The following is a 57671-nucleotide window of genomic DNA, read 5'->3' as shown; positions in this document are numbered from 1 at the left end:
TGCGCGGCGTGCCCTAATGGGCTCAGCCGCAACGCCCAAGAATACGACTTGGAACCCTCGATAGATTTTCCTCTACAAGCCAGAGGAGCTCTGGCCACGTTTGCAGAAGCCGATCGCGCACATAGAGGGGTTATCGACACAATGATCGAATTCAGCGCAATCGTAGGACGAACGCCAGGATCAGGGCACGGCCTGAGCTAAAAGCCACCTCCCTTCCAACTGTCTGCAGTGAGCCTAAACATGGCTCGTTCATCGTTGCTACTGTTTTTGTGTGTTCAATCTCATTTCTCCCTACGAAGAACCAGAGTTCGCCGCATGGAGACTCCGTCTCAGGGCGCTGCCCAGTTCAAAAGTCTCGGTTCGTGACGCGGAAGCGACGAGGCAGGACGGACGGTTAATGAGCTGGGTACAGGCTGAGTGTGAGTCGACCTACATCCAGAGCGTCGAATACAACGTGTCGAAAATTGAACAGCAGTTCGTTCTTCTGGCACGAATCGGCGAGCAGCCTGTCGGTTTTAGTCTTGTTTTCATAGGCCCAGAAGAATCCGATCCGTTGTTTATTCAACTGGTTGCTGTAGTCCCCGCAGCGAGGCGTCGCGGCGTCGCGCTCGCACTACTGAGTAGAGTTGCGGAGCGAGCGCCAGAACGAAATATCGCGCTGGCCACCCTAGACAATAACGTTGGCGCGCTCGCATTGAATGATCATTTCGCGAAATCCATTGGTGCGAGTATCCGACGCGTGCCTGTAAGCATGTACCGACGTAGCCACTTGGGCTTTGCGCAAAGCGAGAGTCACCGGCCTTGGATTATCGAACGTTCACATGGGGTTCACTCATCGCTATCCTTTGACAAAGATTCGCACACTTAGCAGCGCAAAAATGAAGCAGGTGTTTCGCGAACAACGCGAGCTGTCGAAAGTGATTGACGGCGATTCCCGTCATGCTACGAGTTGAGTGCTCGGCCGGAGTTGATCAGGTCGACGACGTTGATGCTCCCCCCTCGCGGTATGCCTCTGGAACAGACAAAGGGTCGTCGGGATGGTGGTAAATGTTGCGGATAGCGTGTGCTGCGGTGTGTTCATTCATCAGCTTTTCGACCGCAGTCGTCCCGGCGGATTCATTATCCAAGGAGCCCGACCGTGCTCGGTTACTCAATTCATTGAGATCGTCCCCAGCATCATTTCTATCCAGTGCATGGCTCATTACGAGGCCCATCCTGCGCGAGATTGGATACAGCACGAAACGGGCGGTGGCAATTCCGTTGCCTATGAATGGACCCTCTGTGTCATATGGGACCGGCGTGACCGGCGCGTCGCAAGTGACCAGCGCACGCCGGCTGAACCGGATTAACTTCCACGGGCGTGCGGCAATCGCCGCCGCGATCGACTCCGTGACCTCGCCCATCATCTCGATGTGGTCACGAGGCAAATATGTGATTTGCGCGCCGTCAGGTGTTGCGACGGTGTTCCAAAGTTCATCCACCTCCGCCTCACTGACTTCACGCCCAGCTGCATCAGACGCGAATCTCGTGAGTCCATCTCGGCCGAGCTGACCAGCAGCCCTCAAAAATAGATCCGACGACGCGGATTCCATCCGCTGGCGTTGCTCTGGCCCTCGCAGGACCTGCAAGGCGATGAACTCAGCGAGCGTGTCGCGCGGGTCGCGCGACAACGGCCATTCGCCACCTTCGATTCTTGCGAAAATATCGGCGACGTCCGCCTCAATCCCCGCCCCGAGTGCCTTCTCGAAAATGTCTGCCCCGCTGGGGTGCCCAGGGAGAGAATACAGATGGTTCTCTGCCGCGGTCTCACGGACTCGCGTCGTACGCGCCTTCCGCTCCGGAAGACGGATCGTCGTGATCCGCTGATTGCCATCAGCAAATCCCCGCAGAACGAACTGTGGGTTGAAGTGATGGAGTTTTGCTGTGTTCATAAACTTTCACTACCGCCCGGGAGTCCAAACGTTTTGTGCTCCGAAGGTATCACTTCACCGTCTTCCAACCGACTACTGTATCGACCTTGGTACCAAGAAATTGTGAGTCCAGAATCGTACGCCCCAGGCGGTGTTCTCGTCGCATTCAGAATTTTTGCAAGTGGCAACGAAGGTCGTCTTCCTCGTCAGCTTCTAGCGTTTTTAACTCCTCGCGCCGAGCATGCTGGTTCTGCCCGGAGTATTGCGCTCCGTCTTGCTTCCGCCCCCTCGGATGGACGCACCACGCTTGTGGCCGTCAACGACCGCAACTTTGGCGACCTCGCCCTCTTCGTCTCCGCCCTGCAGTGGCGACTCAAAAACCGCCGCCGCGTCACCCTCGTCGTAGTGTCCGGCCTCATGATCGGCTCACTCCGCCGCTTCTGGCCCTGGCAAACCGAACACGGCGAAGTCTTGGACTCTGAAGCCGACTTCGGAATCGCGCTGCTCCTCATCAACCTCGTCGACGTGGCCGTGCTCGTGCTCGTGCTCGTGCTCGTGCTCGGCATACTGGCGGCGGAAGCTGCACTCATCAAGCAACGGATGCTCTCGTCAGATGTTGTGGCAGATCCCGAACCTCGCTCGAAACGCTGTCGTCGTCTGGATATTCTCCGTATCGCCCGCGCCACAGCTCCGAGTTCTTAGGGTTGCTATGCCCATCCGCGCAAGACGCCAGCACCCAAAACGGAGCAAGCCTCGACTACGCTCTCCGCCGGCGAGCGCGACGTTTTCCCTCTGCTCGGCAGGGGACTCATCAGCGCGGAGATAATTCGGCGCTGGGACTGAGCGAATTGGCAGGCCGAACCCGCGTGGGTCGCGTGTGCTCGAAGTCGGAGCGGAGGCGACGCACGCCGCGTACGCTGGCGCGCGAGCAGATCCACTCCATTAGTTCTCAGGGTCGAGGTTGCAGAGCTGTGCGTCTTTGAAACCAAGAAAGCGCGGGGATACCCAAGATTGGAAGATTAGATACACGGCAACGGCTGACGACATGGCAAGATTAAGTGTCTTCCTGACTATCGAACACGCACTCTATTCGCCGGCGAATTGGGCTCTCTCGTTTCGGGGAAGATCAATCTACTAGCGTGGGCGCGATGCCCTAAGCCCTTACCGCCGCGCGTCTCATTTGCACGAGCATGCCGGCACCGCAAGGGACAGGATCGCGGGTCCGCACTGGTTTCACCTCGCTGACGATTGTTTCATCTTCACGAGCCAGCAGCGCACTGAGCCCCATAGAGTATCGAGGAAACAATCGAGAATAGATTTAGGAACCATAAGGCTATGGAACTACCCAAAAGCACGATCCGAAAACTAGATCTGATGGGGGCCGCCAAGGCTGCAACAGCTATACCGCTAGATCATCTTCCCCTTCTGATCGGGGATGAGTGCCTCACTGGTAACGAGAGCGAACTCGTTAAAGCAACCGCAACCGGATACGAAGCAGGACGAATCGTAGAGACTGAAACGATCTCAATGCCCCGGCAGGGGTTCGGGCCGAGGCCCGTCACCGTGTTGTCACCAGTCGATCGAACAATGTATGTGGCGTTGACGGGCGCCCTTGCCCCGACCTTGCCAGAACCAACTCGCGGGCCAGGAAAGTACAAGACTTTCACTTCATTCGGGATGCCCGGCACCTCGACTGAGACTCACTATGTAGTCACGATCGACATTGCAGCGGCATACGAGTATGTTGACCACGGAACTTTGCGAAATGAACTGATACTACACACGATGGATGTCAGCTTGGCGGACTCCGTTGTTGCTTTGCTCGAAGGAGCCTTTGGCCGGCCTCGCGGATTACCCCAAATGCTCGCACCAAGTGACCTTCTGGCAGATACCTACCTTGCAGCCATCGAACGCTCACTCCAACGACGTGGACACCTAGTGGCACGTTATGCCGACGATTTCCGAGTGCTGGCCGAAAATTGGGGGATTGCAAACGAGATCATAGAGGAGGCGGCTAGCGTCGCACGACGTTACGGCCTCGTTCTCTCATCTGAAAAGACGAAAATTCAGAAAGCCGCAACGCTACAGGCGCGTGAAAAAGAACACGAATCTTTCGTCCAGAACTACTTCGACAAGGCAAAAGGCGATTTGGTCGACTTCGACTACATTATTGGCCCCTATGAGGACGTGGATACCGTTGAGATTCCTCCGGAAGACAAGGAAGCGTTTGAGGAGGCGTACCGCAATATTTTACAAGATTGGGCCAAAAATCCAGCTGAAGCAGCGCTCCATTTTGCGAGTGCGATCGGCGCAGCATTGTCAGCGCTAGAAAATGCCACAGATCCTCTGCCCGGATCACTACTCGAAAAGATTGCCTTCTACCAGCCCGTGCGATTAGACGCGGTGGCTGAATATATTGTCAAACGCGAAGAGGTCGAACTCCAATGGCAGACACTACGAAGTCTCGTCGCGATGGAACGCCAAGGACCGTGGACAAAACTCTGGCTTTTGTGGCTGGGCGAGAAACTGTCGGTGCTAGAGGGAGAGCACAGCGAAGTTGTCATGGCTTGGGCAATTGAACAAATAGGCGACCAGCACGAACTCGTTCGTGCACAAGCAGCGTGGCTGCTCTCCGGCAGGTCACTAATCACACCTACGCAGCTCGCCGATTTGTATTCGCCAGCCACCACGCTTTCCCGTCCAGCACTCGCGGCTTGTTTGGGCCGCCTTGGTGAGCCTGCGACTTCCCAAGTTGCCAAAGCGTTCATCGGCGATTCCAGGTTGTCAGGGAAGGCCTTCGCTTGGGGCGCTGCGTTCGCATGAGTGCCAATAATTGGACTGGCCTCGCCGAATACACCCTCGGGCTTCTCTCTAGGGAAGCACTGGAAACGCAAAGGCACAGCAGAGTGGCGGAAGATACGATAGTAAAGGTCGCTAGCATCGCTGAAGCGCACGTAGATAAGGCTCTCGATAGACTTTCGCTAGCTGCGAATGCCACAGCTAATCAGTTTCAGATTTCAATGCTTCGAGCAATTGAAATGCAGATGCACCAGTCCTGGTCGCAGCGGCTCGATTGGCTCTCAAACGGTTTCGGTATCTCGATTAAAGGCACAAAAGAGTCGACAGATTTCTTGCTCCTGATTGACCTGAGGAATGCGATTGTCCATGGGACTGGGGGTCTGTCACCCCAGCAGTCAAAAAGCCTAAAGGAACGCCTCAGATTGGAATCGAGTTTCAACATTCATCTCGATGCTCTTGTGTCCGGCGATCGGATTAAGCTGTCGTCCAGCACTACCCGATCTGCTTTCGATTTCGCTCGCGCTTTCGTTCTGCGACTCGATAAAGAGCTCTCCAGTAGCGAGTACGCGAGGGTATTCGCATAGTCGCGCGCGTGTCATTTCGTAACCCTCCACGCAGACTGTGCAGTCGGCGATTCAACCCCCGTGTTGAAGATACACATTCCCGCTCAGATGCCAGTTACGCCTAGTGCGGAAATTCAGCGTTGACAAGAGTCTCCGCCTCATAGATCAGGACGTCATTTTCGCCATTCGAGCTCATCGTTTCGGAGAGAACTCGAGGCACTGTGACCTCGCTAGCGGCAATATCGACTCGGATAACGTCCGCATAACTCTCGAGCACCAATCGCGCAAGTTCTGGAGAGAACCCGTTTCGAAGCAGACAGATCAAGAACGAGTCCGCAGTTCCGAATTTGATTCTGTGGTAGAGATCCCGGTCAACCAAACCAAGAGAATTCATGATTTCAATGTACTTGACAATATGGAAGTCGACGAAGTCTTGTTCCTCTTTGATTTTGGCGACGGCAAGATTGATCATTTCCACGCGACTCTTCGCGCGCATTCGCACGTACAGCTTTCGTACACCGTCCGGCCCGTAGGTTTCTTCCCCCCATTTCGAACCAACGAAAACGTATTCTTCGTCTAGTTGCGACCAGTACCTCACGAAGCGCGATATCAGTCGCTTGTAGGGCTCGTTCTGAGAGCGCCAAGAGATAAACAGTTTGTAGAATTCTCGGGCACCGTCTGAATCTCGTACGCGGGTTAGCGGGTGCGTGTCCTCAAGCTCTACGTCGTCGAGGAAAAGATCGCAAATGGTCTCGACGACTTCGGCAGGCTCGGTCAGAAGGCGTTGGGCCGCGCGCGCGGTCTCAACCCGCATCTGCAACGCACTTTCATTCTCCAAAATGTCGAAATCGCGAATACCGTTTTGAAAGCAGAGCTTCCCTACTTCCGTCCTCGCGATTCGCGCGTCAGTCAGCAGCGACGAACCAGGCTCAATATTCTCTAAATACTCCAGCGCTTCGCGGCGACCCTCTATGTCTTCGCTTCGCTCTAGAAGTGGGTTACCGACGCTGTCTTCTACGTTATTGGCGAGATTGGCAACGTCCGAGAGAAATCCTTGGATATTCCAATTGGCGCGCGCGTAGCTGCTTCGGATGAGGTGAATTCTTGGTTGCAACAGATCCAAGTCTCGACGCCTCGCATCGAATACCTCCCGAAAGCGCGCCACTCTTCCGATAAGGTTCCGGAACGCGGACCTCGACAAGTTCCGACGCCCACGGCTAGGTGTCATGAGTATTAGACAATCCGCGGGCGTGTTAACGCCTTCCAAAAGGGTGGACGTTGTGACGAGCAAACGCGGTTGTGTCGAGGAATCATCCCGAAAGAGTCTTTCGATGTACTGACGAAGAACGTCGGGAACTTGGCCATGATGAAAGAGCACACCCGATTCGATCGCACGAATCAAGCTATAGCTGGGATCGATAAGCTCAGCGATTGCTTTGATCGCGCGCTGCGCCTCTGCCGAAAGCGTCACTCTACCGGTCTGCTCCGATAACCGGCCAGCTAGGTCTTGAGCATCCTTGGGTCTGTTTACGTAAACGAGCGTCCGCAGCTTGGCTAGCTCAAATATTGCGGCGATCTCGTTCGTCGCGACCGGTACCTCTAAGTCGATAGCCCGGTTCAGAAACTGATCGTAGAGATGCAGCGCACCTCCCGGCTGGGCGAACATGATTAGCTCAGTCTTCACGTGCTCATTCACCGATCGAGCACGAACCGCCGCGTCCATCTCGTTGACGTGTCTTATGCTTTCGGGCTCCGACATGAATGGTGTGTAGTACGTCACTGCGAGCGCAGAATTTCTTGACCGAGCAGTAAGAACCACTTGTGAGAGTTCGAGCGCTCTCGAATCACTCGCGAGAAGGTTGTGCGCCTCGTCGACCAATAGCTGATCTATCTGGAGTGTTGGTTGCTCTATCAGTAAACGGTGCAATCGCTCCTGTGTCATGACCGCAACGAAGCGTGTTTCGTCGGTATACGAATCAGGATGAGTTAATACTCGGACCTTAGCTTCACGAATTCGACGGTCCGCAATCACGAGCGCCCGTGTCTGTCCGATAAGAGCGCGAGTTGGCACGAGCACGCACGTGACTGCGTGGAGATTTTGAGCAATTTTCTCGATTAACATCTCAGATTTGCCATACGAAGTCGGGGCGACGACGATCGCCTCATGCTCACTCGCATTGAACGCTCGAAGCTGCATCTGTCCTCGCGTCCGGAGCACTCGTCCGCCATCCTGCTCTTCCGTCACAAAATTCGAGCTATGTGCTGCGAACATATTTCTTGCAAAGGTGTCCGACGATGCGAGTTCCGGATTCAATCTCTCAGCGGCTGCAACAACAGGAATCAGATCACGCGACTGAGCAACTGAATGTAGCGGCTCATAGTCGCGAGTGACTTCGCCGTATTGCAAAATGATCCTGTACCCGAAACGCGACACAAGGTCGTCGTTAGATCGCAAGAAAATTATGGCGAATCGCAGGATGTCCCTCAGCTCTTCGTCACTCAGCTGCTCACTTTTCATCAGCTTCAAATAGAGTGCAAAAAATACCGAGTCGTCGAGGTTCGAGTGATTTCGCAGTTTGGCAATGGAGATGTCAGCTTGTTCAGCCATCGTCAGCCATCCCTCGAAGAATTGAAATCAACGATTCGATCGCTTCCTGCTGAACCACGAGCAACTGCGTTGCCGAAAACCGGCCTGACGAATCCAAGTCGGCAACTATGGAGGACAAATGGCTGTCGCTAACCTGACAGTGGCTGATTTCGTGCATCACAGCCGCCGCCAGAATTACATTCTTTGTGAACTCCTCTTGTTGCGCTATCGAGTCGGCATCGCTTCGGAGCAGCTTCTTCACTGTGGCGGCTTCGCTCGACTCAAGAGTCAGTGCGGCATCGACAATGGCAGAGTCCCAACGAGAGCGAAGAGCCCCACTGCCAAGCATCTGCTCAACTCCGGAGGCTGCTAACCCAATGAGACTGGCTACCTTTTCGTCAGCTGACTGTCCCGATCTCACCTCGCCAGATTTGACCTCGGCGTACCATATTGCCGAGCTCGCTGCTGCGTAGAAGGTGCTGTCAAAGCCCTTTTTGATACTCCTCTCTTCCTTGTTGAAAAAGACAGCCGCGCTAGTTAAGCCGGGATGAATGTGCGGCATCAATGCATGGATTATCAATTCACCGGCCATGCCAATTTTCGTGGAGTGAGCTTTGGAATCGTACCGTTCAAGAAATTCGCGGAGAGTTCGCTCGAATGAATAATACGAAGCATCTTCCGCCGCCTGAACCGCGCCAAAACAGAAGGCCGAAAGCCGCTCTTTGAGGTGGGCACTGAACTCTTCTGAGATCAGATCGACAATCGCGAGAGTCGAACTCGCAGCGCTATATTGACGAATCCCTTCCATGGACCCTAAGACTAGGGGCGCGGGAGGTAAATATCTTTCAACTAAGGCCCACCGACCGGCGGCGCGTCGCACCCAGCCTAGACAGCATCAATGTGCCGGAAGGCCATGAGTTACGCTTCCGCTCTCCCGAAGCTCTCGAAAACATCCTTCGAGGTGCTTCTTGGCAATCGACTCCGATATGCCCAGTTCGCGCACTAGCGCGTTGTTCGAGCCTCCGGTACGCGTGAGAGTGATGAGCACTTCGGCTTGGCGAGGGGTCAGTCCAGCTTCTACGAGCGCATCCGTGTCTGCTGCCTCGTCCTGTTGCCGACACAGGGTCAGCACCGAGGGGCCCAGCCGCACAGGATGCACGATGCAGTCCCATCAGTGAGCCCGATTGTAACTTCGTACCGAGCCTCCTCGCTGGGCGAAACCTCGCTCCCGGCGAGGATCAAAACGAGACTGTCGGGAACACGCGCCCCGCCTCAAGAACTTGAGATGACGACACCTCCACCACATCATCCGAACCCACCGAGGCAACCGCCTAGGCGTAGCAATCCATCTCCGCGTTCACGAGGCGGGAGCGTTCGACATCGAGCGCAAAGCGGTGATGCATTGCGACATGGCCGCTCAGGGCGTTCATGACGGCAACGGCGCGATCGCTGAACTCCCCCATCGCCTTGCTGCGGTTCAGCGCATACCAGACCACGATATCCGGCGGCGATGGCAACTCAACCGCTAGCTCAAAACGCTTACCGAAGGGCTTATGTAAGTGGCGGTACAAGTCAGGACAAGCGAAACCCGCGCCATCCTCAGCATCACAGAAGCGGATCGCGCGAAGGCCACACTTAGAGATTGCCACAGGGAGCAGCAGGCGAATTGACTTGGCACTCAGCATAAGGAATACACCCCTTGCGGAGTGTTTCTAGCAGAGTTCGGATGCCTCACTGCGGCCACGCCCCCACGTCAACCTACCTCTCGGCTAACTGCCGTAAACTGGGTCTCTTGCTTACTGAGCCAGTCTGGCTCTCTCGACGGAGGTTCCGTGGCCGGAAATGCCAATACTCGCTTTGCCAACGTTTCACTGCTGTCGGTGGCGAGTACCCTACCTAGCCGTGTAACCACATCCGGCGACCTCGAAACGCGCCTAGCGCCGGCATTCGAGCGCCTTGCGTTGCCCAGCAGACTCCTGCAACGAGTGGCCGGTGTGCTGGAACGTCGCAATTGGGCTGACGGCGAAACATCCGACGACGCCACCGTCTCAGCAGGCCAACGTGCCCTCGCTGAAGCGGGCGTGGATGCCTCCGAAGTCGGACTCCTCATTAACACGTCCGTGAGCCGCAAACACCTCGAGCCTTCGGTTGCCGTGCGCCTGCACCACGGGCTTGGGCTGCCCAGCTCGGCGATCAACTTCGACGTCGCGAACGCGTGCCTCGGCTTCGTCAGCGGCATGAACCTTGCCGCGAACATGATCGATCCGGCCAGATCAAGTACGCGATCATCGTCAATGGCGAAGATGCCGACGATATCCAAACCAACACCATCGACCGCCTGCTGAAGCAAGACTCCGATCGTGAGGGCTTCATGAGCGAGTTCGCGTCGCTCACGCTCGGCTCCGGGGCTGCGGCTGCGGTGCTCGGACGCACCGACGAACATCCGGCCGGTCATCCGATTCTCGGCGGCGTCACCCGCGCGGCCACCCAGTTTCACGAACTCTGCGTCGGCAGCGTCGACGGCATGTTCACCGACGCGAAAGCCCTCCTTAAAGGTGGCCTCGACCTCGTCGTCTCGGCGTGGAAAGAAGCATCCACCGAATGGGACTGGTCAAAGATGGACCTGTACGTCACCCACCAGGTGTCATCCGTGCACACCAACGCCATCGTCAAAGCCGCGAAACTCGACCGCGACCGCGTACCCACCACCTTCCCCCTCTATGGCAACGTCGGCCCCGCCTCGATCCCCATCACCCTCGATGAAGCCCAAGGCACCCTCAAAAAGGGCGACCGCGTGCTGCTCATGGGCGTCGGCTCCGGCCTCAACACCGCAATGATGGAGCTCGCATGGTAACTGCGCCCGCCGCCACCCCACCGCTCGACCTGCCGGGTCTCGACCCGCGCTTCAGCCACATCATTGCCGTTCCCGGCAGCGGGGCGGATGCTGGACTCACCCACGACTGGCACTACCTCGACACCGGCGCCGAACTCGCTCGCCTCGGCGTGCCCGTCATCGGCACCATCCTCGCCGTGCACGGCAACCCGACCTGGTCGTACTACTGGCGCGACCTGCTCAACCAATCACTCGCGGCTGCCGAGGCTGGCGCGCCCGCGTGGCGCATCATCGCCGTCGACCAACTCGACATGGGGTTCTCAGAGCGCACCGGCATCCACCGCCCGCTCGCCCAACGGGTCAGCGACCTCTCAGCCTTCACCGACACCCTCGACCTCACCGGGCCCGTCATCTCGCTCGGCCACGACTGGGGCGGCGTCCTTTCCCTTGGCTGGGCCGTCGACCACCCGGCGCAACTCACCGGCGTCATGCTGCTCAACACCGCCGTGCATCACGAAGCCGGCAAGCCGATCCCCGCACCGTTGCGGCTCGCCCGGGCGCGCGGGATGCTCGCCTCCTCCACCGTGCGCACCCCCGCGTTCCTCGAAACCACGTTGGCGCTCACCACGGATCCGCTCGACGCCGCCGTGAAGGATGCCTACCGCGCGCCGTATCGCACCGCCGATCGCCGCGGAGGAATCGGCGGCTTCGTTGCCGACATCCCCGCCGACGCCAGCCACGAAAGCTTCCCCGAACTCGAACGCATCGCCGCCGGAGTCGCCGCGCTCGACCTGCCGACGCTCATGCTGTGGGGCCCGCGCGACCCCATCTTCAGCGACTACTACCTCGACGACCTCATCGAGCGCCTCCCCCACGCCAACGTGCACCGCTTCGAAGGCGCCGGCCACATGCTCGCCGAAGACGCACCCTACGCCGCATCGGTGTTGACGTGGCTTGGCGACAACTCTGCCAGCCTTAGCGATCCCGGTTCGTCAGCCCTGTCGCCTCGCGAGGCCTTCGCTGCAGCGGCCGGCTCCGTCGTGTCTGACTCCGAAGAAGCTGGCATCCACGCGGCTGACTCAGCAGCGACCGACACCGACGCCTCCGCCTCTGCCTCCGCCTCAGAATCCAACGACTCCGTCGCGGATGACGCATCCTTCGTCCCGCTCTGGCACAACCTCGACGCCCGCCGCGATCACACCGCGACCGCCGTCATCGACATGTCAACGCGCGGGAGCCGTGGCCCACAGCAGGTCAGTTGGAAGCAACTCGCCGACCGCGTGAGCCAGCTCGCCGCCGGCCTCACCAGCATTGGTGTGCGCAAAGGCCAGCGGGTTTCCCTGCTGATCCCGCCCGGGCCGACGCTGACGGCCGTGGTGTACGCCTGCTTCCGCATCGGCGCCGTTGTGGTCGTCGCGGATGCCGGCCTGGGTGTCAAAGGACTCACCCGCGCCGTGCGCGGATCGTGGCCCGACTTCGTCATCGGCGAAGCCCCCGGTCTCGCCGCCGCCCGCACACTGGGGTGGCCCGGAGTGCGTATTTCCGCCGCGCGACTGCCGAAAATCTCCGCCGTCGCTCTCGGCGTTTCGTACAGCCTTCGTGACCTCATCACGCTCGGCGCTGACACGCCGCTGCCGGCACCACCACGGGGTGACGATGACGCCGCAATTCTCTTCACCTCCGGATCCACCGGCCCCGCCAAGGGCGTCGTCTACCGCCACCGTCAGCTCTCCGCCGTGCGCGACGTTCTCGCACGCCACTTCGAAGTGACGGCAGACACCGGGCTCGTGACCGGCTTTGCGCCCTTCGCCCTGCTCGGTCCAGCCCTCGGTACACGATCCGTGACACCGGAGATGGATGTTTCCTCTCCCCGCACTCTCACCGCCCGGGCCGTCGCGGCCGCAGTGGAAGCATCCGGCGCCAGCATGGTGTTTCTCTCCCCCGCCGCAATTCTCAACGTCGTCGCGACCGCGGGAGATCTCACCGCTGACGACCGCAGCGAGCTTGCACGCGTGCACACGTTCCTCTCCACCGGGGCACCGATCAGTGGCGACATGCTCACGTCGGTCGGGGAACTCATGCCCAACGCGACCCCACATTCGCCTTACGGCATGACCGAATGCCTGCTCGTGACCGACATCACTCTCGAGGGGATCCGCGCCGCCGCCGGTGACGCCAACACCGGTGTCTGCGTCGGGAAGCCGATCGGCGACAATCTCGTGCGCATCAGTGCCCTCGATTCCGACGGTGCCGCGACCGGCACACCGAGCACCGAGCCCGGCGTTCTGGGCGAGATCATCATCTCGGCACCGCACCTGAAAGATCACTACGACCGATTGTGGCTGACCGATCGCGCCGCCGTTCATGGAACCGAAATTGCTACGGATGCTGCTGCCGCGGATGCTGCGGAGAATACGGATGCAACGGATGCGGGCGACGCGACAAACGTTGCGGCTGGCTCCCCCGCGCGCTGGCATCGCACCGGTGACGTCGGACATCTCGACGAACTCGGACGCCTCTGGGTCGAAGGTCGACTGCCGCATGTCATCGTGAGCGCAACGGGACCCATCGCCCCCGTGGGCACGGAACAGGATATCGAAGGGGTGACGGCCGTGCGCCGGGCCGCTGTCGTCGGCGTGGGTCCGCACGGTGTGCGCCAGGCCGTCGCGGTTGTCGAAACGATTCCTACGGCCAAGCGCCCCGGACTTGCTAGCCCCGAACTGACGGCTGCCGTGCGCGAGAGTACGTCGCTGCCGCTGGTTGCTGTGCTTGTTGTTCCGCAACTGCCGACCGACATCCGCCACAACTCCAAGATCGATCGCTCGCGGCTTTCTGAGTGGGCCGAGCGTCTGCTTGCCGGCGGAAAGCCGACCGCACCATGATCGTGCTGGTTACCGGAGCATCCGGCTTTCTCGGTCGCGCCGTCGCCGCCGAACTGGTCGCGGCCGGCCATGAGGTGCGCACGCTGCAACGTCGACCATCCGGAGTGGATGGCGTCACCGATTTTCTCGGCTCCATCAACGACCCCGAGCATGTTTCGCGCGCGGTCGCCGGCGCGGAAGGTGTCGTGCATCTCGCGGCAAAAGTGTCGTTGGCCGGCGATCCGGGTGCGTTCCACACCGTCAACGTCGAGGGAACACGCACCGCGCTCGATGCCGCCGAAGCTGCGGGGGTCTCGCGATTCGTTCAGGTGTCGTCACCTTCGGTTGCGCACGCCGGCACTGCTTTGGCCGGGGTCGGCGCCGAACCGGCCTCGCCGGAAAACGCGCGCGGCGACTATGCGCGCACCAAAGCGGAGGCCGAGCTGTTGGCCCTCGCCCGCGATTCTGACGCCATGCGCGTTATCGCCATTCGCCCCCACATTGTGTGGGGCCCCGGCGATACCCAGCTCATTGGTCGCGTTGTTGACCGCGCTCGAAGTGGACGCCTCCCGCTGCTCAACGGCGGCACCGCCCTCATCGACACGACCTACGTCGACAACGCGGCATCCGGAATCGCCGCCGCCCTGCACCGCGCCGACACCGCCCACGGCAAGGCTTACGTTCTGACCAACGGTGAACCGCGCCCCGTCGGCGATATGCTCGCCGCCATCTGCCTCGCCGCGGGTGTGCGCCCACCACGCTGGAGCATCCCGGCCGCCCTCGGGCGCACCGCCGGCAGTGCAATCGAGAAAGTGTGGGCTGTGCGCCCCGGTGCGGATGAGCCACCCATGACACGCTTTCTCGCCGAACAGCTCTCGACGGCGCACTGGTTCGATCAGCGCGACATCCGCGAAGCTCTGGATTGGGTTCCCGCGGTCAGCATCGACGAGGGGCTGCGCCGGCTCGCGGCACACTACTCCGAGATTGACGCACTCGGCTAACCTCCCAGCAACCCGGATTATCGTCAAAGGATGAGCAGATTTTCAGACTCCTGGCGCTCACACCTCCTGACGACGTTCTCCGGCGAAAGCTCGGGGCGCCCCGCCTGGGTTGCCCGCATCGAGCAGGGTGACGACGCCGGATTCTTTGGCCCCGATTCTGCCTCGTGGGTGGTGCACGGCGGCATGGGCACTCTCGTCGCTGGAATCCGGGCACTGCTCATGCAGACCCTGCATCCCGGAGCGATGGCGGGCGTTCACGATTGGTCGCGGTACAAAGAGGATCCGCTGGGGCGACTCTCCGGCACGATCCAATGGCTCATCACGGTTACCTTCGCCAGCACTGAACAGTCGAAACTCGAGTCAGCTCGTGTCGGCAAGTATCACACCCGCGTCGCGGGAACCTATCTGGATGTCGACGGCGTCGAGCGCCCCTACACCGCGGGCGACCAAGAGCTACTCTCGTGGGTGCACGCCGTGTTCACGGATGCCTTCCTCGGCTGCCACGAACTGTGGGGAAAGCCCATCCCCGGTGAGGCCGACCAATACGTGCGGGAGTGGGCAACCGCGGGTGAGCTGGTGGGAGTAGAGCAGCCACCGCGATCCCGCGCTGAGTTGAAGGCTCAGATCGACGGATTCCGCCCCGTGCTCAAGAGCGACGAGCGCGTTCTCGAAGCGGTGCGCTTCATTCGCAATCCCCCGCTTCGCCGGTCAATGATGCCCGCCTACCGAGTGCTCTTCGCGGGAGCAGTCGCGTCGTTGCCCGAGGAGCACCGCAAGCTGCTGGGCCTTCGTCGGTCACCGCTACCGGTGATCTGGGCGACCGGCTTCGTATTGCGCGCCGTCGGCAAAATTCTTGGCACCTCATCCTCCAGCGAAGATGCAGCCCGCGTGCGGCTGGCTCGCCTCGAGCGTGAGCGGGATTCGGTCTGAATCACGGGCCCAGGCACGAACTGCCACCGCTCGCGGGGTACGCTCGAGGAACGAGCCATTCGGCTCACAGGAGGATAACGTCATGGCCGATAAATCGCCGAAGAAAGCCACAGCCAAGACTGCAGCCAGCAAGTCTCTCAAAGAGAAGCGGGCTGACAAGAAAGACAAGGCCGCTAACAAGCGCAAGGACTAACAGCGCGAAACGCTGCGCTACTGTACTCGACGCACGCTGGGCGGCGCCATCTGTTGCCGCCCGGCGATGCCGAGCTTTCCGAAAGCCCGCTGAAGATGCCCTTCCACTGTGCGTACGGAGAGGAAGAGTTGCTGAGCGATCTCGGCACTGCTGGCGCCAGAGATAGCGTGGGTGCTCACGTCGAACTCGCGCTCCGATAGCAGCGCCCGGTCAATGCGCACGCGTCCGAGAATGGGAGTGTCGACGCCGCTGAGTTGAGCCAGGTTATCGACAGCCTGATTTACCAGCATCGACGCAGGGCGTTTTCGAGTGGTGTCTCGCGCGAGGCGCACCGCGGCGTGAGCCAACTCTCCCGCAAAGAGCGTTTGGCCGGCGGCACTATGCACCATCAGCGCGCGGTCGAGGGCGTCACTGTCACCACTCAACGCCTCGCAGTAGTCGACCAATGCCGTGGCCAGTGCGCCCTGCACGCCAGTCGCAGCGGCAGACAGCAGAGCGAAGTCATCGTGCAGTCCCCAGCGCCACCCGTCATGAAGAAGTCGCATATATACGTGCTGGTGACCGTTTTCTTTCGCACGGTCGACTTGAGCGTGCCAACGCTCGGCGACGTCGGCCGCGTCGCCACGCAGCATGAGGGCGGGCAGCAGCATCCGCTCCGCCTCTGCGTTGAGAGCGCCACCGACCGTGAGGGATCCTGCCGCAGTGTCGACAAGCTCGGCAGCGGCTTCCGAATCACCTAAGAGTGCGCTGGCGGATGCGGCTGCAGCAGCGAAGTAGGCCGTCATCCCGAAACGGTTTTCATCACCTAGGGCCACGAGAGCCTGGCGAAGCATGTCTGCGGCAACAGTGCCGTCGCCAGTCTCGAGTCGCGAGAGACCCTCAGCGCCCAAGAAAAGTCCGGGAGGGATGCGGAGTGCCGCCCACTCCGACTGGCCGAAACCGGCCACGTCTGACTGTGCTCCACCCGAGACAGCTGCGAGAAAGAGCGTCGCCAGCAGCTCCACTTGCCCCGTAGTCGGGATGCTCTGCCACGACGACTCGCTCAGCATCCCGACGATCTCTTCGACGACGGCGATGGACCGCCCCGTGAGCACCTCCGAAAAAAGCGCACTCTGCAACGCTGCTGCACGAACGTCCGGTCCTAGAGCTGGGTTGAGCGCATGACTGCGCAATTGTTCAGTGGTCACTCGGCGGCCGGAGCGTGCCCGCAAGAGGTCGAGTCTCGCGTTCATTTCGATGACACTGGATGGTTCGTCCCCGGGCCGAGGTTGCAGGAGAGCTTCGGCTTCGGTGACGCGGCCATCGGCGGCAGTGAGGGTCGCCGCCCACACGCGTGCTGTTTGGGATCGCGCAGTAAGAGACCCCATTGCCGAGAGGGCCTCCTCTCCGCGCCCCAATTCGAAGAGCGCGCGGGAACGGGCGAGCACCAGAACCTCGGTTAACTCTGGGGTTTCGTCGTCAGGCTCAGTTATTTCTAGCACCGCGCTGAACTGTCTCGTGTTCACCGCAGCGGCCACAATCATTTCGCGATCAGCATCACTGAGGCACACACCGATGCGCGCTGCGTGAGCGGCGACACTGATGCGGGTAGGAGTGTCCATTTTTTCGAGAAAGACGAGGGCTCGCTCAGCGTGCCAGCGCAGCTCGGCCACGGGCCTGCCCGCCAGAACCGTGTGCGATGAGAGGCCAGCACCCATTCGCACGATTTCGAGGTCGGCTTCTGAATTCGGCAGAGTGGAGGTTATGGAGATCTCGAGCAGGTCGGAAGAAATGGCCCTCTCGATTGCTTCGGTCCCCACGAGTTCAACCGCAAGCGACCGCGGAATATCGCCGGTGATCGCGATTAGTTCGACAGCTCGCTGCACCGACTCGTTCTGGTGTGCCAGCCGCACCGCCACGAACTCGCTGATACGACGCCCGTGCGGTTGCCAGCCTTTCTTGAGCGTGGCGTATCCACGAGCGCTGCTGAAACCCTCGGAGTCCTGAGCATCGATGACAAGCTCCCGCAGATACCGTGCGTTGCGACCAGCAGCTTCCGCTAGTTGGTGCGCCGTGTCGATGGTGACTGCCGTTTCGAGCACTTCCTCGATGATGCACACCGAATCTGCGTCCGTGAGGGGCCCGAGCTCGATCACTTCACCATGCAACGCCAATTCCCTCAGCGGCACGGGGAGTTTGCTTGCCGCAGTGCTGATGAGAATGATGCGCAATCCGCTGTCGATCGCGGCTTGCGCGCAGGCAGCGGCGCTGGCATCATCCACGAATTCAGCGTCGTCGAGCACGAGCGTGCGTTGAACGCCGTCGGGATCGCTCACCGCGAGCATCGTAATCAGTTCAAGCGGTGACAACGCGCCGGCTGAACTGCCGGTGGCCTGTGCCGCGATTGACGCCAAGGCCGCAAATGGCACACTCTGCAGTTGCGCCTTTCCGGTGAAGCGGTGCACAGGGCCGGCCCACGGTTGCAACACGCGCTCCGCAAATACCGTGCGGCCACTTCCCGATTCGCCAAACACTGCGAAGTCACGGCCATCGTTCCAGTGCCGTTGCGCCAATTCGCGCGCCGACTCTCGCGACGGCAGCGGTACGAGCATCCGCGATCGAGCGCCCAAATTTCCCCAAGTACTGCTGTGTCCACCCACCCCAAAATCATACCGACGCGGAGTGCACTCACTCTCCCCTCTAGTCGTCTAGACAGACGGTGCCGGCTGGCGGCATGGTGCCCTTAATGAGAAATGCGGTGGTGTAATCATCGATGCAGGTTGATCGGTTTCCGTACGAAGCGCCGTGACCGGTGCCGTCTAATGTCAGCAGGATGGCGTTGCCCAGTTCTTCTACCAGTGACTGCGAGCCTTCATAGGGGGTGGCGTGATCGTCGGTGATTCCAATAACCAAGATGGGCGCATCCGCAGATCCGGAGAACGAATCCGTGATGTCATCGCCGCTGTGAGGCAACGCGTCACACGTTAAATCAATGAACTGCTCGAGAGTCTCGTCGTTAATCTCGGGGCCACCTAGCATCACCGGGATTCCGACGTCGTCGATGTGCTCTACCAGCTCGAGCAGATGCGGATCTTCGGGGAAGGAATGGCATCTCACGACCGTGCCATCGAGCTGCACCGCGGCACCGCCGCCTTCCATCGCCGTGGCGATGTCATCGATCTCGCTCTGCCCTCCCGCCAGCGCTGCCCCCACAGTTTCGAGCACGAGGCTTCGCACCTCTGCCCGCTGATACAACGAAGTGATCAGATAGCCATAGATGGAGTCGCCGGTGACTTCACTGCCGTCAGTCGCCATCAATGGCACCTCGTTCAGCGCCAGGTACGTTGCCAACATATCGTCCTCCCCAGCCAACGGACAGGTAGACACCTGGTAGAGCGTGTCACACCCCTCGATGAGTGCAACCGTCTGACGAACAAGAGCGACCTGTTGGTCGAACGCTCCGGTCGGGCTAGCCCAGTCGCTGGGCGCGGCGCTGTCGAGAACGACGCGTCCGAGCCGTTCGGGGAAGAGCGTCGCGTAGGTCGCACCGAGCATCGTTCCATACGAATAACCGAGATAGTTCAGCTCGTTGTCGCCCATGAGACTGCGCAGCAGTTCCATGTCGCGAGCAACTTGGGAGGTTCCCATCGTGGCAGCCAAGGGCTCTTCCTCAGCGCAATTTGCGAGATTGAGTTCTGTAATGGATGAGACCGCTTCACACCCCAGCGGTGTGCTTCGCCCCATGCCGCGCGGGTCAAATCCGAGGATGTCGTAATTCTCAAGAATCTCGGCAAAGGCGGGAACAACAGTTAGGCCATACGCGAGGCTGATTCCTCCGTGGCCCGGCCCTCCCGGGTTGCTGAGGAGGGTGCCCAACGGAGCGCCAGATCCCGTCGACGGAATATGCAGGGTTGCAAGCTCGATGGTTTCTGTGTTGTCAGCATCGTTCCAGTCGAGAGGTACCGTCACCATCCCGCAGGCGAAGCCGTCGACGGATGTGCCCAATTCAGCCAACCTGATCAGCACAGATTCGCTGATCGCGAAGTCGTCGTTGCACTCGCCCCAAGCAATCGTCTGATCGTAGATTTCAGGGAAGGCTACGGCTTGCCGTGTACTTTCGCTGTTTCCGAAGGCCGTGCATCCGGTTAGCAACAGGGTCAACACTGCCATTGCGGCAATTGCACTCTTCTTCATCTCACCATTCCGAGGTCCGCTCCCCCATGGGCGACGCTCTAGGAATGATCATGACAGCGTGATCGCCGCTAAGGATGCTCGGTTTACGCAATCAGGTAGGGGTAAACCAAGAAGCACGTAGTGCCCAGTACCCGGCTTCACGCCGCCAGTACGTAGTGTCAATTTCGAGATGTCTTGCACCAGGTGACATCCGCCATTTTTGAACCGTGGGGTTATACAGATGCATGTCGTTCCAAGCTCGAAGAGCTACCGAAAGAATCGCGACCGACGGTTGGCTGCGGTCTTCGTATCGATCAGTCTCATCGCCTCGGGTGCGATAGTGCTTCCCACGGTCGCCGCCGATCCGGTGTTCGCCGCCCCGACCACAGCGTTCACTGTGCTTCAAGAACTTTTCGATTTGCCGGGCACTCGCACCGTCAGGCTCGGTGAGAATATCACCGCCGACCCCGGCGAGCACTTGGTCATGCCCACGGATTCCACGGTGAAAACCCTCGACCTCAACGGTTTTACCCTCACGATTAGCAGCCCCCTGAAGAACACCGCGGCAATCGACGTTCAACCGGGCGCTTCCTTCGTTGTCCAGGACACGAGTGCCAACTCCGACGGCCAGTTGACGGCAACCGGTGGCTACTTTGGAGCGGGTATTGGTGGCGGTGCTCTCGGCGCTAGCGGCGCTGTGACCGTGATGAGCGGTGTGGTTACGGCAACGGGCGGCGAGTACGCCTCCGGAATCGGCGGCGGCTGGCATGGCAACGGCGGCGACGTCACTATTTCTGGAGGAACCGTCACGGCCACTGGCGTTTCAGGCGGCTCCGGAATCGGCGGCGGCGTAGGCAGAGATAGCGAGGGTGGTCGCCCCGGAGGGAAAGTGACCATCACCGGTGGCGTGGTCACCGCAACAGGCAGTTCATCACCCAAGTTCGACAACTACGGTGGCGCTGGTATCGGAGGTGGCGGTTGCATCTTCGGCGGAGCGGGCGGCAACGGCGGTCTCGTAACGATCACCGGTGGCGTGGTCACAGCGAAAGGCGGGGCGGATGCAGCCGGTATCGGCGGAGGCTGCTTCGGCTCTGGCGCACACGTGGAAATCTCCGGCGGCGAAACGTCTGCAACGGGTGGTTCGGCTGGCGCAGGAATTGGCGGCGGTGGGGACGCCGGTGGCGGTTCCCTTCATATCTCCGGTGGCGAACTCGACGCAACCGGTGGCCGACTAGCAGCAGGAATCGGCGGCGGTGCTAACGGAGCTGGCTCCACGGTGACAATCTCTGGTGGCCGAATCACGGCAACCGCCCTGGCTGATGGTTCCACCTTCCGCTCTGGCGGGGCAGCGATCGGTTCGGGTGGCGTCGTGTCGGGGCTCGCAAGGCCTGGAGGCACACTTGTTTTCCAAGGCTTCGCCCCGAACCCGGTGCCCTCGCTTCCCTTGACTTACGCCCCACAGGCGGGTAACCCGGCGAATGCCAGCACCATAACGAGCGATGAATCGACCCCGCACGTCTGGAACTTCACCGAGGTTGTGAGCGCGAAGCAACCGCGGGATGACACACGGGTGGTGATTGAGTGGGGCGAAGTGTCTGCCGCACCGACAGGTCTCGCGCTGGTAGCCGGCGACGAACAAGTCGAGCTCGCCTGGGTTGGCCCCACTGATACTGGCGGATCAGCCGTCACCGGATACTCGGTGCAGTATCGCGAAAAAGACACCAGCATGTGGATCATGGTTGCACCATCAGTGCCGACTACTCCCTACACGGTTCGCGGCCTGACGAACGGGGTGGAATACGACTTCCGGGTCTCGGCCATGAACGCGATCGGCACGGGAGCCCCCTCCACCGTTGAGACAGCAACGCCGAAAGCCGCACCTACACCGACGCCCACACCGACACCGACACCGGGGAAGGCAACAATCACTTTGTCGTCGTCGTCTATCTCTGAGGGCGGCATTCTGACGGTCTCTCTGGCTGGAGCACCGGCGGGAATGGGTGCGCAATTGTGGGTTCACTCAACCCCCGTCATGGTGTGGTCAGGAGCTGTCGGCAACGACGGCACTCTCGCCGAAACGATCACATTACCCGGGATCGTTTCGGCGGGGGCGCACCGCGTAGAGCTGCGTCTCGAGAACGGCACATCAGTGTGGGCTGACCTCACCGTCTCCGGTTCGGCAACGACAGCAGCAGCATCCGGAACACTGGCGACCACCGGCTCCGGATTCCCCTGGGCAACCGCCGCGCTCGCAACCCTGCTCATCCTTACCGCCCTTGTTTTGCTCGTAATGTCACGGCGTCGCGCGAAAAATCATTAGGAGAAGTCTCCACCCGGATGCTCCCGATCGCCCTGTACAAATCCACAACACAGCTGTTCGCATTTATTAGCTTTGCAACCGATACACCGTTGCTTTTCCTTGGGGGAAAAATGAAAGAATCTAGCAACCCACGCCATGCCGGCATCGCCGGCGTTGGGGCATTCACCGTCATGGCGCTGCTTGCGGGGTGCACGAGCACTGCCGCCACGGCGACTCTCGCCCCGGATAGCTCGCTCAGCGGCGTCGTGCAAAGCAGTGATGGCACCCCGGTAGAAGGAGCATTGGTCACTCTCGTTTCACGAACGGATTCCGAGGATGGCACTGAGGTCACCACTGATGCCTCCGGCGAATATTTCGCCAGTGTTCCCGATGGTGTTTACGACGTCGTCGTCACCGACACCGACATGATCCAGGACTCGGGAAGCAACTCCGCTAGCGGTCAGTCATCGACCTTGGCCGGAACCACCGCAGGCGCAGTCGCCAACAACGGCAACGATCACGGAAACAACATCATGATCGGCGAGATCGTGGTCTCCGGCCCGTCACGTAATCATCTTCCCCTCTCGAGGTCGATCCCGTCACAACGCACCGACCCCGATCAGATGGGCGGACGCCTCACGCTGACACTGCTTGAGAATGGGGACCCAGCCGAAGACGTCACCGTTGTTGTTGCCCCAGCAACAGCATCCAGCTACGAAGCTGACGCCGCTACCCTCCCGGACGCCCGCAAAATAGTGACCGATGCCGCCGGCATTGCCGAAACAGACCTTGAGACCGACCAGATCATCGGAATGGACCTTGAGATTCTGGGCGCAGACGGCACCGTTCAAGAAATCGTCCCGCTGCTCAAGCCAGAGGGAGACATCCAGATCACGATCGATCTCTCTGCAAGCGACGTCGTACACGCCGCAACAATCACCGGGGCCCCCACCGAAGAAATCACCGAACCCACGGCGATCCCCACCGAGGCGAGCGAACCGCTAGCAAAAGCACCCACCACCGCCGAGGCACCCCAACACTCCCCCGACCAGATCACCTCAGAAGACGAACCAGGCACAGCCCTCAACCGGCTTAGGGCCTGGAGCGATGTCTACGTCTCTGAGACCCTTGATCCCGATCAAATAACCGGGTGGAATTTCACCGGTCAACCACTTCACGTTGAAGAATGGATGCGCTCAAACAGTGCGACGCCTACTCTCGGAAATATGAGCAACCTGCCTACCACTTACAAGATGCCGGCGTGGAAGGTGCCAACTAACATATCGGTGTCATTGCGGTACAGCTCGGACTGCAACCTTCTGGTGGTCTCTAGCAATAATTTCAATTATCGCTTCACCACGTCGATGGGGTCGACGCACATGTTCGCCCCAACGCATCTGCCTTCGTGGTCGAAAAGCCTAGATTTTCGGTGCGCCGAGGGCACTTCCGTTACTGAGTTTCATGTGCTTCTTCGCTAAAAGTACCGCTATCGCCGCAAGCTCGATAGCGCTGTAGTTCGTATGAACCGTTCGTGGTTGTCGAATGTGCCCGCTCACCCCGGGAACAAAACCACGACACAGCTGTTCGCATTTATTAGCTCTGCAACCGATACACCGTTTGCTTTTCCTTGGGGGAAAAATGAGAGTAACTGGCAACCCACGCCATGCCGGCATCGCCAGCGTTGGGGCATTCACCGTCATCGCGTTGCTCGCGGGGTGCACAAGTGCTGCCGCGACAGCAGATCTGGCTCCCGAGAGTTCGCTCAGCGGCATCGTGGAAACCAGCGATGGCACACCGGTAGAGGGAGCGTTGGTCACTCTCGTGTCGCGAGCGGATTCCGAGGATGGCATTGAGGTCACCACTGACGCGTCTGGCGAATATTTCGCCAGTGTTCCTGACGGTGTCTACGACGTCGTCGTCACCGACACCGACATGATCCAGCAACCGGGAAGCAACTCCGCTAGCGGTCAGTCGTCGCTTTCCGAGACCACCGCAACCGCTGCGTCGGTCGCCACCAGCGGCAACGACACGGGTGCCGATCATGGAAGCAACTTCATGATCGGCGAGATCGTCGTCTTAGGCCCGTCACGCTCCAACCTCCCCATGCCCGGCGAAACCCCAGCGACACAGCTTGATCCCGACCGCATGGGCGGACGCCTCACGCTGACGCTGCTTGAGGATGGGGACCCAGCCGAAGACGTCACCGTTGTGGTTGCCCCAGCAACGGCATCCAGCTATGAAGCTGACGCCGCCACGATCCCGGACGCCCGCAAAATAGTGACCGACTCCACCGGCGTCGCCGAAACAGACCTTGAGACCGATCAGATCATCGGAATGGACCTCGAGATACTGGGCGCAGACGGCACCGTTCAGGAGATCGTCCCGCTGCTGAAGCCAGAGGGAGACATCGAGATCACGATCGACCTTTCAGCAAGCGACGTCGTACACGCCGCAACAATCACCGGGGCCCCGACCAAGGAAATCACTGAACCCACAGCAATCCCGGCCGAGCCGAGCGAACCGCTAGCCGAAGCGCCCGCCGCCGCCGAGGCGCCCCAAGACTCCCCCGACCAGATCACCGAAGAAGAAGGATCAGCCGGGCCCCTCAACCAACTCCAGGTCATGTATCACTCGGGGGTGCAAAATCCCGCCACCATCTACGGTTGGAAGTTCACGGGTGAACCACTTCACGAGTCAGAGTGGCTGTCGACGAACACTGCGTCGATTTCCTCCACGACGATGAGCAACCTAGCTACTCATTTCGACTTGCCTGAATCGCAAGTGCCGACTGACATCAGAATCGGCTGGGCTAACCTCGGAACCTGCGTGTTGATGGTTGAGTCAACAAAAGAGTTCAGACATATCTTCACGACCAATAACGGATCGACTCACACGTTTGACTCCCGCCCCGAGTCGGGAAGCCTCGGAATCATGCCTTTCCCGTGCTACGGCATGAACTCCATCACCGAAGTAATAGTTAAGACTCATTAGAAGAGCCGCCCCACCCGCGAGCGTGAAGCCCGCTTAGCCACGCGCGAAGGCCAATACCGAACAAAGGAAACCGCGCGACGGGCGACTTGGAGCAACTCGCTCAAGTTGTCCGTCGCTGCGTGAGCGCTCTCGTCGCTCGATTCTGAATCCTAAAGATCTCAAGCGATCTCATATCTTCCTTTTACCGACTCTCCGAGCCGGGCAAAAATACCATCACTCGCGCGCCGTTGATCCAGAGCGGACAGCGCTACGACGACGTGACAGCATCACGCCAACGGAAAGTCGAGCGCGGACATTCGGCGTTCACCGGGGTCGCCGTCCTGATTCCACAGTTTCAAGCAAGGTACGCAGTAGCCCCCGGTTGAGCCTCAAGAGATTTGTCCTTACTGTGCCGCAACCTCGCGCGTCAGGATCGAACACTAACAAAGAGAACCGCAACTGTGCACTACCTTGCGCTGGCCAGTAAAGGCTGCGGAGCAGGCGCAGCGGGTGCCTAGACGCGCGCAGGAAAGCGACTCCTTTCTGCACGTGCTGAGCCTTTGCAGCCTACCAATCGGCTCGATCGGGCAGGCACCAAGCTGCGTTCTTTGAGCACACCAGAGTCGTAATCTATTGGACGTCGAACCAAGCCCGCAACGTGGTCGGCCGACATAGGATGCGAGAATCGCCTCGGTGATTGGTTTTGTTAGAACACGGGCATTGATCGGAAAGCTTGACGGCCCGCAGACCAGACTTTACGGTTATCCCATGGACATCAGCAGGACATCGTTTCTGCCAATATCAGATGAGAACGCATCCGCGCCATGACTCCCGCCAACGTTATCCGGGAAGCTCAGCGAGCCTCCGAGCGTGCTTGTCCTAAAAGTCAGCCGCCCTTTGCCGCTATAGAGGAATTGCGTACGATCCTGCCCTTCGACGCGGTGCAATTGCTACGTCACGACCCACAGCGTGGTGACATCGGAGAAGTTCTGCGCGTAGGTTACCCAGAGGATGCTGCCTGGGCGTTGAAGCATTTGTTCGGGAAAAGCTATCCGGTCGGTTTCACTCGATTGCTGAGCCCTGATGACGGATTACCGCCTGCCATTAGTTCAGTGCGGTCGGGATTTCGCAACGATTTCATCGCGTCACCGATATACGAAGATTATTTAGGGCCGAATGGGTACAAAGATGGAATGAGTTTGGAACTATTTCTCGATAAAGAGTATGTCGGGATTGCCCATTTTTCTGCGATGCTGCCGACCGGGTTTACGCAAGATAACAGACGTACCGCGGCAGCTGTGCGCGGCCTTCTCGCATCCTTGGTTCTTGATCACGAGATCGAGAATGGCGCGTATATCCATACATTCAATGCCACAGCTTCTGACGCCTCAACGTCATGGTTCAGTTTCATGCTTCGGCAGCGGCCCGTTGCTCTGGGCACTGCGCCGGTACCGCAGCTTGTGACTACCAACTCGTTCCGATTGCACCTTGAGCAGTTTCGAGCGAGCAGTGTTTCTCGCGCTAGCCACCTCTGGCCGCACAAGAATGGATTTATTCGCGTTCACCTCGAAAAGATTTCCGACGGCGGCGAAGTCCGGGGCGGAATCGAAAATGTGTTATCGAGTGACTATTTCCACCTATCTGCTCAAGAGCTGCGGGTTCTGAGCTTGCTGTGCACCGGCAGCGACAACGCAGCGGTCAGCAACCAACTGCACTTGAGCCGAAGAACGGTCGAGTCTCACGTCGTGAATGCGCGCCGGAAGCTCGATGCGCAAAACAGATTGGAGGCCGTGGTGCGCGCAATCACCACGGCCTCGTATCTCCCAGACCCTTTTGCGTGTCCGATTGATCTCATCCTGGGTAGTAACCGTCAAACGCGCTTAAGCCCAACGGGGTCCTTAGATGTCAGTTCGTTGCAGGAGAACTAACTCTCCGCACCAACACCTTCGCAGCGTCGACCGCTTCGCGCTCGTGGTCGAGGAGTTCATCCCCGCCCATCGCTCCAACGATCGGCGAATACGCATCTGAAAGCCCACTAGAAACACCGGCGAGTTCTTCGATAGTCGCGAGGCCGCAGAACGGCACGTAGTAAGGGCTATATCCACCCTCCTGCAGGAATACCACCTTGCCACCACAAATACGTTCGGCCGCGTCGACAATGAGCCTCGTCATTCTCCTGAACCCGTCCGCCCGCACCATCATCCGCGAGAGAGGGTCCATGATCCCTGCGTCGAAGCCGCACGGAACCAAGATCAACTGCGGTCGAAATACCTCCAACGCCGGGATGACGACACTCTCTAATGCGTACTCGTATACGGCGTTTCCTCCGCCAGGAGGCAACGGAATGTTGAGGCTGTGGCCAGCGCCCTCGCCGAACCCGTTCTCCTCGATAAAACCGGAATCTGCGGGGAAGCAACGGTTCTGATGCAGCGAGATATTCAGCACCTGTGAAGACTCGGCGAAGATATCCTGGGCACCATTGCCATGATGAACATCCCAATCAACGATCGCAACCCTGTCGAGGCCAGCGACGTCAAGCGCGTAAGCCGCAGCCACAGCGGTGTTATTGAAAATGCAGAATCCCCGACCCACCGCACGCTCGGCGTGATGCCCGGGAGGGTTAATCAACGCATACGCGCGATCGACCGTGCCGTCCAGCACGGCTTTTGTTGCTTCAATAGCACCACCCGCTGCGAGGTACGCAAGCTGTTCGCCGCCTTGTCCAAACGGTGACACCCCGTCACCAGCGTCGCCTCCCTTGGGGAGGGCACCTTCTGCATCGATGCGGTCAATGTACGCAGTGTCGTGCACCCGTGCCACGTCCGCGCGAGTTGCAGGTACCGCGTCAATCTGAACGAGGTGGTCGATGAGCCTCGAACTCATCACCAGTTCGTGCAACCGTCGCTTCGTGTCGGGGTGCGCGACATGATGGGAAATCGGCTGTAAGCCGTGCGCCACGCTCGATGGCATCAGGCCACCCGAGCCAGTATCAACCCAACCGTAAAGAGTGTTCCACAGGTAACCAGTTCGCTTCTCATCGTCAGACATACGGTGAATCCTCCTCGACAAATGCGAGGAGGCGTCGTTGCCTCCCGCAAAAGCAACCGTCTCAGGCATCGCAAAGCGCGACATCCGGGTTTTTACCGAATGTCGCAAAATTTTCGCTGAAGGTGCTCCGTCACATATCGCCGCTCAGAAACTCGCCGCTTCTTGGATCAACCCCGAACGCTTTCATCGTGAGCTCTCAACAACCGAAAGCCAATGAACGTGACTGTCATCAACGCTGCGACCCGAGAGATCCTGCGGGAGCTCACCATAGACCTCTGCCGCGGCTGCCAACCCACCGGCACAAAAAATAGCCCGAACCCACAGAACCTGGGTTCGGACTATTCCGATGTCGTGCGACATCACATTGTCGGGCTGACAGGATTTGAACCCGTGAACGCTTGTCTCAGAATCGTGGAGTCTGTCGGCTACCGAATAGTGCCGGAAACCCTGGAAACATAAAGAGTTTGTGACGTCCGTGAGCGAAACTGTCCCTGCCACTCGCCGAGCTTTTCGGAGCAGTCCCGAGTCACACCGTCGGGTAAGTGTTAGCCAAGGCTTGACGAACGACGGCTCGAAGACCATTCATATCGCCCGCGACTGCTTGTGCTTCGTACATGCAGTCAGCGACCGTTTCAGAGGATGCCGGGATAAAGAGGGAATACCAGAGCGCGTTCGCTGCACGCGCTCGGGCGAACGCGTGGGCGTACCCTACAAGGGTTTCATCACCCGCTTCTGACTCCTGAAGATCCCAGGCCAACTCATCTAGTCCTTCAACAAGCTCCCACAATTCGTCGCGAATGGGGTCACTTACCCGCCGCGTTTCCAGCGCGGCGAGCCCGACGACGAGGCGAGCGTCCTCGATCTCCACCTGCCCGAGCGCCCAAGCCACGACTGCGCGCTTAGCTCGGAGTCGTCACGCTGGAATATGTCTACCGCAAGGTCCGGTGCCACGGTGGCCAATCGCACAAAGCTCATTTCACTTCTCCTCTTACGACGCTCGCGGTTACCTGAAAAACGCGGATGTGGTGACCACCCAGTCAGGCTTGAGCTCATCAAACTCTTGATGCCATGGCGCCAAGCCCAAATGCGCCCGTAGAGCCATTTCCAACCTGACTGGCGCCACCGTGCTCCGGTATTGCAGGAAGTTGCTTTCAGCGCGAGTGGCTAAACGCCGACGAGTCCCCGAGTAGTCCTCGACGTGCATGTTTTCGGGACCCCCAACACCTACTTTGTAGGCGGGAAGACGCACCGCGGCATGCACAGCCGTCCGCGTCACTACCGTCCAGTGCCCCGCATAGATCTTGGCGTCCAAAGACAGCGCGAGAAAAAGCACTGGCGACGTGAGCGCCTCCATTACTCTCTCGGCGGCAACTTCGAGAGGAAACACAGCGTCGAAGATCGCGAAATAATATGAGCTCTTTCCGTAGACCCCCACCACTTGCCCGACTCCTGCACGACCATCGCCGCTAGGGACGATAAACACATCCCCGACGATGATCTCTTTCACTGCGGGCGGGGGCGGCATCGGAAAGGTAAGCACTTCAGTTCGAAAAACAGGTGCACTACCGGGCTCGATCAGAGAAAGTTGCACAATGAAATCCGGCAGCGCATCCGGTGAAGGCTCCCCCGCTGCATCTCGCGCGCCCGGCTCCGCTTCCCAATCCATGAGATGAACAACAACCGAATAACTCCCCTTACCCACAGAGATTTCAGTCCCACCCGCCATGAGCGAACCAATTTCTTCAAGGGCACCAGCCTGTATCAGCCCCTCGGTCTTCAACAGATACGGCTCCGACGTCACGGCTCGTAGCCGCTGTTCTCTTTCGGTGAGCGCTCCGGAACGAACATCAATCTTAAAAGTTGAGCTCCCGCCCACGTTCAGAGGAACAAAAGCACCCTCTGTGATCATCCTTATGATCGATTCGTCGTTATCGAACGCATCCTCCCACGCGTCCAAGTCATTCACGTGTGTGAAACGCGATGGCTCCCACAGCGCACACATTCCGGTGCGAGTCGTCGAAAGAAAAGCAGGATGGGTCCGTTCAAAAATGGTCATGTTCTAACACCGTGGGCCAATCGCTATGTGGAACTACGTACATTCTGAAGAAAGAGAGCGCCAAATCTTCATTTCTCTTGCGCATAGGGCCACGCTCCGGCCCTCTAATAATTGACCTGCAACACTCTCACCACATCGTCCGCCACGGCTGATCTGCGGCGGAGGCGAAAAGTAGTCCCCCGCGGTGGTTTCACATGCTCACTGGTCTCGCTCGGCATTCTCTCGCCGGTAGCGATGCGAACGAGAGTACATTCCGGCGTATCGAACGGCTCCGTAGTGGTCGAAAATCTCACCAAAACCAAGGCATATTCACTCTCAGTATCGCTGTCCACCTCTAACCAACTCAAACCCGCATACGTCTGTAGGTCGAAATCGTAGCGGGCTAGCGGGTAGGTTTCCTGGGTATTCCGTATGTCTTGATTTACCGCGTTCGAGACCAAAACCTCAAAGGCAGATTCCGCCAAACTTTCCCAATCATCATGGGTATTCTCCGCTTGCCAGACCAGACCGACCTTTTGGGCTGGCTTGATCAAAGCGATAAGTGCCTCGCTAAACGCTTCTACAGCGTCGCTCACCGCGAGGTAAAAGACCTCGGCGCCCTGTGTCATCACTTATTCCCCCCAAAGCTCCACTATCCAACCGAGCTGTTCAGAAGTCGGCGGATCTTTCCGTGCTTTGCCAGCTATGAAACCTTGTCCAGGTACAGACGGTTTAACTCTAGCGACTGTTATGTCGGCAACCACTCGACCTAGATGGTCAGTTTGGAACACTCGTCCAGGAGAGGCGCCCTGCACAACTGCATTTGGCGGGCCCACGAAGTATTTCACTTCAGAACCGCTGCGGCCCGCGCCTGGAAAACTAAAGCCATGCGTTACGACCGGCGCTGCCGCACCGTTGGAACCGCCGGCCGCCCCGACACTCCCTCCGGACTTCCCGCTCACAGCACCAATTACTTTTCCTAAAAGACCAGAAGCGGCTGCCCCGCGACGCCGCCAACCCCGCCAGCTACCGCTCCGAGAGCCGTCGCGCTCAGACGCCCCTCGGCAGTCTTCTCACCTGCAGAAAGGTTGTAGGTGACCAAGCCCGCGGCTGCTCCGCCGGCAACTGCTGCGCCGGCAACTGCTGCGCCAATGATGATTGCTCCGCACACCCCGAACGTCACGTCAGTACAGGCCGTAGCGCCGATAATCGCGGCCGTCACGCCTATACCGATTGCCATGCCAGTAGCAACAGCGCCTATGTTTTGCCATATCTCACCGTTCCACGTAGTCGGATTCCACCACTGAATTTTGGAACTCTGGGTCGACTTTGTAGAAGTTCCGGCTGATTGACTTCCACTATTTCCTGCCGAGGGCGGCGCGGCGGAAGTACTCTTCTTTGGCGCAGAACTCGATGATTTCTTACCAGAGCTGCACCCGCTCCCGCTGTAGACGCCTGCTGAGGACTCGAAACAGTTTCCGGAGGGATCAGAGTGAGTAATTGGGCTGTTGGCCGAATAGCTGTACCCATTGTTCTGTTGTGGAGTAAATGGAGCAAGTACCGCATCGACGCTTAGGAAACGTCCGAGGGTTGGGCCATACTCACGCGCTCCAAGATGGGTCAGTTGGGTAGTCTCTGAGGTGGGCGCGTTTAGGTAGGCGTGATTTGAGGACCATGCGGGTGAGCCCGTTGCGGTAATGCCAAACGGATCATCGTCGAAATGTAGTCAACGAATACGTCGTAGTGACTTAAACAGTGCTGACCTAGCCAATCGATCAGAGCACCATCAGCTCCGGCCGTATTGTCCGCCCTGATGGGAACCAACACTGATTGAAGGGCATCGTCACACGAAATGCTCGGGTCGGCGCGGTCGTCTACCTCGCCATAGCTTGTGCATCCAGCAAGAAGAAGGACGACCATCGGCACAGCGGAAAGTGCCGCCCATGTCACGCCTTCGTATCCCCATAGCCCAAAACCATTTCAGAGATGATGATTGCGAGTCAATAGTCCCCTGCAGTGGTTCGCGCACAAAGCACCCCAGCGTCTTGATGCTTGACGATGGATTGAGCACACCCTTCAGGCGAGCTCGACAGCAGCGGAGGTCCGCTTGAGACGAAGACCTCTTCGCTGGCGAAGTTCCCGACTTCGCGGATAGCAAGCTCAAAGTGTTGGGTTTGTGTTGGATTGCATGCCGGCGTCGCGAAAGCCCATAGAAAAAGCCCCGGACTTCGTGAGAAATCCGGGGCACATTGTCGGGCTGACAGGATTTGAACCTGCGACCCCCTGACCCCCAGTCAGGTGCGCTACCAAGCTGCGCTACAGCCCGCGACAACTCCACTATCCTAACGCGGAATTTGAGGGCTCGTGTTCACATTGGGGTCAAAGCACCGAGGAGCGCGAAATCAATTCAGGGTGACCCCGTGCGCGGCGGCGAAGAACTCGCGTTCGTGCTCCGTCGACGCTACGAAAGCCGTAAGCATCGCATCCCGAACCGGCGGGGTGGCATCTGCGGCGAGCGCCGTCACTATCGTGATGGCCTGCTCCGTGGCATCCGTGAAGGCGTCATCGGCGTAGGTCGTTAACCAGTCGGCGTAGGGGTGCTCGGGGTGCGCTAGCGGGTGCAGGCGGGAACCGACGTCGTGGTACACCCAGAAGCATGGCAGAAGGGCGGCAGCGAGCACGGCGTAGTCACCGCGGGCAGCTGTCGCCAGCAGGTGGTTGAGGTACCCGGTGGTGGTCGCACTGGGCGAAGCCGCAAACACCTCCCCGTCAGGAGACCACGACTCGTGCAACTGCAGTTCCGTCACGATGCAGCCCTCAGCGCTCGAGGCCCAGAAGGCTTGTTCCGCCGCAGTGGGTGCCAGTCGGGCAGCTTCGGCGAGCGCCCGCGCATAGTCGCGCAGGTAGAGCGCATCCTGAGCCAGATACCAGACGAAGTCGCCCCGCTCGAGGGAACCATCGCCCAGCGCCCGCACAAAGTCACCGTTGTCGATCTGAGCACGGATGCCCGCAATCTCGGCCCACCAGTGCTCCCGCACCTCTGCCGCCGTTGGTGCCGTCTCGAAGTCCCCGCGAGCCCACAGCCCCGCAAAGTGGTTGATGGGCCCATGCCCACTCCCTACCTGCAGCGCTGCACCGGCACGGATGCTCTCGCTCAACCACCGCTTCGACTCCCCCACCGCGGCAGCCCAATCCCCGGTCGCCGCAATGCGCGTCGCGAGCGCACTCGACAGCGAACAGCCCGTTCCGTGCGTGTTCGTGGTCTCTAGGCGGATGCCAGCAAATTCAGTCACGACCGGTGCGTTCCCGAATCGAGCATCCACGAGCGCATCCGGAGCCTCGGCCCCACTCAAGTGTCCGCCCTTGGCCAGTACGCGCACCCCGTAGGAGGCAGAGACTCGCCCCGCCTGCGCCAGCACCTCGTCCCAGGTCTCAGCGGCAGGCTCCCCCGCAATTATCGCGAGCTCGGGGATGTTCGGTGTCACCAGATCGCTGACCCGCACCAGCTCGCGCAGTGCCAGCTCGGCTTCGGCATCCAGCAGGCGATCTCCACTCGTGGCGACCATCACCGGGTCGAGCACGACGAGCGGCGGCTTGACCCGCGCCAGCCACTCCTGCACGACGGCGACAACCTCAGGAGTTCCGAGCATCCCAATCTTTACCGCGTCAATCGTGACGTCGTCGCTGACGGCATCCAACTGTTCCTTCAGAAACGAGGCCGGCGGCACATGCACGCCGCTCACGCCCTGCGTGTTCTGGGCAGTCAGCGCCGTGATCGCCGCCATGCCGTAGCCGCCATTGGCCGCAATCGACTTGAGATCAGCCTGGATGCCGGCCCCACCCGAGGGGTCGCTGCCAGCGATGCTCAGTACCCGCGGTACGCGCACGCCCCTCACACCCGTACCGGCACTCGCATCAACGCCTGAACTCACACTCACGTTCTCTCCTTTTTCCACAACTTCGCTCACGCCATCTCCCCCGCTCGAACTCCAGCCCACGCTGCGGCGAGCGCCCGTGCCGCTTCTCGCGGGTCGACAGCTCCACAAATAGCGGACACCACCGCAGCACCGTCCGCACCAGCCGCGCGCAACAACGGAACATCCTCAAGCCCAATCCCGCCAATAGCAACAGTCGGCAGCTTGCTGACTGCCACGAGTTCGGCCATACGGGCGTGCCCCAGAGCACCCGGAGCATCCTTCTTGGTCGTCGTGGGGTTCAGCGCGCCGATGCCGACGTAGTCCACCCCGGCAGAGCGCACCCCGGCCGCAAACAGTTGATCCTCGGTAGAGGCGCTCAACCCGACAATGGCATCCGGCCCGACAAGGGCTCGAACGGATGCCACGGGCAAGTCGTTCTGTCCCACATGCACTCCGGCAACTTTGGCTCCCATTTCGCGGGCCGCCAGGTACACGTCGACACGGTCATTGACGAGCACGGGCACCTTGCGGGCCACCGCAGTGGAAACCCTCAAGACGATGTCGAGAAATTCGTGGGCGGGAGTGTCCTTCTCCCGGATCTGTACGACAGTGACTCCCCCGGCGACGGCCTCATACACGAGGTCGACAAGATCATGACCGGCCGCGCGGGCCTGAGCCGAGTCGGTCACGAGATAGGTGGAGAGATCGAAGCTCTCGCGAAAACCGGTCTTCGCTGCTCCCGTGTTCTCCTGCACGCCGCTCACGCGATCACCGCCCGTTCTGCAATGTCGTCTACTGATACTTCGTTCAGGGCATCCAACAGCGCTACCGCAAAGCTGCCCGGCAGTGCCGAACGTTCCGCCGCGAGATCAGCCGCCACTGTGTACACACTCGTCGCTGCTACTGCCGCGGTCAGCGCATCCGGAGTCACCGCCGCAAACGCCGCCATAATTGCTCCCAGCGCACAGCCACCACCCGTGACCTTGGTCAGCACCGGATGCCCGTTCGACAGTCGCACGACCGTCACGCCATCGGTCACGAGGTCAGTCGCTCCCGACACTGCGACGGCGCCGCCGGTCACTCGGGCGAGAATCTGAGCGGCAGTGAGTGCGGCATCCACGGTGCTCGTACTGTCAACACCCCGGCCGCCCGCCCCCAGCTCGGCGAGCGCCAGAATCTCTGAAGCATTACCGCGCACAATCGACGGCCCGAGATCACGCAGGCGATACGCCAACGGAGTGCGCACGGGCAGAGCGCCAATGGCCACGGGGTCGAGCACCCACGGGGTTCCGGCAGCATTCGCGGCAGGGGCCGCTTCGAGGGCAGCGGCGCGCTGTTCCTCGCGACAGGTACCAAGGTTGATCAGCAGACCAGAAGCAACGCCGGCAAACATGCCCGCCTCATCCGGAATATCCACCATGGCCGGCGCTGCTCCCACGGCCAACAGAGCGTTAGCGGTGAAGCCCACCACCACGCTATTGGTGATGCACTGCACGAGCGGCGACGTCGATCTCACCGCCTCGAGCGCGTCTTGAGTGGCGGTCAAAAAGTTTGGTGGCGTACGCGACATGCACGACATCCCTTCGCTAGTTCTAACTAGATCAGGTTCGACGGGTGTGTTCTCAGCCCCGCAGGGCACCCCGTGTCACAAGTTGTGCCTCCAACATAGCGGTTCGCGCGGATGCTCGGGCGGTGGTATCGCGCCTCACGCCGGTAGCCCACTTTCGCCTTTCTGCGCGTATTTCTGCGTTAACTCCCCGGAGGGGGATTATTTTGCTGTCGGATGTCGTTGCACTGGGCAAGAATAAAGATGACGACTGATTTGTGCGCCCTTCAACTCCGGCTGCTGCTTCGTCCTACCGCTTGAGACACGACAGGATTTTCATGACCAGCACCGCGCCGATTACCGGCAGTATTCCCCTCGCCCCACCCGGCGCGGGCTCCTCGGCCAGCTCTGCAGCGGGTGCGGGCGCAGCAGACAACAGCGGTCGCAACCGCCTCGTCATCGCGCTCATGCTCGCGGCAACCTTCGTGGTGTTCCTCAACGAAACCTCCCTCGTCGTAGCCATCCCTCGCATCATGGAAGACCTCAACATCGAGCCCAGCACGGCTCAGTGGTTGTCGACGTCATTCATGCTCACGATGGCGGTCGTGATTCCGATCACCGGATTCCTGATCCAACGCTTCACGACCCGCAGCATCTTCATCGCTGCCATGACGCTCTTCACCACGGGCACGCTTCTGGGCGCGGTCGCCCCCGACTTCACTTTCCTTATCCTCGGTCGCGTCATTCAAGCCTCGGGTACCGCCATCATGCTGCCGCTGCTCATGACCACCGTCATGACTCTCGTTCCTCCGGCCACCCGCGGCAAAACGATGGGTAACGTCTCGATCGTCATGTCGATGGCTCCCGCCGTTGGCCCCACGGTCGCTGGCTTAGTGCTCGCCGTCTTCGACTGGCGCTGGGTCTTCATCGTCATGATCCCCATCTCGGTCACCGCGCTCATCCTCGGCATCACCAAAGTGCGCAACGTCACCGATCCCCGCAAGGTGTCGATCGACGTACTCTCCGTCATCCTCTCCGCTATCGCGTTCGCGGGGCTCATCTACGGCCTCTCCAGCCTTGGCGAATCAGCCAGTGGTGAGGTGCTCGTCGCCCCCGCAATCCCCATTGTCGCCGGAGCCATCAGTCTCGCGCTGTTCATCATCCGCCAGCTGAAGCTGCAAAAGACCGACAGCGCACTGCTAGACCTCCGCACCTTTGCGGCCCCCGGGTTCGCGATCTCGATCGGCCTCATGATGGTCATGATGGCGGCGCTCTTCGGCACCATCATCCTGCTGCCCATGTTCACTCAAGACGTGCTCGGCCTCGAGCCCATCCAAAGTGGACTCCTCGTGCTGCCCGGTAGCCTCATGATGGGAATTCTCGGACCAATTGTGGGCCGCCTCTACGACAAGGTCGGCCCGCGCCCGCTCATGATCCCCGGCGCGATCGTCGTCAGCGCGTCGCTCTGGAGCTTCACGATGCTCTCCGAGACCAGCTCTCCATTTATGGTCGTCGCGATTCACGTTCCCATGAGCATCGGACTCGCCTTCATGTTCACGCCGCTGTTCACGTCGGCACTCGGCAGTCTCAAGCCGCACCTGTACTCGCACGGCAGCGCCACCATCGGCACCGTGCAGCAGCTCGCCGGCGCCGCTGGTACCGCGCTGTTTATTGCGCTGCTCACCGTGCAGTCCGTCGCTCTGGCGGCCGAGGGAGCGCCCGATACCGAGGCTCTTGCCGGTGGCGTTCGTCTCGCCTTCATGGCGGGAGGCATCATCTCGCTCTTCGCGATCGTTGCCACCTTCTTCGTCAAGCGCAACGCCTCCGAGGTGGACACCGACACTGATGCCGACGCCAACGTCGCACCGGTCGGCCACTAACACCGGAGCGTGAGCGGCAGTCCACAGACCGCCGCTCACGCCGCCTTAAACACCAAACGGCGAGTCACTCTCCCAAAAAGAATGACTCGCCGTTTAGTCGTTATGCCGCAACGTGCGGCCCCAGAATTACTTGCGCTTGCGCTTCTCACGAACACGCATGTTGACCTGGATGGGCGTGCCATCGAAGCCAAAGATCTCACGCAACCGACGCGTAATAAAGCGACGGTACTGCGGATCCAAGAACCCGGTCGTGAAGAGAACGAACGTTGGCGGGCGGCTTGATGCCTGCGTACCGAACAGGATGCGCGGCTGCTTGCCACCACGAAGCGGGTGAGGGTGCTCTTGCGTAAGTTCGGCAAGAAGCGCGTTGAACTTTCCGGTCGGAACGCGGGTATCCCACGACTCCAGAGCCAACTCGAGAGCCGGAACCAGCTTCTCCATGTGGCGACCGGTCTTAGCCGAAATGTTGACACGAGGAGCCCACGCAACGTGCGAGAGGTCCTTGTCGATTTCGCGCTCAAGAAGATCGCGACGTTCGTCGTCGAGCAGGTCCCACTTGTTGAATGCCAGAACGAGCGCGCGGCCCGATTCGAGCACGAGGTCAACAATTTTGAGGTCCTGAACGCTCAACGGCTGGCTAACATCGAAGATGACAACGGCAACTTCAGCCTTCTCCAGTGCTGCGCTGGTGCGAAGTGTTGCATAGAAGTCTGCGCCCTGAGCCAAAGCAACACGGCGACGAATACCGGCGGTGTCGACGAAGCGCCAGAACTTTCCGCCAAGCTCAATCTGCTCATCAACGGGGTCACGCGTGGTGCCCGCAAGTTCGTTGACAACAACGCGCTCTTCGCCAGCAGTCTTGTTGAGCAGGCTCGACTTTCCGACGTTCGGGCGACCAAGAATGGCGACGCGGCGCGGGCCGCCCACTTCTTCTTTAGCGACGTTCGAAATCTCCGGGAGAACCGTGAGCACGTGGTCGAGCAGGTCAGCAACGCCACGGCCGTGAACGGCAGAGGCAGGCCAGGGCTGACCGAGGCCGAGGCTCCAGAGCGAAGCGGCATCCGATTCCTGGTGAACATCGTCAACCTTGTTGGCAACGAGGATCACGGGCTTGTTGGTGGCACGCAACATGCGCACGACGTGCTCGTCGGTCGAAGTCGGACCAACCGTGGCATCCACTACAAAGAGCACAGCGTCGGCGAGATCGATAGCGATCTCAGCCTGAGCGGCAACAGAAGCGTCGATTCCCTTTGCGTCGGGCTCCCAACCGCCGGTGTCGACGATGGTGAAGTGACGGTTGTTCCACTCGGCCTTGTAGTTCACACGGTCGCGAGTAACACCGGGGGTGTCTTCAACAACAGCTTCACGACGACCGATGATGCGGTTGACGAGAGCAGACTTGCCGACGTTCGGGCGGCCAACAATGGCCAGCACGGGCAGCGCCGGGAGGTAATAGATTGCATCAGGATCGTCGCTAGCGGAGTCGAGAACCTCAAGGTCATCGTCTTCGAGCTCGTAGTCACTGAGGCCGGCACGCAGAGCGGAGGTGCGCTGAGCAGCCTCGTCGTCGTTCATGCCGGAAAGGCGTTCGACGAGAGCCGGGTTTAGTTCGGGAAAGTCGTCTTCGGCGGGCGAATGATCGGCCATGGGTAGTCCTTTAGTTACATGCTGGAGCGAACGAAACTCGCGACGGCCGTCACGGTCTGATCGAAGTCAAGATTGGTGGAGTCAATTGTGATGACCCCTGCTGCGGCGTTCATGAAGTCAACGACTTTGGAGTCCTGCGCATCTCGATAACTGAGTTGTTGCGCCGTTGTCGCGCTCGATTCTCCGGAGAGTTCGGCCGCACGCCTTTCCATCCTAGCTTCTTCACTGGCCGTTAGCAGAATTCGCGCCTGAGCGTCGGGGGCAACGACCGTCGTGATGTCTCGCCCTTCCACCACAATGCCCGGCTTTTCGCTGCTAGCGATGATGCTGCGAAACAGATCGACCATGTACTGACGCACTTCGGGAATGCGGGCAATGTTTGAGACGACACCGGTGATGCGAGGTTCGCGGATGTCGTTGGTCACGATCTCCGAATCGACCTTCACAAAGTAGTTGTCAGGGTCAATCCCGATCGCGTACTCGAAGCGCGGAAGCGTTTCGATGACGTCGCCGGGCCCGAGAGTGTCTACACCGCGGTCTAAACAGTGCAGCGCAAAACCGCGGTAGGCGGCGCCAGTATCGAGGTAGTCAAAGCCAAGTTCGCGAGCGGTCGCTTTCGACACACTCGACTTTCCGCTGCCGGCCGGGCCATCCACGGCCACAACAACAAAAGACGGGTTCTTATTCACGCGGAGGTCCCTGCAATCTTCCAACCACGAGCGTCGAGCTCGCTAATAAGTAGGGCTTCTTTTTCGGGCAATACCGAGATTTCGGCAAGGCCGAACTGGGCACCCGGTGAATGCTCCAGGCGCAAGTCTTCCATGTTCACATTCGCTTCGCCGATCTCGGTGAGAAGTCGTGCGAGCTCGCCGGGCTTGTCGTCAACCATTACAACTAGTTGACTGAAGTGCTTGCTGGTTCCGTGCTTGCCGGGGATTCGCGCTACTCCAGCATTGCCGCCCGCAAGAACTTCGGCCAGGGCGCGACGCGATCCCGGAACATCCGGGTTCTCCAGCGCGTCAATCGCGACGCCGAGCTCCGTCTGAAACTCGCGCAGAATCGCAGCGACAGGACCGGCATTGGCAGACAATATCTGAACCCACAACTCGGGGGCGCTAGACGCGATGCGAGTAGTGTCCCGGAGTCCCTGACCAGCAAGGCCGACGGCAGCATCTGTTGCATCCGCGAGACGGTGAGCCAACAAACTCGAAACAACTTGGGGAACGTGGGAAACCAGAGCCACCGCATCGTCATGTTCCGAGGCCGACATCAGCACGGGCACAGCACCGAGTTCAATCACGAGGTCTTCAACCGCACGACGGCGGAAAGGCGTACCGCGCCCAATCACCCAGGGACGACCGATAAACAAATCAGCGCGAGCGGAAATGGCTCCTCCGCGTTCGCGTCCCGCCAAGGGATGTGAACCGATGAAACGGTCGAGATCAACGCCGAGGGCGATGAGCTCGTCCAGAACCGACACCGCAACACTCGCAACATCCGTCACTGTTGCCTGCGGCCACGCTAGGAGTTCGCGCGCGACAACCTCGGCCGTAACATCTGGCGGAACGGCCACAATCACGAGCGTCGGCTTATCGTCTTCGTGCGGGGCTCGACCGGCCCCATAGTCGATCGCGAGCGTCGCGTTCGAGCGCGAGGCATCGTGCAAAATCACGTCAACGCCCTTAGCGCGCAGTCCGTGTCCAATGCTGGCGCCAAGCAACCCAGCGCCAACAATTCGTACTTGCCCCGTTATGCGGCCAAGATTCACGACTGTTCCTCGGCGTCACGGGCAATCGTCAGCACCGCGCCCAACTCCACCTTCGTTAGGTTGCGAGTGCGGCCAATGCCGAGGCTGCCGAGATTGAGCGGGCCGAACTGGCGACGCACGAGCTCGATCACGGGGTGACCTGCGGCCTCCATCATGCGACGAACAATGCGGTTACGGCCCGAGTGCAGCGTGAGCTCGACCATAGTTTCGTCATTGGATGCTCGCCCGAGCGCCCGCGCTTTGTCGACGGCAATGGGGCCGTCCTCAAGCTCGATGCCCTTCATCAGCTGCGAAATTGTTTGCGCGCTGACGGTGCCCTCGACCTTGGCAATGTATGTCTTCATCACGCCGAACGAGGGATGCGCGAGCACGTGTGCGAGTTCGCCATCGTTGGTGAGAATGATCAGGCCCGAGGTCTGAACGTCGAGACGGCCAACGTTGAAGAGTCGTTCGTCGTAGTTGCCGGTGTACGGCATGAGGTCGGGGCGACCGCTCTCATCAGACATCGAGCTCACAACACCGACCGGCTTGTTGAGCATGACGTAGCGCTTCGTGGTGTCGAGCTGAATAGCACTGCCGTCCACTGTGACGCGGTCGGTTGGTTTTACGCGGCGACCAGCCTCTTGCACAACTTTGCCGTTGACGGCAACGCGCCCCTGATAAATCAGGTCTTCTGAGACTCGGCGGGAGGCAACTCCTGCCGCGGCCATTACTTTTTGAAGGCGTTCGCCTTCGGGATTACTGGGGCCTGAGCCATTAGCGTTGTTCATCAAATCCATCCGAACCATCAGATAAGAGCGGCGAGATCGGAGGCAACTCGGCAATGGAGTTGATCCCCAATTGCACGAGCATAAGCTCCGTTGTTTCGTAATGGATGGCGCCCGTCTCGTTGTCGGTAAACGCCTCCGTAATAAGTCCACGGCCTAATAGCGTACGCACAACTGAATCAACATTCACGGCGCGCACTGCAGCGACCGCTCCCCTGCTGATGGGTTGCTTGTAAGCGATGACGGCCAAAGTTTCCAATGCGGCCTGGCTGAGCCGTGACGGATTTTGGGTAAAAACGAAGTCTCGCACTGCGGCGTCGTAGTCGGCGCGCACATAAATGCGCCAGCCGCCGCCGACTTCGCGCAGCTCGAATCCTCGGCGAGGGCCGTCGCCTTCACCATCAAAATCGGCCCGCAAAGCACTGATCGTTTTGCGGATCGCCGCAACGGGCGCATTGAGAGCGGTCGCCAGACTCACCAAGCTTTGGGGTTGGTCGGCGACCATAAAGATCGCTTCTAGCCCTCGAGCGAGATCAACGACGGGGCCAGCCTCGAGCTCGTCAACGGTCGGTTCCACAATCGCAGTATCAGTTTCCATAATCAGCTCCCAGATTAGCGAGGCTATCGTCTGACCAGTGGTGCGCGGTCCAGCGCACCGTCAGCTCACCAAGCGGCTCGATCTGCTCAAACGCCACATTCGCACCGCGATACAGCTCTAGTACCGCCAAGAATCGCGCCACGATGACGCCTTTGAGTTCGGCGCCGGCAATCAACTGGCGGAATGTCATCGGCTCCCCCGCCCGCAAGAGTGCAACAACATAGGCTGCTTGTTCGCGGATGCTGATGAGCGGTGCGTGCAAATGGTCGAGTCCGACACTCGGAATCTCGCGCGGCGTAAACGCCAAGGTCGCGAGGGCAGCAAAATCGTCGAGGCTGAGGGTCCACACCAGTTCTGGAGTCTGCGTACGAAACTTTTCTTCGAGACGCACCGAGCGCACGGTTCGCGTCGATTCGGCATCGAAGTGGCCCGAGAACCAGTCGCTAGCCTGCTTGAAGGCGCGGTACTGCAAAAGGCGGGCAAAGAGCATGTCGCGTGCTTCGAGCAGGGCAACGTCTTCGGCATCCACCAGCTCACCCTGGGGCAGAAGACCGGCAACTTTCAGGTCGAGCAGGGTCGCGGCAACAACCAGAAATTCGCTGGCTTGATCGAGTTCGTCAATTCCATCACCGCTGACATCGCCCGAGGAATCGAAATTGCGCAGATAGGCGATGAACTCGTCGGTGATCCGCGAAAGCGAAACCTCGGTGATGTCGAGTTCGTGCTTCGAAATCAACGAAAGCAACAGGTCGAATGGCCCGTTGAAGTTATTCAGCGAGACCGAGAAACCCGGGGCGGGCGACGCGGACTCTTCCACGTCGCTAGGCGACGGAGCCACGGGCGATCAGCTCTCGCGCCACCTGGCGGTAGGAGTGCGCCGCAGAGTGATCGGGGGCAAAGGTAGTGATCGGGGCTCCGGCAACGCTCGCATCGGGGAACTTCACGGTGCGACCAATCACGGTCTCCAAGACGTCATCGCCAAAGTTTTCGACAACCCGTTCAAGGACTTCGCGCGAGTGCAGGGTGCGCGCATCGAACATAGTCGCCAAAATGCCATCGAGTTTGATGGCGGGGTTCAGGCGATCCTGAACTTTCTCTATGGTCTCCACGAGAAGGGCGACTCCGCGCAGGGCGAAGAACTCGCACTCCAGCGGAATCAGCACACCGTGAGCAGCCGTCAACGCATTGACGGTCAACAGACCGAGCGAAGGCTGGCAGTCGATCAGGATGACGTCGTACTGATCGCTGACCTTGCGCAGTACGCGCGCCAAAATTGTCTCGCGAGCAACCTCATTCACGAGGTGAACTTCAGCGGCCGACAGGTCGATGTTGGCCGGAATCACGTCAAGCCCGGGAACCTTCGTGTGCACGATGGCTTCTGCGGGGTTCTTGATCGTGCCGAGCAGCAGGTCGTAGATCGTCGGAACGTCGTGGGTAGGCACGCCCAGCCCCGCTGAGAGGGCTCCCTGAGGGTCGAAGTCGATCGCGAGCACGCGACGGCCGTATTCGGCAAACGCGGCGCCCAGATTGATCGTGGTGGTCGTCTTACCTACGCCACCCTTTTGATTGCACAGCGAAATAATGCGTGCGGGGCCGTGCCCGGTGAGCGGTGGTGGCTCAGGAAAAATAGTGAGGGGCCGGCCGGTTGGGCCCATTGGCGGAACATCCAACCCTGCCAGCGTCGATTCGTTCTCACGCTGTGTCGTCATGCCAAAAGTTTACGTCGCGCATCCGTCCGAGCCTGCGCTCCCACGCGCGGACACCGCAGGGTCGCCTCTACCAAAGGTTGAAGGTTTGGATGCGCGACACGCGGGCTAACGAGCCCGCGGATGCGCCGTCGTGTACATGTCGCGCAGGGTGTCAGCGGTCACGAGCGTGTAAATCTGGGTCGTCGCGACCGATGAGTGGCCGAGCAGTTCTTGCACAACGCGAACGTCAGCACCGCCCGAGAGCAAGTGGGTCGCAAACGAGTGGCGAAAGGTGTGCGGAGAAATATCGATCCCCAAGTCCACGCGTTCCGCCGCAGCCTGAATGATCAGCCACACGTTTTGCCGTGACAATCGCGCGCCGCGGGCGCCCATAAATAACGCTGGCGTCGAAGGCCCCTTCACGGAAAGTGTCGGGCGGGCCCGTACCAAGTACTTCTGGATGGCTTCCCTGGCGAAACTACCGACCGGCACGATTCGCTGCTTGTTGCCCTTACCGAGCAACCGCACGATATCGCCGTCGATCATGTCGTCGACGTTCAACGACACCACTTCGGAGACCCGGGCGCCCGTCGCATAGAGAAGTTCAAGCAGGGCGGTGTTGCGCAACGCAATCACATCGTCACCATCAAAAGCCGACAACACGCTCGCCATCTGTTCGATCGTGATCGCCTTCGGCAAACGCATCGTCTGCTTCGGAATCGCCACCGCGTGCGCAACATCAACGGTCGCCAGCGACTCATCAACGAAGAACGTGTGCAGCCCGCGCACCGTCGACAGCATTCGTGCCACCGATGAGGCGGCGAGTGGGCGCTCCCCATCAGCTCGCAGGCTGTGCGCAAAAGCGGTCACGTCATCCGCCGAAATCTCCGCGGGCGTCGAAAGCTCCCGCTCACCAAGAAACGCAAGATACGACTCAAGATCGCGGCGATACGCCGCCAAAGTGTTCGCCGATAGCCCGCGCTCGATCGCCAGATGCCGAAGATAGCGCTCCGATGCGGCCGCAATCGCGTTGCCCGCTCCCGTGCGCGTCGATTCGCTCATCTGACTTCGTTACTCGCGCAAGCTACTCGTCGTAGTTTCGTGGATGCCGCAGCCACGGCTCGTTGGCATCGCCGAGCGTGCTCCACCCACGGTCACGCCCCAGCTGAGCGGCGAGTATCCCGACACACGAAATCGAGTTCTGGATGCGGCGGTCAAGCACTGCCTCAACAGCGTCTTCTAGCGGAACCCACTTCAGCTCAATGCCCGCCTCTTCCGCAAAGCGGTCGAAGGTGTCGCCGGTCGAGCTCACTCCACGTGCCAAGTAGATGCGCACAGCTTCGTTGCTTCCCCCTGGCGAGGTCAGCATTTCGCTGAGCACATGCCAGGACTCGGCTTGCAAATCCGTTTCTTCAGCGAACTCACGTTGGGCAGCCACCAGCGGCGACTCATTGACAACATCTAACAGCCCGGCCGGCAATTCCCAATCACGCAGTCGCACCGGATGCCGGTACTGCTTGATCAGCAAAACTCGGTCACGCTCGTCCAGAGCCAGCACCGCAACAGCACCCGTGTGGTTCGTAAACTCACGGGTGATGGCGATGCCGTCTAGCTCAAAAGTTTCGCGATCGATGTTCCAGACGTGGCCGGCGAATACGGTGTCGCTGGTCAGCAGCCGTGGGGTGACGCGGTCATCACTGAGCTCGTTATGCATCATCCTGCTCTGTCACCTCAAAGAGGCGGTTAGATTTTTGGCGCTCAATTGCCGCAGCAACGAGTCCTCGGAACAGCGGGTGAGCGCGGTTCGGGCGTGACAGCAGTTCAGGGTGCGCCTGAGTTCCCACGTAGTACGGGTGAACTTCGCGCGGCAACTCGACGAATTCGACGAGCGTGCGGTCGGGTGAGATTCCCGAGAACGTGAGTCCGGCATCCGCAATCTGCTGGCGGTATTCGTTATTCACTTCGTAGCGGTGACGGTGACGCTCGGCCGCCGTCGGTGCGCCATAGATTTCTTCGACGATCGAGCCGGGCTCGAGGTCAGCGTTGTAGAGACCGAGGCGCATCGTGCCGCCCATGTCTCCCCCAGCGATGATGTCGACCTGCTCGGCCATCGTTGCGATGACCGGGTACTTGCTGTCGGCGTCGAACTCCGTCGATGATGCGCCTTCAAGGCCAGCCATGTCGCGTGCATACTCAATGACCATGCACTGCAAGCCAAGGCAAATACCGAGAGTGGGGATGCCGTTCTCGCGCACGAACTTGAGCGCGCCGAGCTTGCCCTCAATGCCACGCACACCGAAGCCACCGGGCACGACGATGCCATCGAGGTCGCCGAGTTGCTTCGCTGCGCCTTCAGGAGTTTCGCATTCGTCTGAGGCGACCCAGCGAATATTGACCTTGGCGTTATTGGCGAAGCCACCGGCACGCAGTGCTTCCGTGACCGAAAGGTAGGCGTCCGGCAGATCGATGTATTTGCCGACGAGTCCGATGGTGGCTTCGTGCTTGGGGTTGTGCACGACTTCGAGCAGTTCGTTCCAGCCATCCCAGTTCACGGACTTCGCTTCGAGGCCAAGCTGATTGATGATGTACGCGTCGAGCCCTTGGCTGTGCAACATTTCGGGGATGTCGTAGATGCTGGAGGCGTCGGTAGCGTTCACGACGGCGTCTTCTTCAACGTCACACATGAGCGCGATCTTGCGCTTGTTGGATTCGGAGACGGGGCGATCACTGCGCAATACGAGCGCGTCGGGCTGAATGCCGATCGAGCGCAGTGCTGCGACGGAGTGCTGGGTTGGTTTGGTCTTCTGCTCGCCAGAGGCTGCCATGAAGGGCACGAGCGAGACGTGAACGAAGAACACGTTCTTGCGGCCGAGCTCGTGGCGAACCTGGCGAGCCGACTCGATGAACGGCAGGCTTTCGATGTCGCCGACGGTTCCACCGATTTCGGTGATGATCACATCGGGCTGCGGATCTTCATCGCTGAACGGGCCAGCAGCTTGCAGGCGCATACGGCGCTTGATCTCGTCGGTGATGTGCGGGATTACCTGCACGGTGTCGCCGAGGTATTCGCCACGACGTTCCTTGGCAATCACTTCGGAGTAGATCTGGCCCGTCGTGACGTTAGCTGCCTGATTGAGCTTGATGTCGAGGAAGCGCTCGTAGTGACCGATGTCGAGGTCAGTTTCGGCGCCGTCGTCGGTGACAAAGACTTCACCATGCTGGAACGGGTTCATAGTGCCGGGATCCACGTTCAGATAGGGATCCAGCTTCTGCATGACGACGCGGAGCCCGCGTGCTGTCAGCAGGTTACCGAGACTCGCCGCCGTGAGGCCTTTACCGAGAGAAGAGACGACTCCTCCGGTGACGAAGATGTGCTTTGTTACGACCGCGTTTATATTGTCCACCACGGGGTTCCATCCTATGCCTCGCTGAGGAGTTTTGTCGCCGCGTCGGGGCGTTTCGTTATCGGCTTAACAGCCTGCGCGCCCAGAGCCGAGGTCGACGGAGCTTTTCTGGGCACAATCTTCGAATGCTCGGAATGCTCGCGCGGCCTGCAATTCGCTGCAAATTAGCACCCAGCGCCGCTCGCGCTCACGTCAGCAGCCGCACTCTCGTCAGCGGCTGGCGCGCTCGAGCTCGTGGGCCGTCTGAATAAGTTCGCGTGCGTGGGCAAGCCCGGATTCGGAGTCGGGCAGTCCAGAAAGCAGTCGCGCCATTTCGGCGATGCGCGCTTCTCCTTCGAGCTTGTGCACACTGGATGCGGTAACCGAGCCGTCATCACCCTTGATGACGCTCAAGTGGTTGTCCGCAAACGCGGCGACCTGCGCCAAGTGAGTGACAACAATCACTTGGGCGGTGCGGCTGAGTTGGGCCAGCCGTTTGCCGATTTCGATGGCGGCGGCACCGCCGACTCCGGCATCCACTTCGTCAAAGATGAAGGTGGGAACGGGGTCGTTGCCGGCGATGACAACTTCGATGGCGAGCATGACCCGTGAGAGCTCTCCCCCGGAGGCGCCTTTACCGAGTGGGCGCGGTGGTGCTCCCGGGTGAGGGCGCAACAGAATCGCGACTTCATCTTTTCCGCTGAACGAGTAGTCGGTGCGGTCTTCGACGGTGACAACGATTTCGGCGTTGGCCATGGCTAGTTGGGTCAGTTCGCTCGTCACTTCGGCAGACAGCCGCTCGGCGCTGCGTGTGCGAACGTCGCTGACCTGAGCGGCGAGGGCGATGAGGTCGCCTTGGTCGGCTTCGACCTGTGCCCGAAGTTCATCGATGCGGGTGGAGTCATTGTCGAGCTCGAGCAAACGTTGGCTGCCCGTGTCGAGCACATCAACGACGTCGTCAAGGCTGTGACCGTGTTTCCGCACGAGGGTGGCAAGTTGGCTGCGACGTTCTTCTACCTGCTCAAGTTCGCGGCTGCCATCGGCATCGAGACTGCCTAGGTAGCCAGAGAGGTCAGTGGCAATTTCACCGAGAGTGATGGATGCTGCCGCTAACGCTTCCGCAATCGACGCAAGTTTGTTGTCGTGCTCAGCGACCCGCTCAAGCCCGCGGTGGGCCGAGGCCAGCTGCGCAAGCACATCGGAGCTGTCGTCTGCGGCATCCGCCGACAAAACCACGTGGGCGCCTTCTGCCGCGAGTCGAAGCCCTTCAAGGTTGGAGAGTCGATCAGCGCGTTCGGTGAGCTCAACGTCTTCACCGCGGCGCACATCAGCAGCCTCGATTTCGTCGATCGCCACGCGAAGCTCCTCGGCTTCCCGGCTGCGCAAGTCACCTTCGGCAACGAGCACATCAAGTTCAGCCTGCGCTGATTGCCACCGGCGAAAAACGGTGTGGTACTTCTCAAGCACTTTCGCTAATTCGGCGCCAGCAAAGCGATCGAGTGCGTTGCGTTGCGCGGTCGCCGACTTGAGGCGAATCTGTTCGGATTGCCCGTGCACGACAACAAGTTGGTCGCCCAGTTCCGTGAGAACGCCGACTGGCGCACTTCGCCCACCGACGACCGCTCGACTGCGACCTTCGCGAGAAACAGTACGCACGAGGAGAAGCTCTCCGTCATCGAGATCGCCGCCCGCATCTCGCACGCGTTCGGCAACAGCAGACTCGGGATCAATTACCCAGCGACCTTCTACGGATGCTTGAGCACTGTCGGCGCGGATCGCTGCCGCATCGGCGCGCTCACCCAACAGCAGTCCGAGGGCGGTTACCACCATGGTCTTTCCGGCACCGGTCTCACCAGTGAGCGCGGTAAAGCCGGGGCCGAGGGGAAGTCGCGCTGAAGCGATGACGCCAAGATCGCGAATCAGGATCTCTTCGATCACGACTGGTTTCCCTCCTCCGAGGCTGGCCCACGCCATCCGTTGACAGGCAAATTGAATTTCTTGACGAGACGATCAGTGAATGGACCCTGCGAAAGCCGGGCAAGCCGCACTGGCACGGGCGAGCGTCGCACGACGACGCGTGCGCCACGGGGCAGGTCGAAGGCGCGGCGGCCGTCACACCACAGCACCCCGATTCCCATATTGCGATCAAGCACCTCAACGGCAAGAGCCGAATCGGGGCCGACAACAATGGGTCGTGCAAACAACGCATGCGCGCTGAGTGGAACGAGCAAGATCGCGTCGAGACTCGGCCAGACGACGGGCCCTCCTGCCGAAAACGCGTAGGCCGTAGATCCGGTCGGAGTGGACATCACGACACCGTCGCAGCCAAACGAGGAGAGCGGCCGGCCGTCGACTTCGATGACGACTTCGAGCATCCGCTCACGGCTCGCCTTTTCAACAGTGGCTTCGTTAAGAGCCCACGATTCGTAGACAACCTCTGAGTCGACTTTCACTCTCACCGAGAGCGTCATGCGCTCTTCAACGAGGTAGTCGCGAGCAAGCGCACGCTCGACAGTAGAGGTAAGTTCTTCGCGTTCGCTTTCTGCTAGGAAACCGACGTGGCCCAGATTGACGCCGAGGAGCGGCGCACTGCAGCCGCGAGTCAGCTCGGCAGCACGAAGGATTGTTCCATCGCCGCCCAAGACGATCACGAGCTCAAGTTCACCCGTCTCGACCTCATTACCGAGTCGGGACACAGGGGAAAGGCTCGGATCAGCCTGAAGAATAGTTTCGTAACTGTCGGGTGCCAAGACGGGCACGATTCCGGCGCTAATGAGCTGGCGGCACACGGAAATTGCGGCGGTCAACGATTCGGCGCGACCGGTATGAGCGATTACTAGAATGTGGCGATCAGAAGCGTGAGAGTTCTCGGACTGCACCGTGCCCCTCTCAGTCGTAGGATGATGTAAATCGCGCTCTCGGCGATCGCAGAAACCTGCGTTAACCATTCTGTCGGATTCCCACCGACAAGTGCGCCCAGCACACGATTCTGGGGATATTGCCCGAGCGGATGCGGGCAAAACTCGCGGTGACCGCGAATCTGTTCACACCCAGCCACCTCTATACCTCCGGGGGTATTGTGGCAAACACGGCACAACCCGAGACGAGAGGAACCAAATCTGATGATGTGGGGATACGGAAATATGGGATGGCTTGGGGATACGGCTTGTTAGCAATTGTAGGCATCGCCCTGCTCGTCTATGTCGTTGTTCGTTTAGCCTCGAAGACGTCGGGTCGCAATGAAGCTGCACAAGAGCCGAAGCACACTAACGCTTCCGGAGCCAAGCAAATCCTCGAAGAACGTTTCGCTCGCGGTGAGCTCACCGCAGAGCAATATCGCGAACAGCTTCGGGTACTCGACGAGTCCCCGTAATGCCCGACATTAGCCGACGCAACGCTCTGATCCTCGGTGGAGTCGGAGTCGCCAGTGTCGCAGTAGGCGGAACCGGTTTCGTCATCACCCAAGGTCGCTCCTCTGGCTCGACCTCCGGAACAGTTGCCGGAACAGTCGCCGGAAAATCCCTCGTCGAGCCCACCGAGTTTCGCAGTGCCGACGGCTTGCTCAGCATTGACCTCGAAACCGCACCCCAACGAGTAACGATCGCAGGCCGTGACGTGAATGCGTTGAGTTACAACGGTGGCGTGCCAGGCCCCACTCTGCGCGTCCGTGCGGGAGATACCCTCAGCGTGAAGCTGAAAAATGGCTTGGCAGACCCGAGCAACCTGCACGTTCATGGGCTGCACGTCTCCCCCGAAGACAACAGCGACAACATGTTCGTCACCGTCGAAGCTGGAGATTCATTCGATTACCAGTACGAATTGCCTCCCGATCATCCCCCTGGCGTGTACTGGTACCACCCGCACCTTCACGGTTTCGTCGCCGAGCAAGTGTTCAGCGGGCTCTATGGCGCGATCATCGTCGAAGACCCCGAACCGATCCCCGCTGACCGGGAACGCCTCCTCGTCATCTCTGACATCACCCTCAACTCCAGCGGAAACATTCCCGCGGCCTCAGCGATGGATGAAATGACCGGGCGCGAGGGAGACCTCGTGCTCGTCAACGGACAACTCACGCCAGACCTGACTGCGCGCCCCGGAGAACGCGAACGCTGGCGCATTGTCAATGCCAGCGTGTCTCGCTACTTACGACTGCGACTCGACGGACAGCAACTGACCCTGCTCGGAATCGACTCCGGGCGGTATGAATCCCCTCAAGAAGTCGACGAGCTCCTACTAGCCCCCGGCAACCGGGCAGACCTTCTCGTCACCGGCAGCGCCGGAACAGCCACACTGCGTGCCGTCCCATATGACCGCGGCTCCGCCGACGGAATGATGGGCGGGGGCAGCTCTCGCAGCGGCGAGGAAGTCGCCTTGGCCACGTTTACCGTGGCCGGCGAGGGCGTCGACACCCCACCAGCGATCCCGCGCCAACCCGCCCAGCGCGACCTGCGCACAGAAACCGTGTACGCGAGACGCGAATTGGTCTTCGCCATGGACATGGGCGGCGGTATGGGTGCCGGCATGATGACCCCCACAATCAACGACCGCCAATTCGATGCCAGCCGCATCGACGCCACGGTGCAATTCGACAGCGTCGAGGAATGGCTGCTGACAAACACCAGCACCCTCGATCATCCACTGCACCTGCACGTCTGGCCAATGCAAATCATCGAACAGGATGGGCAGCCCGTCGACGCCCTCCTGTGGCAAGACGTCGTAAACATTCCCGCACGCAGTACAACACGCGTGCGGATCGCGTTCGAGGACTTCAGCGGAAAAACCGTCTATCACTGTCACATTCTCGACCACGAAGACAACGGGATGATGGGAATCATCTCCGCCAACTAGCAACGGAGACAATCATGAACTACGCACACACCGTCACAGTCTCGCTCCCCTACGAGGAAGCGATTGCCGCGACGAAACAAGAACTAGCAAACCAGGGTTTCGGCGTTCTCACCGAAATTGACATCCGAGCGACCTTCAACACCAAGCTCGGCACCGAAAGCGCAGATGCTGTCGGTGACTATCTGATTTTGGGCGCGTGCAACCCGACCCTCGCCGAGCAAGCACTCGCCGCCGATCCCGATATGGGGCTGCTACTGCCCTGCAACGTCGTCATCCGTCGAAGCCCGTCGGCAGAATCGACTACGGTTCAAGCGATCAATCCCCAGACCATGGTTCAACTGAGCGAAGTCGCAGCGATTCAGGCTGTTGCCGATCAAGCGGATGCACGACTTCGTGCCGCTCTGGCAGCCGTCGAAGGCGCTAGCAGCAACTAGTACTGGCTCGAAGCGCTCACCGTTTAGGCGATGGCAGCAACCTGCGAAATCCACTCTGTCGGGTTACTGCCGGCTGGGGTGCTCAACCAGACAAGGTATTCACGGTTTCCCGCGTTTCCCGCGATGGGGGAAGCAATAACGCCAGCTGTGCCGAGGCCGAGATCCCACGCTGCCCACAGCACGCCCATAATGGCTTCGTCCCGCAAGGCAGAGCCGTGCACAATGCCTTCGCGAATGTTGGTGCGCCCAACCTCGAATTGCGGCTTCACCAGCAAGACGAAGTCGGCGGTTTCGCTCACCGAGGCCTGCAGCGCCGGGAGCACAGTGCGAAGCGAGATAAACGAGAGGTCAGAAACTACGAGCGTTGGCGCTTCAACGGTGCCGCTCAACGCCGCAAGTGACTCTGCGGTGAGGTAGCGAGCATTCTCGCGCTCGATTGTGCGCACGCGAGCATCCGAACGAATCACGTCGACCAGCTGGCCATGCCCAACATCGAGCGCAATTACTTCACGCGCACCACGCTCGAGCAACACTTGAGTGAAGCCACCCGTTGACGCCCCAACATCGAGCGCGAGCTTTCCGGTGGCATCTACGCCAAAGGAATCGAGGGCGGCGACAAGCTTGTGGGCTGCACGACTGACGTAGTGATCTGTCTCTGCAACCTCAATAACATGGTCATCGTTGACCGGCGTAGACGCTTTGGGAATGGCAATGCCAACGACCGTAACGAGGTTGTCGGCGATAAGTTTGGCGGCGTGCGTGCGGGAGCGCGCAAGGCCACGGGCAGCGAGAGCCGCATCGAGACGCATATTAGCCATTACGTGAGAACGCGTCCTTGCCGTCAAGCTGCTGTTGAAGTTCGTCGTGAATTTGGGTGAAGGCTGCAGCGCGCGACTCGAGCGCTTGATCTTCGATCAGGCTCAGTCGTGACATCAGTCCGTCTGCCGGTGATTCGTCGCTCATGCTCACGAATATAGCTCCGCTGGCACCTCAAGAGCGTAGATGGCGCTCCCTGAGTTCCAAATTGCTGCGGCTCCGGCACGAAGCCGGTCAATGGATGTTCCGGCCGTCGTCACGGTGATTCGCTGTGCTTCGAGGCGCACTGTCGCGGTTCCCACCGACGTCACTACGGCGGCGCCGTCATGCGTGACCACGGTTTCTGGATACGGCTCGTGGAGCGCCCGCAGATCGTCAACGATCATCGTCGGACGCTCTTCGGGAATCGCCGCGAGTACTTGTTTCGCTTGGTCGATGCCGGTGAGTACGAGCAGCGAGGGGATGCCGGCCTTGTTGGCACCGAGAATGTCGGTATCGAGGCGGTCGCCAATCATCAGTGCATCGCGCGAGTGGTATCGAGCAAAAGCTTCTTCGAAGATTGCCACTTCTGGCTTGCCCGCGACGATGGGCAGTCGACCAACCGCGGTGTGCACGGCGGAGACAAGGGTTCCGTTTCCGGGTGCGGTGCCGCGAGCTTGGGGAATTGTCCAGTCAGTGTTCGTGGCGATCCACGGGATGCCGGCATCGCCACCTTTGAGGGCGAACGCGGCTTCGGCAAGGTGCACCCAGGCCACATCGGGGGCGAAGCCCTGCACGACGGCGGCTGGCGAGTCTTCAGCAGACCGAGTCACGACGAAGCCTGACTTCTCGAGCTCGCTCGTGAGCCCGTCTCCCCCGACAACCATGACAGTCGAACCTGCAGGAACTAACTCGCGAAGCAGTGCCATCGCTGCTTGAGGCGAAGTCACTACGTCGTTGGGTTCGACACGCAGCCCGAGCTCACTCAAATGAGTTGCGACGGATGCATCAGTGCGCGAGGCATTGTTGGTGATGTACGCCACTTGCGCGCCCTCAATCGCGTTGAGGCTCTCGACCGCATGCGGAATCGCATCAGGTCCGCGGTACACCACGCCATCGAGATCGGCGAGAACGAGCGCGACACCGTCAAGCGGTGTCTTAGCGGTCACTGGCGCCGTTTCCGGTTTCGCCAGTTTCTTCCACCGGCTTATCGTTCTCTGCATCATCACCATCTGCAACTAGTTCGTCGAACTCGAGCTCTTCTTCAATTACTTCGATCGTGGCGTCATCATCATCGTTGAGGGCGTCGGCGGCAACATCTGCGCGATCGAACCACGTTGCCGCTTCTTCGTCGCGACCGAGTTCTTCGAGCACAGTGCCGTAGGCGCCAAAGAGGGCGGGGCTGTAGCTGAAGGCTTTGGTCGGGTCGAGTTGCGGGATCTGCAGCTCGACTAGTGCTTCTTCGGCTTGACCGAGGTCAAGCCGCGCACCGGACATGGCGATTGCTAGTTCAACCTGAACGCCGGTCGACAGCGTGCTGCGGCGCACGGAGCGTCCAAGCTCAAGTGCGCGCTCGGGGCGCTCAAGCCCACGTTCGCTATCGACCATCATGGGTAGTTGATCGTCGCGTCCGGAGATACGACGGTAGGTGCGCAGTTCGCGAAGCGCCAGTGCGTAGTCTTCGGTGGCGTAGGCGGTAATGGCTAGCGTTTCGCGAACAACACCGATGCGGCCCGCACGACGTGCCGCCGAGATTGCGTGCTGGTGGGCGAGCTCTGGATCAGTTTCGATGAGCTGCGAGACCATCACGAGGTGCAGGGCTACGCCGTCGGCGTTTTCCTTGCTGAGAGTCTTGAGTTCGTTTAAGGCAATTCTGTCAAGCATCTTCGGAGTGATGCCCTCTGGAACCTCCGGTGCCTGGTGGAACGCACGAACGGAACGGATGCCGAACGGGTCGCGATCTTCCTCTGGCTCACGTTCACTCGCGTTGTGGTCTCCGCGTGCGGGAGCTCCACCCTTGGTCCAGAGACGCTTCTCGGGGGGACCATCACTGCGGCCGGAACCACGATCGGGGCGTCCGCCACGTTCCGGACGGCCGGAGCCATCGTTGCGCTGGGGACGAGCCGGGCGGTCACTGCGCTCGGAGCGGCCCGAACGGTCACCGCGGTCTGGTCGATCGTTTGAACGCGGAGGCCGACTGTCGCGGTCGCCTGAGCGAGGCGCACGATCATCGCGGCCATCGCCGTCACGACGCGGTCGACGGTCGTCGCCAGCGTTGGAGTTGTATCGAGGTTTACGGTCTTCACCGGACGGTGCGTCATCACGACGCGGTCGACGGTCATCGCCTTCGGGCTTGGCCCGCCAAGGGCGATCAGAGGCGGATGCTGGCTTTCCGCGAGCTGGCCCGCCTGCGGCGTTGTCGCGGCGCGGTTTTCCGTCGCTTGGTCGGCCTTCACCAGGGCGTCCGCCGGTGGGGCGTCCACCAGATCGGGGCGCACCGGAACGGCTTCCGTGGGGTCGGCTATCGCGCCGACCGTCGTTACCTGATGAATCGCTCACTTGTTGCTCCTGATTATGGGTAAAACTTAACGCAAAATAGCCACCCACTGTGTCTATTCAACACAGGGGTGGCCATTTTACAATTTAAGTCCGGCGGTGTCCTACTCTCCCACAAGGTCCCCCTTGCAGTACCATCGGCGCAGAGAGTCTTAGCTTCCGGGTTCGGAATGTAACCGGGCGTTTCCCTCTCGCTATGGCCGCCGAAACACTATTGATTTATGTATCAGTCTGGGCCAGTAAACATCAGTTCAGAGTCCTCCGTGAAGAGGGCCCCGGCTGTGTTAGCTGGGCGCAGTTCCCGACCGTAAATCGGGAACCACAAAGTGGACGCGAGAATTCTTCTCATTCACCATTCGAAGTCCTTACGGACTCCCAGTGAGGTGGGGTGTTATCAATTTATCGACTTATTAGTACTGGTCAGCTCCACAGGTCGTTAGTCCCTGCTTCCACATCCAGCCTATCAACGCAGTAGTCTAGCTGCGAGTCTCTCGGCCTAAGCCATGGAAATCTCATCTTGAAGCTGGCTTCCCGCTTAGATGCTTTCAGCGGTTATCCATTCCGAACGTAGCTAATCAGCGGTGCTCCTGGCGGAACAACTGACACACCAGAGGTTCGTCCATCCCGGTCCTCTCGTACTAGGGATAGATCTTCTCAAATTTCCTGCGCGCGCAGAGGATAGGGACCGAACTGTCTCACGACGTTCTAAACCCAGCTCGCGTACCGCTTTAATGGGCGAACAGCCCAACCCTTGGGACCTACTCCAGCCCCAGGATGCGACGAGCCGACATCGAGGTGCCAAACCATGCCGTCGATATGGACTCTTGGGCAAGATCAGCCTGTTATCCCCGAGGTACCTTTTATCCGTTGAGCGACAGCGCTTCCACAAGCCACTGCCGGATCACTAGTCCCGACTTTCGTCCCTGCTCGACTTGTCAGTCTCACAGTCAAGCTCCCTTGTGCACTTACACTCGACACCTGATTACCAACCAGGTTGAGGGAACCTTTGGGCGCCTCCGTTACTTTTTGGGAGGCAACCGCCCCAGTTAAACTACCCACCATGCACTGTCCCTGAACCGGATTACGGTTCGAAGTTAGATATCCAATATGACCAGAGTGGTATTTCAACAATGACTCCACCTGAACTAGCGTCCAAGCTTCACAGTCTCCCACCTATCCTACACAGGCCACACCGAACACCAATACAAAGCTATAGTAAAGGTCACGGGGTCTTTCCGTCCTTCTGCGCGTAACGAGCATCTTTACTCGTAGTGCAATTTCGCCGAGTTCGCGGTTGAGACAGCTGGGAAGTCGTTACGCCATTCGTGCAGGTCGGAACTTACCCGACAAGGAATTTCGCTACCTTAGGATGCCTTGGCAGTCTCAGCCACCGCCGTTTACTGGGGCTTAAATTCACAGCTTCGCCTTACGGCTAACCGTTCCTCTTAACCTTCCAGCACCGGGCAGGCGTCAGTCCGTATACATCGTCTTGCGACTTAGCACGGACCTGTGTTTTTAGTAAACAGTCGCTTCCCACTGGTCTCTGCGGCCCTGCAGCGCTCCCGGAGCAAGTCCGTTCACGCCTTAGGCCCCCCTTATCCCGAAGTTACGGGGGCATTTTGCCGAGTTCCTTAACCACGATTCTCTCGATCTCCTTAGTATT

The 57671-nt window shown here is 59.9% G+C and carries 44 protein-coding genes, 1 tRNA gene, 2 rRNA genes, 4 pseudogenes and 1 riboswitch; of the genes and pseudogenes, 15 read left to right on the top strand and 36 right to left on the bottom strand.

The window, feature by feature from the left end; all coding sequences use genetic code 11:
- The first annotated feature begins 271 nt into the window (after positions 1-271).
- Positions 272-868, top strand: a complete 597-nt coding sequence (locus ON14_RS00280) for a GNAT family N-acetyltransferase (RefSeq protein WP_141629895.1) — start codon at positions 272-274, stop codon at positions 866-868.
- 103 nt (positions 869-971) lie between these two features.
- Here ON14_RS00280 and ON14_RS00275 read toward each other — a convergent pair whose 3' ends face one another.
- On the bottom strand, positions 972-1931 hold the full coding sequence (locus tag ON14_RS00275; protein WP_010202146.1) for a DUF4238 domain-containing protein: 960 nt from the start codon (positions 1929-1931) through the stop codon (positions 972-974).
- Between the two features lie 102 nt (positions 1932-2033).
- On the opposite strand from ON14_RS00275, the gene ON14_RS15600 reads away from it, so the two are divergent.
- Together ON14_RS15600 and ON14_RS00265 are read left to right on the top strand one after the other, a co-directional pair.
- A complete protein-coding gene (locus ON14_RS15600) occupies positions 2034-2612 on the top strand; it encodes an undecaprenyl phosphate translocase family protein (protein WP_010202145.1) in 579 nt (192 codons plus the stop codon).
- A gap of 633 nt (positions 2613-3245) precedes the next feature.
- Entirely contained in the window at positions 3246-4733 is a 1488-nt protein-coding gene (locus ON14_RS00265) for an RNA-directed DNA polymerase (RefSeq protein WP_010202141.1), read from the top strand.
- 660 nt (positions 4734-5393) lie between these two features.
- On the opposite strand, the gene ON14_RS16025 is transcribed toward ON14_RS00265, so the two are convergent.
- From ON14_RS16025 to ON14_RS00240, 5 genes and pseudogenes are all read right to left on the bottom strand, one after another.
- On the bottom strand, positions 5394-6938 hold the full coding sequence (locus ON14_RS16025) for a helicase-related protein (protein ID WP_237719631.1): 1545 nt from the start codon (positions 6936-6938) through the stop codon (positions 5394-5396).
- A 174-nt stretch (positions 6939-7112) separates the two neighbouring features.
- A pseudogene (locus tag ON14_RS16465) lies at positions 7113-7469 on the bottom strand (DEAD/DEAH box helicase); the annotation flags it as partial.
- 403 nt (positions 7470-7872) lie between these two features.
- Entirely contained in the window at positions 7873-8667 is a 795-nt protein-coding gene (locus tag ON14_RS15030; protein WP_010202137.1) for a hypothetical protein, read from the bottom strand.
- 87 nt (positions 8668-8754) lie between these two features.
- Positions 8755-9009: a hypothetical protein gene (locus ON14_RS00245; protein WP_026037423.1), complete on the bottom strand. Its 255-nt coding sequence runs from the start codon at positions 9007-9009 to the stop codon at positions 8755-8757.
- Positions 9010-9190: 181 nt separating this feature from the next.
- Positions 9191-9544: a hypothetical protein gene (locus tag ON14_RS00240; RefSeq protein WP_010202133.1), complete on the bottom strand. Its 354-nt coding sequence runs from the start codon at positions 9542-9544 to the stop codon at positions 9191-9193.
- A 147-nt stretch (positions 9545-9691) separates the two neighbouring features.
- Between ON14_RS00240 and ON14_RS00235 the strand changes: the two are divergent.
- The 4 genes and pseudogenes from ON14_RS00235 to ON14_RS00220 all read left to right on the top strand — a co-directional run bounded on the left by ON14_RS00235 (position 9692) and on the right by ON14_RS00220 (position 15484).
- Positions 9692-10713, top strand: a pseudogene (locus ON14_RS00235) (3-oxoacyl-ACP synthase III).
- Positions 10707-13574, top strand: coding sequence for an alpha/beta fold hydrolase (locus ON14_RS00230; protein ID WP_010202132.1), 2868 nt, complete (start codon positions 10707-10709; stop codon positions 13572-13574). Before ON14_RS00235 ends, ON14_RS00230 begins: the two are co-directional and overlap by 7 nt.
- Complete coding sequence (locus ON14_RS00225) at positions 13571-14554, top strand: NAD-dependent epimerase/dehydratase family protein (RefSeq protein ID WP_010202131.1); 984 nt, start codon at positions 13571-13573, stop codon at positions 14552-14554. The genes ON14_RS00230 and ON14_RS00225 overlap by 4 nt, the downstream gene beginning before the upstream one ends.
- 30 nt (positions 14555-14584) lie before the next feature.
- Positions 14585-15484: an oxygenase MpaB family protein gene (locus ON14_RS00220; RefSeq protein ID WP_010202130.1), complete on the top strand. Its 900-nt coding sequence runs from the start codon at positions 14585-14587 to the stop codon at positions 15482-15484.
- Between the two features lie 210 nt (positions 15485-15694).
- On the opposite strand, the gene ON14_RS00215 is transcribed toward ON14_RS00220, so the two are convergent.
- On the bottom strand, positions 15695-18316 hold the full coding sequence (locus tag ON14_RS00215) for a helix-turn-helix transcriptional regulator (protein WP_141629894.1): 2622 nt from the start codon (positions 18314-18316) through the stop codon (positions 15695-15697).
- Between the two features lie 40 nt (positions 18317-18356).
- The gene (locus ON14_RS00210) at positions 18357-19850 is read right to left on the bottom strand and encodes an alpha/beta hydrolase (protein ID WP_010202127.1); all 1494 of its coding nucleotides are present in this window, start codon (positions 19848-19850) and stop codon (positions 18357-18359) included.
- A gap of 220 nt (positions 19851-20070) precedes the next feature.
- On the opposite strand from ON14_RS00210, the gene ON14_RS16265 reads away from it, so the two are divergent.
- From ON14_RS16265 to ON14_RS15025, 4 genes are all read left to right on the top strand, one after another.
- Positions 20071-22149: a fibronectin type III domain-containing protein gene (locus ON14_RS16265; RefSeq protein ID WP_010202125.1), complete on the top strand. Its 2079-nt coding sequence runs from the start codon at positions 20071-20073 to the stop codon at positions 22147-22149.
- A gap of 110 nt (positions 22150-22259) precedes the next feature.
- Entirely contained in the window at positions 22260-23606 is a 1347-nt protein-coding gene (locus ON14_RS00200; protein WP_141629893.1) for a carboxypeptidase regulatory-like domain-containing protein, read from the top strand.
- Positions 23607-23766: 160 nt separating this feature from the next.
- Positions 23767-25119, top strand: a complete 1353-nt coding sequence (locus ON14_RS00195) for a carboxypeptidase-like regulatory domain-containing protein (RefSeq protein WP_010202122.1) — start codon at positions 23767-23769, stop codon at positions 25117-25119.
- An 803-nt stretch (positions 25120-25922) separates the two neighbouring features.
- On the top strand, positions 25923-27026 hold the full coding sequence (locus tag ON14_RS15025; RefSeq protein WP_081503486.1) for a helix-turn-helix transcriptional regulator: 1104 nt from the start codon (positions 25923-25925) through the stop codon (positions 27024-27026).
- On the opposite strand, the gene ON14_RS00180 is transcribed toward ON14_RS15025, so the two are convergent.
- The 10 genes and pseudogenes from ON14_RS00180 to thiM all read right to left on the bottom strand — a co-directional run bounded on the left by ON14_RS00180 (position 27004) and on the right by thiM (position 35668).
- Complete coding sequence (locus tag ON14_RS00180) at positions 27004-28146, bottom strand: class II histone deacetylase (protein ID WP_010202119.1); 1143 nt, start codon at positions 28144-28146, stop codon at positions 27004-27006. The genes ON14_RS15025 and ON14_RS00180 overlap by 23 nt on opposite strands.
- 526 nt (positions 28147-28672) lie before the next feature.
- Positions 28673-29035: a hypothetical protein gene (locus tag ON14_RS00165; RefSeq protein ID WP_010202118.1), complete on the bottom strand. Its 363-nt coding sequence runs from the start codon at positions 29033-29035 to the stop codon at positions 28673-28675.
- A gap of 114 nt (positions 29036-29149) precedes the next feature.
- Entirely contained in the window at positions 29150-30202 is a 1053-nt protein-coding gene (locus tag ON14_RS00160; protein ID WP_141629891.1) for a hypothetical protein, read from the bottom strand.
- A gap of 104 nt (positions 30203-30306) precedes the next feature.
- On the bottom strand, positions 30307-30810 hold the full coding sequence (locus ON14_RS00155; RefSeq protein ID WP_010202115.1) for a hypothetical protein: 504 nt from the start codon (positions 30808-30810) through the stop codon (positions 30307-30309).
- 350 nt (positions 30811-31160) lie between these two features.
- Positions 31161-31421, bottom strand: coding sequence for a hypothetical protein (locus tag ON14_RS15595; RefSeq protein WP_010202114.1), 261 nt, complete (start codon positions 31419-31421; stop codon positions 31161-31163).
- A 249-nt stretch (positions 31422-31670) separates the two neighbouring features.
- Positions 31671-31880, bottom strand: a pseudogene (locus tag ON14_RS16460) (RHS repeat-associated core domain-containing protein); the annotation flags it as partial.
- A gap of 553 nt (positions 31881-32433) precedes the next feature.
- Positions 32434-32507: transfer RNA gene (locus ON14_RS00140), tRNA-Pro, on the bottom strand.
- A gap of 76 nt (positions 32508-32583) precedes the next feature.
- Positions 32584-34119, bottom strand: a complete 1536-nt coding sequence (locus tag ON14_RS00135; RefSeq protein ID WP_026037420.1) for a bifunctional hydroxymethylpyrimidine kinase/phosphomethylpyrimidine kinase — start codon at positions 34117-34119, stop codon at positions 32584-32586.
- Positions 34120-34145: 26 nt separating this feature from the next.
- Positions 34146-34862 carry a thiamine phosphate synthase gene (gene thiE / locus ON14_RS00130; protein ID WP_010202112.1) on the bottom strand — a complete coding sequence of 239 codons (717 nt, stop codon included), beginning with the start codon at positions 34860-34862 and terminating at the stop codon, positions 34146-34148.
- Positions 34859-35668, bottom strand: coding sequence for a hydroxyethylthiazole kinase (gene thiM, locus ON14_RS00125; protein ID WP_010202111.1), 810 nt, complete (start codon positions 35666-35668; stop codon positions 34859-34861). The genes thiE and thiM overlap by 4 nt, the downstream gene beginning before the upstream one ends.
- Positions 35660-35751: riboswitch (TPP riboswitch) on the bottom strand. Its footprint overlaps the gene before it by 9 nt.
- Before the next feature lie 231 nt (positions 35752-35982).
- Between thiM and ON14_RS00120 the strand changes: the two genes are divergently transcribed.
- Complete coding sequence (locus tag ON14_RS00120) at positions 35983-37524, top strand: MDR family MFS transporter (RefSeq protein WP_010202110.1); 1542 nt, start codon at positions 35983-35985, stop codon at positions 37522-37524.
- A 126-nt stretch (positions 37525-37650) separates the two neighbouring features.
- Here the strand turns inward: ON14_RS00120 and der are convergent, their stop codons facing one another.
- The 12 genes from der to ON14_RS00060 form a co-directional block, all read right to left on the bottom strand.
- Entirely contained in the window at positions 37651-39171 is a 1521-nt protein-coding gene (der, locus tag ON14_RS00115; RefSeq protein ID WP_010202109.1) for a ribosome biogenesis GTPase Der, read from the bottom strand.
- 14 nt (positions 39172-39185) lie between these two features.
- Positions 39186-39860, bottom strand: a complete 675-nt coding sequence (gene cmk / locus ON14_RS00110) for a (d)CMP kinase (protein ID WP_010202106.1) — start codon at positions 39858-39860, stop codon at positions 39186-39188.
- Positions 39857-40939 (bottom strand): prephenate dehydrogenase, encoded by a 1083-nt coding sequence (locus ON14_RS00105; RefSeq protein ID WP_010202105.1) that lies wholly within the window; start codon positions 40937-40939, stop codon positions 39857-39859. The genes cmk and ON14_RS00105 overlap by 4 nt, the downstream gene beginning before the upstream one ends.
- Positions 40936-41709 (bottom strand): pseudouridine synthase, encoded by a 774-nt coding sequence (locus ON14_RS00100; RefSeq protein WP_026037418.1) that lies wholly within the window; start codon positions 41707-41709, stop codon positions 40936-40938. Before ON14_RS00100 ends, ON14_RS00105 begins: the two co-directional genes overlap by 4 nt.
- The gene (gene scpB / locus ON14_RS00095) at positions 41696-42304 is read right to left on the bottom strand and encodes an SMC-Scp complex subunit ScpB (protein WP_010202102.1); all 609 of its coding nucleotides are present in this window, start codon (positions 42302-42304) and stop codon (positions 41696-41698) included. Before scpB ends, ON14_RS00100 begins: the two co-directional genes overlap by 14 nt.
- Positions 42294-43142 (bottom strand): segregation and condensation protein A, encoded by an 849-nt coding sequence (locus ON14_RS00090; RefSeq protein ID WP_010202101.1) that lies wholly within the window; start codon positions 43140-43142, stop codon positions 42294-42296. Before ON14_RS00090 ends, scpB begins: the two co-directional genes overlap by 11 nt.
- Complete coding sequence (locus ON14_RS00085; RefSeq protein WP_010202099.1) at positions 43126-44013, bottom strand: ParA family protein; 888 nt, start codon at positions 44011-44013, stop codon at positions 43126-43128. The genes ON14_RS00090 and ON14_RS00085 overlap by 17 nt, the downstream gene beginning before the upstream one ends.
- A gap of 105 nt (positions 44014-44118) precedes the next feature.
- On the bottom strand, positions 44119-45054 hold the full coding sequence (gene xerD / locus ON14_RS00080; RefSeq protein ID WP_010202098.1) for a site-specific tyrosine recombinase XerD: 936 nt from the start codon (positions 45052-45054) through the stop codon (positions 44119-44121).
- Between the two features lie 22 nt (positions 45055-45076).
- The gene (locus ON14_RS00075; protein ID WP_010202096.1) at positions 45077-45709 is read right to left on the bottom strand and encodes an NUDIX domain-containing protein; all 633 of its coding nucleotides are present in this window, start codon (positions 45707-45709) and stop codon (positions 45077-45079) included.
- Entirely contained in the window at positions 45699-47399 is a 1701-nt protein-coding gene (locus ON14_RS00070; protein ID WP_010202094.1) for a CTP synthase, read from the bottom strand. The genes ON14_RS00075 and ON14_RS00070 overlap by 11 nt, the downstream gene beginning before the upstream one ends.
- A gap of 207 nt (positions 47400-47606) precedes the next feature.
- Complete coding sequence (recN, locus tag ON14_RS00065) at positions 47607-49313, bottom strand: DNA repair protein RecN (protein ID WP_010202092.1); 1707 nt, start codon at positions 49311-49313, stop codon at positions 47607-47609.
- Complete coding sequence (locus ON14_RS00060; protein WP_010202091.1) at positions 49310-50254, bottom strand: NAD kinase; 945 nt, start codon at positions 50252-50254, stop codon at positions 49310-49312. The genes recN and ON14_RS00060 overlap by 4 nt, the downstream gene beginning before the upstream one ends.
- 243 nt (positions 50255-50497) lie before the next feature.
- Between ON14_RS00060 and ON14_RS00055 the strand changes: the two are divergent.
- The 3 genes and pseudogenes from ON14_RS00055 to ON14_RS00045 all read left to right on the top strand — a co-directional run bounded on the left by ON14_RS00055 (position 50498) and on the right by ON14_RS00045 (position 52657).
- A pseudogene (locus tag ON14_RS00055) lies at positions 50498-50748 on the top strand (SHOCT domain-containing protein).
- Positions 50748-52223 (top strand): multicopper oxidase family protein, encoded by a 1476-nt coding sequence (locus ON14_RS00050; RefSeq protein ID WP_010202089.1) that lies wholly within the window; start codon positions 50748-50750, stop codon positions 52221-52223. The pseudogene ON14_RS00055 and the gene ON14_RS00050 overlap by 1 nt, the downstream one beginning before the upstream one ends.
- Positions 52224-52237: 14 nt before the next feature.
- Complete coding sequence (locus ON14_RS00045) at positions 52238-52657, top strand: DUF302 domain-containing protein (RefSeq protein WP_010202087.1); 420 nt, start codon at positions 52238-52240, stop codon at positions 52655-52657.
- A 23-nt stretch (positions 52658-52680) separates the two neighbouring features.
- Here the strand turns inward: ON14_RS00045 and ON14_RS00040 are convergent, their stop codons facing one another.
- The 6 genes from ON14_RS00040 to ON14_RS00015 form a co-directional block, all read right to left on the bottom strand.
- Complete coding sequence (locus ON14_RS00040; RefSeq protein WP_010202085.1) at positions 52681-53475, bottom strand: TlyA family RNA methyltransferase; 795 nt, start codon at positions 53473-53475, stop codon at positions 52681-52683.
- Positions 53468-53620 (bottom strand): hypothetical protein, encoded by a 153-nt coding sequence (locus ON14_RS15905; protein ID WP_192812256.1) that lies wholly within the window; start codon positions 53618-53620, stop codon positions 53468-53470. The genes ON14_RS00040 and ON14_RS15905 overlap by 8 nt, the downstream gene beginning before the upstream one ends.
- Before the next feature lie 2 nt (positions 53621-53622).
- Positions 53623-54621 (bottom strand): HAD-IIA family hydrolase, encoded by a 999-nt coding sequence (locus ON14_RS00035; protein ID WP_010202084.1) that lies wholly within the window; start codon positions 54619-54621, stop codon positions 53623-53625.
- On the bottom strand, positions 54611-56011 hold the full coding sequence (locus tag ON14_RS00030) for a hypothetical protein (RefSeq protein ID WP_192812255.1): 1401 nt from the start codon (positions 56009-56011) through the stop codon (positions 54611-54613). The genes ON14_RS00035 and ON14_RS00030 overlap by 11 nt, the downstream gene beginning before the upstream one ends.
- Positions 56012-56099: 88 nt before the next feature.
- Positions 56100-56216, bottom strand: a 5S ribosomal RNA gene (gene rrf, locus ON14_RS00020).
- A 181-nt stretch (positions 56217-56397) separates the two neighbouring features.
- Positions 56398-57671 (bottom strand): 23S ribosomal RNA (locus ON14_RS00015); the annotation flags it as partial.

Source organism: Salinibacterium sp. PAMC 21357 (assembly GCF_000247645.1).
In the GTDB taxonomy this organism is placed as follows: domain Bacteria; phylum Actinomycetota; class Actinomycetes; order Actinomycetales; family Microbacteriaceae; genus Rhodoglobus.
This window is presented reverse-complemented; position numbering and strand designations above follow the sequence as displayed.

What these genes read in the sequence shown, in the direction of transcription:
- ON14_RS00275 (WP_010202146.1), bottom strand. Translation starts at nt 1,931, where the DNA reads ATGAACACAGCAAAACTCCATCACTTCAACCCACAGTTCGTTCTGCGG.
- ON14_RS00265 (WP_010202141.1), top strand. Translation starts at nt 3,246, where the DNA reads ATGGAACTACCCAAAAGCACGATCCGAAAACTAGATCTGATGGGGGCC.
- ON14_RS16025 (WP_237719631.1), bottom strand. Translation starts at nt 6,938, where the DNA reads ATGTTCGCCCAGCCGGGAGGTGCGCTGCATCTCTACGATCAGTTTCTG.
- ON14_RS15030 (WP_010202137.1), bottom strand. Translation starts at nt 8,667, where the DNA reads ATGGAAGGGATTCGTCAATATAGCGCTGCGAGTTCGACTCTCGCGATT.
- ON14_RS00240 (WP_010202133.1), bottom strand. Translation starts at nt 9,544, where the DNA reads ATGCTGAGTGCCAAGTCAATTCGCCTGCTGCTCCCTGTGGCAATCTCT.
- ON14_RS00230 (WP_010202132.1), top strand. Translation starts at nt 10,707, where the DNA reads ATGGTAACTGCGCCCGCCGCCACCCCACCGCTCGACCTGCCGGGTCTC.
- ON14_RS00225 (WP_010202131.1), top strand. Translation starts at nt 13,571, where the DNA reads ATGATCGTGCTGGTTACCGGAGCATCCGGCTTTCTCGGTCGCGCCGTC.
- ON14_RS00220 (WP_010202130.1), top strand. Translation starts at nt 14,585, where the DNA reads ATGAGCAGATTTTCAGACTCCTGGCGCTCACACCTCCTGACGACGTTC.
- ON14_RS00210 (WP_010202127.1), bottom strand. Translation starts at nt 19,850, where the DNA reads ATGAAGAAGAGTGCAATTGCCGCAATGGCAGTGTTGACCCTGTTGCTA.
- ON14_RS16265 (WP_010202125.1), top strand. Translation starts at nt 20,071, where the DNA reads ATGCATGTCGTTCCAAGCTCGAAGAGCTACCGAAAGAATCGCGACCGA.
- ON14_RS00200 (WP_141629893.1), top strand. Translation starts at nt 22,260, where the DNA reads ATGAAAGAATCTAGCAACCCACGCCATGCCGGCATCGCCGGCGTTGGG.
- ON14_RS00195 (WP_010202122.1), top strand. Translation starts at nt 23,767, where the DNA reads ATGAGAGTAACTGGCAACCCACGCCATGCCGGCATCGCCAGCGTTGGG.
- ON14_RS15025 (WP_081503486.1), top strand. Translation starts at nt 25,923, where the DNA reads ATGACTCCCGCCAACGTTATCCGGGAAGCTCAGCGAGCCTCCGAGCGT.
- ON14_RS00180 (WP_010202119.1), bottom strand. Translation starts at nt 28,146, where the DNA reads ATGTCTGACGATGAGAAGCGAACTGGTTACCTGTGGAACACTCTTTAC.
- ON14_RS00160 (WP_141629891.1), bottom strand. Translation starts at nt 30,202, where the DNA reads ATGACCATTTTTGAACGGACCCATCCTGCTTTTCTTTCGACGACTCGC.
- ON14_RS00155 (WP_010202115.1), bottom strand. Translation starts at nt 30,810, where the DNA reads ATGACACAGGGCGCCGAGGTCTTTTACCTCGCGGTGAGCGACGCTGTA.
- ON14_RS15595 (WP_010202114.1), bottom strand. Translation starts at nt 31,421, where the DNA reads ATGGCAATCGGTATAGGCGTGACGGCCGCGATTATCGGCGCTACGGCC.
- thiM (WP_010202111.1), bottom strand. Translation starts at nt 35,668, where the DNA reads ATGTCGCGTACGCCACCAAACTTTTTGACCGCCACTCAAGACGCGCTC.
- ON14_RS00120 (WP_010202110.1), top strand. Translation starts at nt 35,983, where the DNA reads ATGACCAGCACCGCGCCGATTACCGGCAGTATTCCCCTCGCCCCACCC.
- der (WP_010202109.1), bottom strand. Translation starts at nt 39,171, where the DNA reads ATGGCCGATCATTCGCCCGCCGAAGACGACTTTCCCGAACTAAACCCG.
- ON14_RS00100 (WP_026037418.1), bottom strand. Translation starts at nt 41,709, where the DNA reads ATGAACAACGCTAATGGCTCAGGCCCCAGTAATCCCGAAGGCGAACGC.
- scpB (WP_010202102.1), bottom strand. Translation starts at nt 42,304, where the DNA reads ATGGAAACTGATACTGCGATTGTGGAACCGACCGTTGACGAGCTCGAG.
- ON14_RS00085 (WP_010202099.1), bottom strand. Translation starts at nt 44,013, where the DNA reads ATGACGACACAGCGTGAGAACGAATCGACGCTGGCAGGGTTGGATGTT.
- xerD (WP_010202098.1), bottom strand. Translation starts at nt 45,054, where the DNA reads ATGAGCGAATCGACGCGCACGGGAGCGGGCAACGCGATTGCGGCCGCA.
- ON14_RS00075 (WP_010202096.1), bottom strand. Translation starts at nt 45,709, where the DNA reads ATGATGCATAACGAGCTCAGTGATGACCGCGTCACCCCACGGCTGCTG.
- ON14_RS00050 (WP_010202089.1), top strand. Translation starts at nt 50,748, where the DNA reads ATGCCCGACATTAGCCGACGCAACGCTCTGATCCTCGGTGGAGTCGGA.
- ON14_RS00045 (WP_010202087.1), top strand. Translation starts at nt 52,238, where the DNA reads ATGAACTACGCACACACCGTCACAGTCTCGCTCCCCTACGAGGAAGCG.
- ON14_RS00040 (WP_010202085.1), bottom strand. Translation starts at nt 53,475, where the DNA reads ATGGCTAATATGCGTCTCGATGCGGCTCTCGCTGCCCGTGGCCTTGCG.
- ON14_RS15905 (WP_192812256.1), bottom strand. Translation starts at nt 53,620, where the DNA reads ATGAGCGACGAATCACCGGCAGACGGACTGATGTCACGACTGAGCCTG.